The 45,100-nt window shown below is 61.3% G+C and carries 41 protein-coding genes and 1 pseudogene; 31 read left to right on the top strand and 11 right to left on the bottom strand.

Features of this window, described 5'->3' with window-relative positions:
• Window positions 1-461: 461 nt before the first annotated feature.
• From Q8O29_RS09710 to serC, 4 genes are all read right to left on the bottom strand, one after another.
• Window positions 462-1,631 carry an FAD-dependent monooxygenase gene (locus tag Q8O29_RS09710; protein WP_305562236.1) on the bottom strand — a complete coding sequence of 390 codons (1,170 nt, stop codon included), beginning with the start codon at window positions 1,629-1,631 and terminating at the stop codon, window positions 462-464.
• Window positions 1,632-1,673: 42 nt separating this feature from the next.
• Window positions 1,674-4,565, bottom strand: a complete 2,892-nt coding sequence (locus Q8O29_RS09705; protein ID WP_305562234.1) for an aconitate hydratase — start codon at window positions 4,563-4,565, stop codon at window positions 1,674-1,676.
• Between the two features lie 104 nt (window positions 4,566-4,669).
• The gene (locus Q8O29_RS09700) at window positions 4,670-5,869 is read right to left on the bottom strand and encodes a phosphoglycerate dehydrogenase (protein ID WP_305562232.1); all 1,200 of its coding nucleotides are present in this window, start codon (window positions 5,867-5,869) and stop codon (window positions 4,670-4,672) included.
• The gene (gene serC / locus Q8O29_RS09695; RefSeq protein ID WP_305562230.1) at window positions 5,862-6,944 is read right to left on the bottom strand and encodes a 3-phosphoserine/phosphohydroxythreonine transaminase; all 1,083 of its coding nucleotides are present in this window, start codon (window positions 6,942-6,944) and stop codon (window positions 5,862-5,864) included. The genes Q8O29_RS09700 and serC overlap by 8 nt, the downstream gene beginning before the upstream one ends.
• 537 nt (window positions 6,945-7,481) lie before the next feature.
• Here serC and Q8O29_RS09690 point away from each other — a divergent pair.
• The 5 genes from Q8O29_RS09690 to Q8O29_RS09670 all read left to right on the top strand — a co-directional run bounded on the left by Q8O29_RS09690 (window position 7,482) and on the right by Q8O29_RS09670 (window position 9,581).
• The gene (locus Q8O29_RS09690; RefSeq protein WP_305562228.1) at window positions 7,482-7,985 is read left to right on the top strand and encodes a pyridoxamine 5'-phosphate oxidase family protein; all 504 of its coding nucleotides are present in this window, start codon (window positions 7,482-7,484) and stop codon (window positions 7,983-7,985) included.
• Between the two features lie 15 nt (window positions 7,986-8,000).
• Window positions 8,001-8,384, top strand: a complete 384-nt coding sequence (locus tag Q8O29_RS09685; RefSeq protein ID WP_305562226.1) for a hypothetical protein — start codon at window positions 8,001-8,003, stop codon at window positions 8,382-8,384.
• A 126-nt stretch (window positions 8,385-8,510) separates the two neighbouring features.
• Window positions 8,511-8,789, top strand: coding sequence for a DUF6516 family protein (locus tag Q8O29_RS09680; RefSeq protein ID WP_305562224.1), 279 nt, complete (start codon window positions 8,511-8,513; stop codon window positions 8,787-8,789).
• Window positions 8,786-9,169 carry a MarR family transcriptional regulator gene (locus Q8O29_RS09675; protein ID WP_305562222.1) on the top strand — a complete coding sequence of 128 codons (384 nt, stop codon included), beginning with the start codon at window positions 8,786-8,788 and terminating at the stop codon, window positions 9,167-9,169. The genes Q8O29_RS09680 and Q8O29_RS09675 overlap by 4 nt, the downstream gene beginning before the upstream one ends.
• A 37-nt stretch (window positions 9,170-9,206) precedes the next feature.
• Window positions 9,207-9,581, top strand: a complete 375-nt coding sequence (locus Q8O29_RS09670) for a type II toxin-antitoxin system HigA family antitoxin (RefSeq protein WP_305562220.1) — start codon at window positions 9,207-9,209, stop codon at window positions 9,579-9,581.
• A gap of 30 nt (window positions 9,582-9,611) precedes the next feature.
• On the opposite strand, the gene Q8O29_RS09665 is transcribed toward Q8O29_RS09670, so the two are convergent.
• From Q8O29_RS09665 to Q8O29_RS09645, 5 genes are all read right to left on the bottom strand, one after another.
• Window positions 9,612-10,589 (bottom strand): hypothetical protein, encoded by a 978-nt coding sequence (locus tag Q8O29_RS09665; protein ID WP_305562219.1) that lies wholly within the window; start codon window positions 10,587-10,589, stop codon window positions 9,612-9,614.
• An 86-nt stretch (window positions 10,590-10,675) separates the two neighbouring features.
• Window positions 10,676-13,315 carry a bifunctional aconitate hydratase 2/2-methylisocitrate dehydratase gene (locus tag Q8O29_RS09660; RefSeq protein ID WP_305562217.1) on the bottom strand — a complete coding sequence of 880 codons (2,640 nt, stop codon included), beginning with the start codon at window positions 13,313-13,315 and terminating at the stop codon, window positions 10,676-10,678.
• A gap of 50 nt (window positions 13,316-13,365) precedes the next feature.
• A complete protein-coding gene (locus Q8O29_RS09655) occupies window positions 13,366-14,004 on the bottom strand; it encodes a hypothetical protein (RefSeq protein ID WP_305562215.1) in 639 nt (212 codons plus the stop codon).
• A gap of 40 nt (window positions 14,005-14,044) precedes the next feature.
• Window positions 14,045-15,034, bottom strand: a complete 990-nt coding sequence (locus Q8O29_RS09650) for a CoA ester lyase (protein ID WP_371134194.1) — start codon at window positions 15,032-15,034, stop codon at window positions 14,045-14,047.
• 20 nt (window positions 15,035-15,054) lie between these two features.
• Complete coding sequence (locus Q8O29_RS09645) at window positions 15,055-16,041, bottom strand: malate dehydrogenase (RefSeq protein WP_305562211.1); 987 nt, start codon at window positions 16,039-16,041, stop codon at window positions 15,055-15,057.
• A gap of 216 nt (window positions 16,042-16,257) precedes the next feature.
• Between Q8O29_RS09645 and Q8O29_RS09640 the strand changes: the two genes are divergently transcribed.
• The 23 genes and pseudogenes from Q8O29_RS09640 to trpA (Q8O29_RS09530) form a co-directional block, all read left to right on the top strand.
• Window positions 16,258-17,028, top strand: a complete 771-nt coding sequence (locus Q8O29_RS09640) for a GntR family transcriptional regulator (protein ID WP_305562209.1) — start codon at window positions 16,258-16,260, stop codon at window positions 17,026-17,028.
• 10 nt (window positions 17,029-17,038) lie between these two features.
• A complete protein-coding gene (locus Q8O29_RS09635; protein WP_305562207.1) occupies window positions 17,039-17,227 on the top strand; it encodes a DUF2256 domain-containing protein in 189 nt (62 codons plus the stop codon).
• A gap of 44 nt (window positions 17,228-17,271) precedes the next feature.
• On the top strand, window positions 17,272-18,843 hold the full coding sequence (locus Q8O29_RS09630; protein WP_305562205.1) for a cryptochrome/photolyase family protein: 1,572 nt from the start codon (window positions 17,272-17,274) through the stop codon (window positions 18,841-18,843).
• Window positions 18,844-19,042: 199 nt separating this feature from the next.
• Complete coding sequence (gene sdhC, locus Q8O29_RS09625) at window positions 19,043-19,486, top strand: succinate dehydrogenase, cytochrome b556 subunit (RefSeq protein WP_305562203.1); 444 nt, start codon at window positions 19,043-19,045, stop codon at window positions 19,484-19,486.
• A 29-nt stretch (window positions 19,487-19,515) separates the two neighbouring features.
• Entirely contained in the window at window positions 19,516-19,881 is a 366-nt protein-coding gene (gene sdhD / locus Q8O29_RS09620) for a succinate dehydrogenase, hydrophobic membrane anchor protein (RefSeq protein WP_305562201.1), read from the top strand.
• 54 nt (window positions 19,882-19,935) lie between these two features.
• The gene (sdhA, locus tag Q8O29_RS09615) at window positions 19,936-21,729 is read left to right on the top strand and encodes a succinate dehydrogenase flavoprotein subunit (protein WP_305562199.1); all 1,794 of its coding nucleotides are present in this window, start codon (window positions 19,936-19,938) and stop codon (window positions 21,727-21,729) included.
• A 19-nt stretch (window positions 21,730-21,748) separates the two neighbouring features.
• Window positions 21,749-22,453, top strand: a complete 705-nt coding sequence (locus Q8O29_RS09610; protein ID WP_305562198.1) for a succinate dehydrogenase iron-sulfur subunit — start codon at window positions 21,749-21,751, stop codon at window positions 22,451-22,453.
• Between the two features lie 6 nt (window positions 22,454-22,459).
• Window positions 22,460-22,774, top strand: coding sequence for a succinate dehydrogenase assembly factor 2 (locus Q8O29_RS09605; protein WP_305562196.1), 315 nt, complete (start codon window positions 22,460-22,462; stop codon window positions 22,772-22,774).
• Window positions 22,775-22,796: 22 nt separating this feature from the next.
• The gene (gene gltA / locus Q8O29_RS09600) at window positions 22,797-24,107 is read left to right on the top strand and encodes a citrate synthase (RefSeq protein WP_305562195.1); all 1,311 of its coding nucleotides are present in this window, start codon (window positions 22,797-22,799) and stop codon (window positions 24,105-24,107) included.
• 509 nt (window positions 24,108-24,616) lie between these two features.
• A complete protein-coding gene (locus Q8O29_RS09595; RefSeq protein WP_305562193.1) occupies window positions 24,617-25,555 on the top strand; it encodes a LysR family transcriptional regulator in 939 nt (312 codons plus the stop codon).
• A gap of 35 nt (window positions 25,556-25,590) precedes the next feature.
• On the top strand, window positions 25,591-27,012 hold the full coding sequence (leuC, locus tag Q8O29_RS09590; protein ID WP_305562191.1) for a 3-isopropylmalate dehydratase large subunit: 1,422 nt from the start codon (window positions 25,591-25,593) through the stop codon (window positions 27,010-27,012).
• Window positions 27,013-27,032: 20 nt separating this feature from the next.
• Window positions 27,033-27,170 (top strand): entericidin A/B family lipoprotein, encoded by a 138-nt coding sequence (locus Q8O29_RS09585; protein WP_305562189.1) that lies wholly within the window; start codon window positions 27,033-27,035, stop codon window positions 27,168-27,170.
• Complete coding sequence (gene leuD / locus Q8O29_RS09580) at window positions 27,170-27,820, top strand: 3-isopropylmalate dehydratase small subunit (protein ID WP_305562188.1); 651 nt, start codon at window positions 27,170-27,172, stop codon at window positions 27,818-27,820. Before Q8O29_RS09585 ends, leuD begins: the two co-directional genes overlap by 1 nt.
• A 188-nt stretch (window positions 27,821-28,008) precedes the next feature.
• The gene (leuB, locus tag Q8O29_RS09575) at window positions 28,009-29,079 is read left to right on the top strand and encodes a 3-isopropylmalate dehydrogenase (protein WP_305562186.1); all 1,071 of its coding nucleotides are present in this window, start codon (window positions 28,009-28,011) and stop codon (window positions 29,077-29,079) included.
• A 259-nt stretch (window positions 29,080-29,338) separates the two neighbouring features.
• Window positions 29,339-30,478 (top strand): aspartate-semialdehyde dehydrogenase, encoded by a 1,140-nt coding sequence (gene asd / locus Q8O29_RS09570; RefSeq protein ID WP_305562184.1) that lies wholly within the window; start codon window positions 29,339-29,341, stop codon window positions 30,476-30,478.
• A gap of 258 nt (window positions 30,479-30,736) precedes the next feature.
• Window positions 30,737-33,334, top strand: a complete 2,598-nt coding sequence (locus Q8O29_RS09565; RefSeq protein WP_305562182.1) for a FimV/HubP family polar landmark protein — start codon at window positions 30,737-30,739, stop codon at window positions 33,332-33,334.
• A 31-nt stretch (window positions 33,335-33,365) separates the two neighbouring features.
• On the top strand, window positions 33,366-34,148 hold the full coding sequence (gene truA, locus Q8O29_RS09560; protein WP_305562180.1) for a tRNA pseudouridine(38-40) synthase TruA: 783 nt from the start codon (window positions 33,366-33,368) through the stop codon (window positions 34,146-34,148).
• A 160-nt stretch (window positions 34,149-34,308) separates the two neighbouring features.
• A complete protein-coding gene (locus Q8O29_RS09555; protein WP_305562178.1) occupies window positions 34,309-35,022 on the top strand; it encodes a phosphoribosylanthranilate isomerase in 714 nt (237 codons plus the stop codon).
• Window positions 35,000-36,268, top strand: coding sequence for a tryptophan synthase subunit beta (gene trpB / locus Q8O29_RS09550; protein ID WP_305562176.1), 1,269 nt, complete (start codon window positions 35,000-35,002; stop codon window positions 36,266-36,268). Before Q8O29_RS09555 ends, trpB begins: the two co-directional genes overlap by 23 nt.
• Window positions 36,265-37,074, top strand: a complete 810-nt coding sequence (gene trpA, locus Q8O29_RS09545; RefSeq protein WP_305562173.1) for a tryptophan synthase subunit alpha — start codon at window positions 36,265-36,267, stop codon at window positions 37,072-37,074. Before trpB ends, trpA (Q8O29_RS09545) begins: the two co-directional genes overlap by 4 nt.
• A 169-nt stretch (window positions 37,075-37,243) precedes the next feature.
• Window positions 37,244-38,518, top strand: a complete 1,275-nt coding sequence (locus Q8O29_RS09540) for an ATP-binding protein (RefSeq protein WP_305562171.1) — start codon at window positions 37,244-37,246, stop codon at window positions 38,516-38,518.
• A 90-nt stretch (window positions 38,519-38,608) separates the two neighbouring features.
• Complete coding sequence (locus Q8O29_RS09535) at window positions 38,609-39,742, top strand: DNA glycosylase AlkZ-like family protein (RefSeq protein ID WP_305562169.1); 1,134 nt, start codon at window positions 38,609-38,611, stop codon at window positions 39,740-39,742.
• 83 nt (window positions 39,743-39,825) lie between these two features.
• Window positions 39,826-40,326, top strand: a pseudogene (gene trpA / locus Q8O29_RS09530) (tryptophan synthase subunit alpha); the annotation flags it as partial.
• Window positions 40,327-40,502: 176 nt separating this feature from the next.
• Here the strand turns inward: trpA (Q8O29_RS09530) and Q8O29_RS09525 are convergent.
• Together Q8O29_RS09525 and Q8O29_RS09520 are read right to left on the bottom strand one after the other, a co-directional pair.
• On the bottom strand, window positions 40,503-40,625 hold the full coding sequence (locus Q8O29_RS09525; protein ID WP_305562167.1) for a hypothetical protein: 123 nt from the start codon (window positions 40,623-40,625) through the stop codon (window positions 40,503-40,505).
• Window positions 40,622-40,987 carry a type II toxin-antitoxin system HicB family antitoxin gene (locus tag Q8O29_RS09520; protein ID WP_305562165.1) on the bottom strand — a complete coding sequence of 122 codons (366 nt, stop codon included), beginning with the start codon at window positions 40,985-40,987 and terminating at the stop codon, window positions 40,622-40,624. The genes Q8O29_RS09525 and Q8O29_RS09520 overlap by 4 nt, the downstream gene beginning before the upstream one ends.
• Before the next feature lie 452 nt (window positions 40,988-41,439).
• On the opposite strand from Q8O29_RS09520, the gene accD reads away from it, so the two are divergent.
• The 3 genes from accD to lysS all read left to right on the top strand — a co-directional run bounded on the left by accD (window position 41,440) and on the right by lysS (window position 44,888).
• On the top strand, window positions 41,440-42,312 hold the full coding sequence (gene accD, locus Q8O29_RS09515; RefSeq protein ID WP_305562163.1) for an acetyl-CoA carboxylase, carboxyltransferase subunit beta: 873 nt from the start codon (window positions 41,440-41,442) through the stop codon (window positions 42,310-42,312).
• 243 nt (window positions 42,313-42,555) lie between these two features.
• Window positions 42,556-43,212 (top strand): LON peptidase substrate-binding domain-containing protein, encoded by a 657-nt coding sequence (locus tag Q8O29_RS09510; RefSeq protein WP_305562162.1) that lies wholly within the window; start codon window positions 42,556-42,558, stop codon window positions 43,210-43,212.
• A gap of 122 nt (window positions 43,213-43,334) precedes the next feature.
• On the top strand, window positions 43,335-44,888 hold the full coding sequence (gene lysS / locus Q8O29_RS09505) for a lysine--tRNA ligase (protein WP_305562160.1): 1,554 nt from the start codon (window positions 43,335-43,337) through the stop codon (window positions 44,886-44,888).
• Window positions 44,889-45,100: the final 212 nt, after the last annotated feature.

The following is a 45,100-nucleotide window of genomic DNA, read 5'->3' as shown; positions in this document are numbered from 1 at the left end:
CCGCGTGGCGGTCAGCATGCCCGAGTCCCTCGGACAAATGAGAGATGTAACGATTGAACTCCTTGGCTGCGTCCATAAAGCCTCCGGTCAGAATTGATGCTATTGAAATAATAGCATATTTTATGACACAGTAAGAGTAGGGGAATCGGCCATTGACCCTTGGAGGATAAGCGTAAGCAGCTACTGAATTGATAGCGTGGTGAGCCGTTCGTTGATCTGATTTGTCATCCCGGCCTTGATCCGGGATCCAGGTTGGATAGCCCGTACTGCTGGAGTGTGCCTACAAGCCGGGTCTCGCCCCGGCGGGCGAGGCACAAACGCAGGAAGAAGAAGCGGCTTCGACAAGCTCAGCCCGAACGGTTGCAAACACAGCTTCGACCGACGCAGCCTCGAATTTATGAGAAAAAAACCTCACCAGCCCTTATCCCACAAGCGCAAGCAGCTATCAAATAAATAGCAACTCAAGGCCCGCCATACAGCCACGGCACATCCAGCACCCGCTCCCCAAGCAGCTTCATCGAAGCATCTCGACCCCAACGCACCACCCCGCTCGCATGAAATATCTGCCCATTGCGAATGGACCGCTTCTGCACCTGCGCATTGCGCTGCCATCGGTTCAACGCATAACGGTTGAGCAGGGTCGGCACGTCCAGCGCTTGCGCCAACAGACGGCCGAGTTCGGCCGCGTCTTCAATCGCCATGCCCGCGCCCTGAGCCAGGTAAGGCCGCATGGGGTGCGCCGCATCGCCGAGCAGCGCCACACGGCCCAACGCTTGCTGGTACGCGCCCTGCATCGGCGGGCGATCACACAACGCCCACAGCCGCCACGCCGGAATGGCGCGCAGCAGGTTTTGCATCGGCACGCAAGTCCCTGTCAATGCGGCAAGCAGCTCCTGAGCCTCGGCGCCGCGGTCCCAGTTGTCCAGGTCTCCGGGCGCACTACCCTGCACGATGGCCACGACGTTGAGCCATTCGCCACCGTGCACCGGGTACTGAACCACATGCAACTGCGGGCCCAACCAGGCGGTGACATCGGTGGAGCGCTGCGCCTGCGGCAGATCGGCCTGCCGCACCAGCGCACGGTAGGCCAGGTGGCCGGTGCTGCGCGGCGGCCCGTCGCCCAGCAGCCATTGGCGCACCGGGCTCCACAGGCCGTCGGCGCCCACCAGTACCTCGGCCTCTACCGGCGGGTCGTCGCCGCTCTGCACAGTCACGGCGCCTGCGTCCTGCGAAAACCGGCTCAGGGTGTGGTTGAGCTTGAGGTTCACGCCAGCCCGCCGCACTGCATCAAGCAGCAGCGCGTGCAGGTCGGCACGGTGCACCGTGGCATAAGGCGCGCCGTAACGCTGCGCCATCGCCTCGCCAAGCCGCAGCCGACCCAGCGTGTCGCCCGAGAGCGCGCTGCGCACTTCGAGTTGCCGTGGAAAGGTCGCGACGCGGGCCAGGCCGTCCGCCAACCCCCAGCCATGCAGCACCCGGACCACATTGGGTCCGAGCTGGACGCCGGCGCCGACCTCGCTGAAAGCCGGTGCGCGCTCGTACAGCCGCACATCCCAGCCAGCGCGCGCCGTGGTCAGCGCCGCAGCCAGCCCGCCTATGCCACCACCGGCGATCAGCGCCTGCAATTGCATCTCCGGCAGTTCAAGCTGATAACACCTGCCCGAACTGCGTTGTCACGCGAGCAACTGCCTGAGCACAAACGGCAAAATACCGCCGTGCCGGTAGTAGTCCACCTCGATCGGGGTGTCGATGCGCAGGATGAGCTGCAGTTGTTGCTGCGTGCCGTCGGCGCGCGTCACGGTCAAGGTCGCTTCGCTTTGCGGCTTGAGGTCGGGGTCGGGCAACATGTCGATGACCTCGTTGCCGGTCAGGCGCAAGGTCTGCCACGAGTCACCGGGCTTGAATTGCAGCGGCAACACGCCCATGCCGACCAGGTTGCTGCGGTGGATGCGCTCAAAGCTGCGCGCCACCACGGCCTTGATGCCCAGCAGTTGTGTGCCCTTGGCGGCCCAGTCGCGTGACGAGCCGGTGCCGTATTCCTCGCCGGCAAAAATCACGGTGGGCATGCCTTCGTCCAGGTATTTCATGGCCGCGTCGTAGATGAACATCTTGTCCCCGCCCGGTTGATACAAGGTGACACCGCCCTCCTCGCGCGAGCCGTCCGCACCGGCCGGGATCATCAGGTTCTTGATGCGCACATTGGCAAAGGTGCCGCGCATCATCACCTCGTGGTTGCCGCGTCGCGCACCATAGCTGTTGAAGTCAGCTTTTTGCACGCCGTGCGCAAGTAGCCACTGGCCGGCTGGCGAGCTGGCCTTGATGGCGCCGGCGGGCGAAATATGGTCGGTGGTGATGGAGTCACCAAACAGCGCCATGATGCGCGCACCTTTCACAGATACCGCATCTTTTTGGCCTGTAGTCCTTGTGGAGTCTGCGTCAGCAGCTATGTTTTTCATAGCAAAATCCTTGAAGAACGGCGGCTCGGCGATGTAGGTACTCTTGGGCCAGGTGTAGGCCGTGCCTTCCACACCCTTGATTTTTTCCCACAGCTTGCCCGGCTCGCTCTTGACCTTGGCGTAGTTCTCGCGGAAGGCCTTGCCGTTCATGGCGAACTTCATAAGTTTGTAGATCTCGTCGCTGGTCGGCCAGATGTCGCCGAGGTAAACATCCTTGCCTCCCTTGCCTTTGCCCACAGGCTCGGTCATCAAATCGCGCAGCACGGTACCGGCAATCGCATAAGCCACCACCAGTGGCGGGCTGGCCAGAAAGTTGGCCTTCAGGTTGGGGTGAATGCGCGCCTCGAAGTTGCGGTTGCCCGACAGCACCGCCGCGCACACCAGATCACTGGTGTTGATGGCCTCATTGATCTCGGGCGTCAGGTCCCCGGCGTTGCCGATGCAGGTGGTGCAGCCGTAACCGGCGAGTGCAAAGCCGAGCTTTTCCAGATACGGCAGCAAACCGGTCTGGGTCAGGTACTCGGTGACGATACGCGAGCCCGGTGCCAGTGAGGTCTTGATGTGCGGCTGCACTTTCAGTCCCGCCTCCACGGCTTTTTTGGCCAGCAGGCCAGCCGCCAACAGCACACTGGGGTTGGAGGTGTTGGTGCAACTGGTGATCGCTGCAATCAGCACATCGCCGCTACCTATGCTGACGCCTGCAGTTTTGGACACCGGCGTGGCATGTTCCGCATGCGCACCGACTGCCGAGGCCAAGGTCGGTCGGCTGCCCTCCATCTCGACCACCATGCGCGGCGCGCCCACCGGCGTGGGCGGCGATGCTGGCAGCGCCTCAGAGCCGCGGTCGTCGGTGTGGCGCAGCAAATGCCGGGTGCGCAGCACGCTGGCTGGCTGGTTAAAGCCGTTCTCGGCAATCGGCTTACTGAACAGCGAGGCGAACTGACTCGCCACCTGGCCCAGCTCGATGCGGTCCTGCGGACGCTTGGGGCCGGCCAGGCTGGGGGTGACATCACCAAGGTCGAGATGGACGACCTGCGAAAAATCAATGTCGCCAGGCAGCGGCACACCAAACAGGCCTTGCGCACGGAAGTAGGCCTCAAAGACTTCAATCTCGGCTTTGGTGCGGCCGGTCCCGGTGAAGTAGTCAATGGTTTTTTCATCGACCGGGAAAAAGCCCATGGTTGCGCCGTACTCGGGCGCCATGTTGGCAATCGTCGCGCGGTCTGGCAGCGCCAGCGTGCGTGTTCCCTCGCCAAAGAATTCGACAAACTTGCCGACCACTTTTTCCTTGCGCAGTGCTTCGGTCACGCGCAGCACCAGGTCGGTGGCCGTGACGCCTTCGCGCAAGCGGCCGGTCAACTCAAAACCCACCACATCAGGCGTCAACATGTACACCGGTTGGCCCAGCATGGCGGCCTCTGCCTCGATGCCACCGACACCCCAGCCGACAACACCAATGCCGTTGATCATGGTGGTGTGGCTGTCGGTGCCAACCAGCGTGTCAGGGTAGTACACGCCATCAGCCCGTTTGTGCACACCACGGGCTAAATACTCCAAATTAACCTGGTGGACAATTCCAAAGCCCGGTGGAACCACGCCGAAGGTGTCAAACGCCTGCATGCCCCACTTCATGAACTCATAGCGTTCGCGGTTGCGCTGGAACTCCAGCTTCATGTTCAGATCCAGCGAATTCTTTTTGCCGTAATAGTCGACCATGATGGAGTGGTCCACCACCAGGTCCACCGGAACAAGTGGCTCGATGCGCTTCGGGTTTTTGCCCAGCTTGATGGCCACGCTGCGCATGGCGGCCAGGTCGGCCAGCAAAGGCACACCGGTGAAATCCTGCAACACCACGCGCGAGACCACAAACGGAATCTCTTCGGTGCGGTCGGCATTGGGGAACCAGTTGGCCAGTTGCCGCACATGTTCGGCGCTGACTTTTTTGCCGTCGCAGTTGCGCAGCACCGACTCAAGCACGATGCGCATGGACACCGGAAGTCGGGATATCTTGGGATATTGTTTGGCGAGTGCCGGCAACGAATGGAATTTGCCGGTTTTGCCAGACGCCGTGGTGAAGGTTTTGAGGGTAGCTGCGAACTCGTGGGCCATGACTGCCTCCTGGGCTTGGGGATTTTTGCGACTGCTTATTGTCATGTTACAAGCCTTGTCCGCAATGTCTGTAGGACTTGGCAGCCGAAGCAAAGAACCAGCGTCTAAACCCCGGAATCCGGCAGGTAACGCACGGCCAGCACCCCGTCAATCGCCCGCAAGTGCTCCAGCACGACCTCGCTGACCGGGCTTTCGACATCGACCAGGGTGTAAGCCATGTCGCCGCGCGACTTGTTGACCATGTTGTGGATGTTCAGGCCGGCCTGCGCCATGGCGGTGGAAATTTGCCCCAGCATGTTAGGCACATTGGCGTTGGCAATCGCCAAGCGGTAAGCCGATTCGCGCGCCATGGTCACGGCGGGAAAGTTGACCGCGTTGACTACATTGCCGTGCTCCAGGTAGTCGCGCAGTTGCTCGGCCACCATGATGGCGCAGTTTTCTTCGGCCTCGCGGGTAGAGGCGCCCAGGTGCGGCAGCGCGATCACGCCCGCATGGTGGTTCAGCGCCGCCGAGGGGAAGTCGCACACGTACCCGCCCAGCTTTTTTGCGTCCAGCGCGGTGAGCACGGCGCTGTGGCTGACCACCCCCTCGCGCGAAAAATTGAGCAGCACTGCGCCGGGGCGCATCAGCTTGAGCTTGTCGGCATTGACCAGGTCGCGCGTGGCCGCCACCAGTGGTACGTGCAGCGTCACAAAGTCGGCATTCTTCAACACGTCCTCGACGCTGGCCGCTTTTTTGACCTGGGCCGGCAGACTCCAGGCCGCATCCACCGTGATGTCCGGGTCGTAACCCAGCACGTTCATGCCCAGCTTGATGGCGGCGTCGGCCACCAGGCAGCCGACTTTGCCCAGACCGACAATGCCCAGCGTATGGCCCGCCAGCTCAAAGCCGGCAAAGTTTTTCTTGCCGTCTTCGACCGCTTTTTCCATGTCGGCCATGGCCGGGTCGAGGCCACCCACAAAACGCAGGGCGGGTGCAATATTGCGCGCGGCCAGCAGCATGCCGGTCAGCACCAGCTCCTTGACCGCATTGGCATTGGCGCCCGGCGCATTGAACACCGGCACGCCGCGCGCGCTCATGGCCGCCACCGGGATGTTGTTGGTGCCAGCGCCGGCGCGGGCAATCGCCTGCACGCTGGCCGCAATGTCGAGCGCGTGCATGTCGGCCGAGCGCACCAGAACGGCGTCGGGCGCGGCAATGTCCTTGCCGATGTTGTAACGCTCTGCGGGCAGGCGCTTCAGGCCGTTGGCCGATATCTGGTTGAGCACCAGAATGTTCAAACGCGCGCCCGGCGGCTTAGCCACAGTCGGCCTCAAACTCCTTCATGTAGGCCACCAGCGCCTGCACCCCTTCGACCGGCATTGCGTTGTAGATCGACGCACGCATGCCGCCCACCGAGCGGTGGCCCTTGAGCTGCACCATGCCGCGTGCCTGAGCGCCCTTGAGAAAGGCCTCGTCCAGCGACTCGTCTTTCAGCTTGAAGGGCACGTTCATCAGCGAGCGGTCTTCGCGCGCCACGGGGTTGCTGTAGAAGGTGGTCGCGTCAAGATAGTCGTACAGCAGCGCTGCCTTGCTGCGGTTGTGCGCTTCCATCGCCGTGAGTCCACCCAGCGACTTGATGTGTTTGAACACCAGCCCGGCGATGTAGATCGCGTAAGTCGGCGGCGTGTTGTACATCGAGTCGTTGTCGGCCTGCTGCTTGTAATCAAACACAAAAGGTGTGTGCGGGATGGCCTGACCGATCAAATCCTCGCGCACGATCACCAGGGTCAGGCCCGAGGGACCGATGTTTTTTTGCGCGCCCGCATAAATCAGGCCGTAGCGGCTGACATCGACCGGGCGCGACAGGATGTTGGACGACATGTCGGCCACCAGCGGCACGGCGCCGGTGTCGGGCGTCCAGTGGTATTCGACACCGCCAATGGTTTCGTTCGAGCAGATGTGCACATAGGCAGCGTCGGGGTCGAGCTTCCAGGTGTCCTGCTTCGGCACACTGGTGAAACCGCTGGCCTCTGCTGTGGCGGCCACATTGACCTTGCAGTAGTTTTTGGCTTCCTTGATGGTTTTTTTCATCCACTCGCCGGTGTTGATGAAATCCGCGCCGGCATGGCCACGCAGCAAATTCATCGGGATGAAGGCGTTTTGCCCGAGTCCACCGCCCTGCAGGAACAAGACCTTGTAATTGGCAGGAATCGCCAGCAGTTCGCGCAGGTCGGCTTCGGCTTCGGCGTGGATGGCGATGAACTCTTTGCCGCGATGGCTCATTTCCATCACCGACACGCCGGAGCCGTTCCAGTCGAGCATTTCGGCGGCCGCCTGCCGCAGCACGGGTTCAGGAAGGGTCGCCGGTCCGGCACTGAAATTCAAGGCGCGTGTCATGAAGAGGACTTTCCAGGAGGGATGATGGGAATCGGCCCGGCGCCCCTGAGGGGCCAGACCGCACAGCATACAAGAAAGTCCTGCGCGCCCGTTGACCTCACCAGTCAGGCTGCGGTGATGGCGCCATGATTCCCGACCGGGTGCCCCCGGTCGATTACCTCCCAGGTCATGGCGGCTGCGCTGACCACCCATATGTTGCGCTAGCTGCTGGCGCCAGCCTGATGGCCCCTGGACGCCAGCGCGCATGCGCACGTTGCCACAGGGGCGGTTTCGGCTGCCCCGAGCGGGATGAGCATCAAATACGGCCTCAGCCCTTGTCCCGATTGCGCAAGTAGCTATATTTTTGATAGCAAACGGCGTTGCAACAAGGCACAACACGCAGCAAGCGAGCAGCCTCAGAGCCCATCCACAGAAGCGCATCAAAGCCGCCTGTCGGCCTGCACTGACAGGCAGCAGGCGCGCTGGCCGATGAGCAGGCACCGCCGCCAATCCCAAGATGGTCAGTCACCTCAACCAGACCAACTTCAAGGAATCCGCATGAGCAACACCACTTCTGACCTGCAAACCCTGTGGGACCTGATCAAGGACATCAAATTCGGCATGCTGACGCACCGCCACAGCGATGGCAGCCTGCAAGGCCACCCGCTGACCACGCAGAACAAGTCCATGGACGAAAACTCCGTGTTGTACTTTTTTATCTCGCAGAAAAGCGAAATGGCGACCCGCTTGCGCAGCGACAGCAATGTGAACGTGTCGTATGCCGACACCGGCGCCGACAACTACGTGTCCATCGCCGGTACGGCGCAATTTTCAGACGACGCCGCCAAAAAGGAAGCACTGTTCACGCCCCTGGTCAAAGCCTGGTTTCCAGGCGGTGCAACCGACCCTGACCTGGCGCTGCTGGAAGTCCGGATTACCCATGCCGAGTACTGGAACGCCAAGGACAGCAAGCTCACGCAGCTCTTCAAGATGGCCCAATCAGCCGTGACCGGCGAGCCGCCGAAGAACATGTCCGAGCACAAAGAGCTGCACCTCTCCTGATGCGCTGCAACAGCCATGCCCTTTATTGCATTCAACAAGGCCACCGACCCGACGGCGCCAGATGACTTGCGCATCAACACCTCGGCGGTGCTGTATGTAGAGGCCTCACGCGCTGGACTGATCGGCCAGACCACCATTCACATGCTTGGGCAGGGCAGCGTGGTCAATGCGGTCACTGAGTCGATAGGCACCGTGGTCAGCAGCATAGGCGGCATGGTGGCCGGCAAGCGCCACTATCTGGCGCCCACGCCGGACGACGGCGCCAGCACGCTGTACATCTGCCCCGGCAACGTCAGCCATGTGCGGCCCAACCAGCCAGCAGCGCCGGAGTTCTGGTACGTGAAGTTTGTCGATGGCTCGGAAGTGCGTATTGTTGATCCGCTGCCGGACGGGTTGTAGCGGTAGCGCGTTAACTCTTTTAATAAGGGCAATAGCAGCTATAACTTTGTTCGCAACCGGGTCGTGCATCGCCCCAACTATGGCTTGACATGCCATAGTTTTATGGCACAAAATGCCATATGCCATATGCCAGAAGCCGAACTCCTTCTTAAAACGCGCTCCGTGCATGGCGGCGGCATAGTCGAGATGGTGGTGTGGCGTGTGCCCGAGCCGGTGCCCCCTTCCGAGCATGCATTTAAGTACCGGCTGGTGTTTGTGCGCGACGGCAAACGCGTGGTGGGCTACGACAATGAGCGCGGCAAGGGCGACCACAAGCATCTTGGGCAAGCTGAGTTGCCGTACAAATTTGTGGATATTGAAACCCTGATGGCGGATTTTCTCCGCGACGTGGAGGCCCTGCAATGACAAGCAACAACCAAATTTTGAACGTGACCGTGGGTGAATCGCTGCGTGAAGCCGGCAATCGGGCCGTCGCGACCATGAAGGCAGTGGCGCGTGGCGAGAAAGTACAGCCCCACTTCGGCGTGAACTTTGAGCAGATCGGCCAGATGCTCGCCGCCTTCACACCCAAACGCTGGGAGCTGATCGCAGCCCTGCGCCAAGCCGGCCCACTGACCGTGGCCGAACTCGCACGCCGTCTGGGCCGCGACTACAAGAACGTACACACCGACGTGAACCAGTTGATCGAATGGATGGCGGTGGAGCGCGGCGACGACGGGCGCGTCTACGTGCCGTGGTCGGAGATTGTGGTGGATATGAAGTTGCCGGAGCGGGTAGTGGCCTGACTGTGTGTCATCGATGTCGGCTCCCTGTTAGGCCAGCATGAACATTCACCCAATCCACACCAAAGCCGACCACCGCGCGGCGCTGCAACGCATTGACGCGGTCTGGAACGCCAAGCCCAAGTCCCCCGAAGCAGACGAGCTGGAAGTGCTGAGCCTGCTGGTCGAAGAATATGAAAAAAAACACATCGCCGTGCCCGAAGTGGACCCGGTCAGCCTGCTTCTGCATGTGATGGAAGCGCGCCAGTTGACCCGCAAAGACCTGGAGCAATACATCGGCTCGCGCGCCCGCGTGGCCGAAGTGTTGAACCGTGTGCGGCCCCTGTCACTGGAGATGATTCGCCGGCTATCTGCAGGGCTTGAGTTGCCTGCGGACTTGTTGATTGCCGGGTATGAGTTGAGGGAGGTGGCGTGATGATGACTGGCAGCCAAGTTCTGTAGCTGTTCAGAGCACAGGCCTACGACTCTGTGTGCTGAAGGATAAGGCTACCGGTCCACCATGATGAACTGCCTCGATAGGCAATCTCGTTCTTACATGGAGGTTTGCTTTTACATCCATATATCCTCCCTCGACATATTTCGAACATGAACTGTATGCAGCACCCACTGTGGAGCTAGCGCTAGGTGAACAAACCATAAACGGACTAAGCGTCCAACCGGATTGAAGCTGCGGTCGGGAATTGTCTTCCAAATTTGGATAATTAGTGAACGTGACTTGGCCGTTGGCATCTCTTGGATCAAGCTGAACAGCAAGGACAGATCTGCCGACAGTCGCAGTTTGTTCTGATCTTGCACTGATGGCATCTCGTATGTGGCGTTCGACGTCATCATGAGTAAAGCCATCCACCTTCTCCAAAAGCCGCAATCTCTCATCAACAATGGCACCTATATCTCCAAGGGATTCAACGTGTAATCCCGATGGATATGCGCGAAGAAATTTCCCGATTGATTGGCGCTGCAATCGAAAATATCGCATGCCGTTTTTCTCCGGGGGATCACGCAACAAATCCCATAAGAAAGGTTGTGGATTTCGCCCCAAATGCCAACCAGCAATTGAGAATTGAATTGATGCAATGCGTGTTTGGTTATCTGAGTTAAGCCGACCATTCAGATTAATCGCCAATTCGCGCATGACTACATGCAATGGTCTCAGCAGCCAACGGCTACCGGGTTGCATCATCGCCTCCGAAAGGGGGCGATGAGCCAGACAACGTGCGACTATCGCATCCATCCATTGTCCGTGAGCCACAGCAATGCCAGTGTAAGCAATAGAAAATAAAGCATTGGAACATCGCACAACACACACTTTTACAGAAGCAGTGTCGACGACTTCAACCTGCCGAAGCCTCCCGGAGCGGGATATTTGACGATCCATTATTTGGCAAACTTTTCCGCCCCAAATGGTGTTAACGATTACGGTCATACATCAAGCATAGATGTTTAAATGAAATGCCACAAAAAAAGCGGCCCGAAGGCCGCTTGTTCATTACCGTCGAATTGATATAAAAATCAAGCCGGCACGCTGTCCTTCACGGTATCCGCCATGTCCGTGTAATCCTTGACCTGGTCAAAGTTCAGGTATTGGTACACGGTGCTGCTGGCAGCCGTCAACACACCCATGTCGGCCATGTACTCGGCTTTGGTCGGGATGCGGCCGAGCTTGGAACAGATGGCTGCCAGTTCCGCACTGCCCAGGTACACATTGGCGTTTTTACCGAGGCGGTTCGGGAAGTTGCGGGTCGAAGTCGAGAACACGGTGGCGCCCTCTTTGACCTGGGCCTGGTTACCCATGCACAGGCTGCAACCCGGCATTTCCATGCGCGCACCGGCAGAGCCGAGCACGCCGTAGTGACCTTCTTCGCTCAGCTGCTTGGCGTCCATCTTGGTCGGTGGTGCCATCCAGAGTTTGACCGGAATGTCGCGCTTGCCTTCCAGCAGCTTGGAGGCTGCGCGGAAGTGGCCGATGTTGGTCATGCAGCTGCCGATGAACACTTCATCAATCACGGCACCGGCCACATCACTCAAAGTCTTCACGTCGTCAGGGTCGTTCGGGCAGGCCACGATAGGCTCGTGGATGTCGGCCAGATCGATCTCGATCACGGCGGCGTATTCAGCGTCGGCGTCGCCTTTGAGCAACTGCGGATCAACCAGCCAGGCTTGCATGGCGGCGATGCGGCGCTTGATGGTGCGCACGTCGGAGTAGCCCGTGGCAATCATCCACTTCAACATGGTGATGTTGCTGGTGATGTACTCGATGATGGGCTCTTTGTTGAGGTGCACCGTGCAGCCGCCGGCGGAACGCTCGGCCGAGGCATCGCTGAGTTCAAACGCCTGCTCCACCTTCAAATCGGGCAAACCTTCAATTTCCAGGATGCGGCCAGAGAAGATGTTTATCTTGCCCTGCTTGGCAACGGTTAACAGGCCGGCCTTGATGGCGTACAGCGGAATCGCATTGACCAGATCGCGCAGGGTGATGCCGGGCTGCATCTCGCCCTTGAAACGCACCAGCACGCTCTCAGGCATGTCCAGCGGCATCACGCCGGTAGCAGCGCCAAAAGCGACCAGGCCGGAGCCTGCCGGAAAGCTGATGCCAATCGGGAAACGTGTGTGGCTGTCGCCGCCGGTACCAACCGTATCAGGCAACAACATGCGATTCAGCCAGCTGTGGATGATGCCGTCGCCAGGACGCAGTGGAATGCCACCCCGGTCGCTCATGAACTCGGGCAACTCGTGGTGCATCTTCACATCGACCGGCTTGGGGTAAGCGGCGGTGTGGCAGAAGGACTGCATCACCAGGTCGGCCGAGAAGCCCAGGCAGGCCAGGTCTTTGAGTTCGTCGCGCGTCATCGGGCCGGTGGTGTCTTGTGAGCCGACCGAGGTCATCTTCGGTTCGCAGTAGGTTCCGGGGCGCACGCCCTGGCCCTTACCGTCAATCTCAGGCAGACCAACCGCACGACCAACCATTTTTTGCGCGAGTGTGAAGCCGCGCTCGCTGGCCACCGGCGGCTGCGGCAAACGGAACAAGGTAGAAACCGGCAGACCCAGCGCCCAGCGCGCTTTGGCCGTCAGGCCACGGCCGACGATCAGCGTAATACGACCACCGGCGCGCACTTCGTCAAACAACACATCGCTCTTGAGCTTGAACTCGGCAATGACCTTGCCGTCTTTCAGCGCCTTGCCGTCGTAGGGACGCAACTCAATCACATCACCCATGCCCATCTGGCTCACGTCGAGTTCGATCGGCAGCGCGCCCGAGTCTTCCATGGTGTTGTAGAAAATTGGGGCGATTTTTGCGCCCAGGCAGACACCGCCGAAACGCTTGTTCGGCACGTAGGGAATGTCCTGGCCGGTGAACCACAACACCGAGTTGGTGGCCGACTTGCGTGAAGAGCCGGTGCCCACCACGTCGCCCACATAGGCCACCAGGTTGCCCTTGGCCTTGAGTTCTTCGATGAACTTGACCGGTCCGCGTTTGCCGTCTTCTTCAGGCAATGACTCGGGTGATTGACCGGGGCGCGCATTTTTGTGCATGGCCAGCGCGTGCAGCGGAATGTCGGGGCGGCTCCAGGCGTCAGGTGCGGGCGACAAATCGTCGGTGTTGATCTCGCCAGCCACCTTGAAGACGGTCAGCTTGATCGATTCCGGCACTTCCGGGCGGCTGGTGAACCACTCGGCATCGGCCCAGCTTTGCAGCACGGCCTTGGCGTATTTGTTGCCCTTGTCGGCTTTTTCCTTGACGTCGTGAAACTGGTCAAACATCAGCAGCGTGTTTTTCAGGCCGCTGGCGGCCTGCATGGCGACGCTGTCTTCCGCGTCGTCCAGCAACTCCACCATCGGGCTGATGTTGTAGCCACCCAGCATGGTGCCCAGCAACTGCGTGGCTTTTTCGCGCGAGATCAGGCTGCACTTTTCGCTGCCATGCGCCACAGCGGCCAGGTAGCTGGCCTTGACCTTGGCCGCAGCGTCGACACCGGCCGGCACGCGGTGGGTGATCAGTTCGACCAAAAAGGCTTCTTCACCCTTGGGCGGATTTTTTAGCAGCTCGATCACGTCGCCGGCTTGCTGGGCAGACAGCGGCAGCGGCGGAATGCCCAGCGCGCCGCGCTCGGCGACATGGCTGCGGTAGCTTGAAATGAACTCGGACATCATGGTTTCTCTCTCTTGTACTCAAAAAACGATCAAGGCGTGACGTCGACTGCCTAACGCGGGGCCGATGCTGCGGGCATGGCGGGTGCAGCAGAAGCCGTGCCAGCTCCGGCCGTTGCAGGCGGCAGGGCGTCAAGAATGCTGGGGCGCGGGTTGCGCTTGAGCTCCTCGGCAAACGTGGCCTGGTCAGGGCTCATGCACTCGTCGGCAATGCGCTGGCCGATCTTCTGGCTCATCAGCATGGATTTGTTGCCGAGCTGCAGCCACATCGCGCCGGCGCGGCCGTCTTCCAGGCGAATCGCACCGGTGCGGCTTCCAACCGGGTGCATGCGAAAACGCATCAGACCGCTGCGCACCATGAAGAAGCCGGGACGTTTGTCGCTGGGGGTGATGGTCACCGAGGCGCCCAATTCGCAGGGGAAGGTGCCGACGTGCACACGCTTGGCCATTTCCAGGTCTTCCGGGCTCAGGGTGACATTGGGATCGTCGTCGATGGGTATGGACTCTTCGACGGACTTGACCGCCGCCGCGCGCTTGGCCGGCGCGCGGGACTTGGCTGCAGGTTTGGCGCCGGCCGCCGGGGCAGCCGCCTTGGTCGCTGGCTGCGCGGCAGGTTTGGCGGCCGGCGCCGTCTGGGCCAGCACCAGGGCCGGCGCTGCAAACATCATGGCGGTGGCAAGAAAAATTCTCATGAGGGTCCTTGGGAGCAATGGGCCGGAACGGTCGACAACGTCAATGAGGCACAGCGGCAAAGTAGCCCTGCATCTCGGGTGGCAGCACACGGCCAGTCTGGTGGGCGCGCGTGATCACCTGCCAGAAGTAGCGGTAACTCGCACGGTCGTGCAACTGGCCGTCAAAACTGATGGGCGCCCAGTCGGCACGGGCGGCAGCAGCGATTATTTTTGTAGCGTTTTCGATCTCACGCTGATCTGGTGCGAAGGCTTCCAGGATGGGCCGGATCTGGCTCGGGTGGATGCTCCACATCCGGGTGTAGCCCAGCTCGCGCGCGGCTTTGCCGGCCGCAGTCTTCATCGCTGCAGTGTCACTGAATTCGGTGACAACACAGTGCGAGGGGACTTTGCCGTGCGCATGGCAGGCGGCGGCGATTTCCAGCTTGGCGCGCAGCACCAGCGGGTGCGTGAACTGGCCCTGGCTGCTCATGCCGCTGGCCGGAATCGCACCGCCGTGGCTGGAGACAAAATCCATCAGACCGAAACTGAGCGACTGCACGCGCGGGTGCGCCGCAATCTCGAAGGCCCGGTGCACCGCGCCAGGCGACTCCAGCAGCACATGGATGGGCAGTTGCTCACAGCACACTGCCGCCAGCGCAGCCACCACACGGTCAACGTCCACAGCAGACTCGACCTTGGGCACCATCAGGTGGCTCAAGCGGTGTCCGACCGTGCCGGCAATCGCGCCGATGTCGGCCTCAAATGCAGGATGGTCCAACGCATGAACACGCACCGCCACGCGGGCGCCCTCGCCGGCCTGGGCCACCAGCGAAGCCACCAGCGCCGCATGCTCAGCCTCGCCGCCGACGGGTGCGCCGTCTTCGCAGTCCAGTGTCACGTCGAACACGCAAGTACCGAACTCCTCACTCATCTCGGCCTGCAGTTGCAGGCTTTTGCGCATTCGGGCCTCGACGCCGCTGTAGTGGTCGCAAACCGGCAACAAGCCGGTTTGCGCCTGGGCGCCAAGGAGGATGTCGCGAGGGTGGGTCACCACAGCGGGTTTCTGCGCAATCAGAGCAAATGCGCCACGCCGGCCTGCTCGCCCTGCAACTCTTCCAGGGTCTTGTTGATGCGTTCCTGGCTGAAAGCGTCGATTTCGAGGCCTTCGACCAGCTTGTATTCGCCGCCTTCACAGGTGACAGGAAAGCCGAACAGGGTGTCCTTGGGGATGCCGTACTGGCCGTCCGACGGAATGCCCATGGTGACCCACTTGCCATTGGTACCGAGCGCCCAGTCGCGCATGTGGTCGATGGCGGCATTGGCAGCCGAAGCAGCCGACGACGAACCGCGCGCTTCAATGATGGCCGCGCCGCGCTTGCCGACGGTAGGCAGAAAAGTGTTGGCGTTCCACTCCTGGTCGTTGATCATTTTGGCGACGCTTTCGCCCTTGATGGTGGCGAAACGGTAATCGGCATACATGGTGGGCGAGTGGTTGCCCCAGACGGTGAGTTTTTCGATGTCTGCCACGGCCTTGCCAGTTTTGGCAGCGAGCTGGCTGGCAGCGCGGTTGTGGTCCAGGCGCAGCATGGCGGTGAAGTTCTTGCGCGGCAGGTCGGGCGCGCTTTTCATGGCGATATAGGCATTGGTATTGGCCGGGTTGCCGACCACCAGCACCTTGACATTGCGGCTGGCAACAGCGTTGAGGGCCTTGCCCTGGGCCGTGAAGATGGCACCGTTGACGGCCAGCAGTTCGGCACGCTCCATGCCGGGGCCGCGCGGGCGTGAACCGACGAGCAGCGCGTAGTCGGCGTCCTTGAAAGCGGTCATCGGGTCGCCGTGGGCTTGCATGCCCACCAGCAGCGGGAAAGCGCAGTCGTCGAGTTCCATCATCACGCCCTTGAGTGCCTTTTGCGGGCCGTCGACAGGGACTTCCAGCAGTTGCAGAAACACAGGCTGGTCCTTGCCCAACATTTCACCGGAAGCGATGCGAAATAGCAGCGCGTAGCCGATCTGGCCGGCGGCGCCTGTGACGGCAACACGGACGGGTTTTTTGCTCATGATGGAAAACTCCAGGAAAGTTGTGAATCGTTGGATTAAGGTCGGGCGAGGTGTCTTGCGCCGCTGGAAGCACCCGGAAAAAACATGTGAACGGGGTCACTGCGGGGCCGGCTTTGCGTTGGCTCAGCCCAAGATTTTACGCTCGAAAACCCGCAGGCGTCAATTTGTCTTATGTCTTATATAAGATATGATTGGGACGAACCATTTACACACCCCATGGCCGCCCTTCCTCCTTCGCCCGCCGACGATTTTGCAGGTGCCACGCCGGCTTTCAGCCCGCTGTACCAGCAGATCAAGGGCCTGATTTTGCAAAGCCTGCAGTCGGGCGAATGGAGACCCAGTGAAGCGATCCCGTCCGAGATGGACCTGGCCGCGCGTTACCGCGTGAGCCAGGGCACGGTGCGCAAGGCGATTGACGAGCTGGCCGCCGACAACCTGGTGGTACGCCGCCAGGGCAAGGGCACGTTTGTGGCGACCCATGCCGCGCAGCATGTGCAGTTTCGCTTCCTCAAGCTGGTGCCCGACAGCGGCACGCCGGGCAGCGAAGGCCCGGCCCAGCGCGACATCATCGATTGCAAGCGCGCGCGCGCCAGTGCCGAGATCGCGCGCATCCTGGCGCTGCGCACCGGCGACGCGGTGCTGCATGCGCGCCGCGTGCTGAGTTTTGCCGGCATACCGACCATCCTGGAAGACCTCTGGCTGCCGGCCGCGCCCTTCAAGGGCCTGACCGCCGAACGGTTGGCCGACTATCACGGCCCGATGTATGCGCTGTTCGAAACCGAGTTCAATGTGCGCATGGTCCGCGCTGACGAGAAAATCCGCGCCGAGCCCGCGTCGGACGGGCGTGAGCTGCTCCTGAAAGTAGCGCACGGTACGCCGCTGCTGAGTGTGGAGCGTATCGCCTACACCTACAACGACGTGCCCATGGAACTGCGCCGCGGCTACTACCGTACCGACACGCACCACTACCACAACACCCTGAGCTAGTTCTTCCGCCATGGCATTCAAAGGCAACAAGGCATTTCTTCCGGTCAAGCCCTGCGCTGCCTGCGGGCGCGACATGAGCTGGCGCAAACGCTGGGCCAAAACATGGGACGCGGTGACATACTGCTCCGACGCCTGCCGCGATGGCAAACGCACAAACAGCCAGGCCCGCGTACCTCCCGGCGGAGCCCAGGGTCTCTGACCCCGGCAGCCGGCTTGCCGCGAAGAATTTCGCAAAATCACCCCATGCCTTCTCACCCCACCTGCCGCCATCTGATCCTGATCCTGGGCGACCAGCTTGACGAGGCGTCGGCCGCCTTTGACGGCTTCGACGCCAGCCAGGACGTGGTGCTGATGATTGAGGCCAGCGAAGAATCCACCCACGTCTGGTCGCACAAGGCGCGCACGGTGCTGTTTCTTTCAGCCATGCGCCATTTTGCGCAGACCCTGTCACAACGCGGCTGGCCGCTCAGCTACAGGGCGCTGGACAAGCAGGCGGATGCCACCCTGGCCGACGGCCTGCTTGCCGCCGTCGCGTGCTACCTCCCGCAGCGAGTGATCGGGGTGGAGCCGGGTGACCTGCGGGTGCGCCAGAGCCTGGACGCAGCCCTCAAGACGGGCACCGCCCGGACGGGCGCGACGCAGGCCGCCATCGAATGGCGCGAGGACAGGCATTTTCTCTGCACCCCGGCGCGGTTTCGCCATTGGGCCGGGCAGTCCGCCAGCCTGCGCATGGAGTTTTTCTACCGAACCATGCGCCAGCACTACAAGGTGCTGATGAACGGCAGCAAGCCCGAAGGCGGACAGTGGAACTACGACACCGAGAACCGCAAGGGTTTCGGTCGGGCCGGGCCGCAGGACGTGCCCCGACCCATCGTGTTCGCGCAGGACGGCATCACCCGGGACGTGATCGCCCTGGTCGATCGGCAGTTTGCCGGCCACCCCGGGGAACTGCACCGCTTCAACTGGCCAGTCACCCGCGCGCAAGCCCTGGAGGCGCTGGCCGACTTCGTGGAACACCGACTGCCGGGCTTCGGCGCTCACCAGGACGCGATGTGGACGCATCTTGACTTCGGCTGGCATGCGCTGCTCTCCAGCTCACTGAACCTCAAGTTGCTGCACCCGCTGGAGGTGATCCACGCAGCCGAGCAGGCCTGGCGCGAGCGCGGCCTGAACCTGGCCAGCGTCGAAGGTTTTATCCGCCAGGTGCTCGGCTGGCGGGAGTTCATGCGCGGCGTGTACTTCCTGGACATGCCGGCCCTCAAGACGGACAACCATTTTGACCACCATCAGCCCTTGCCGGCCTGGTACTGGACCGGCGAAACCCGCATGAACTGCATGCGCCAGTGCATCAGCCAGACGCTGGCTAACGGCTACTCGCACCACATCCAGCGCCTGATGGTCACCGGCATGTTCGGCATCACCGCCCAGATCCAGCCGCAAGCTTTGTGCGACTGGTACCTGGCCGTTTATGTCGATGCCGTCGAATGGGTGGAACTGCCCAACACCGCAGGCATGGCGCTGTTTGCCAACGGCTGGCGCTTCACATCCAAGCCTTATGTCGCCAGCGGCGCCTACGTCAAACGCATGAGCAACTATTGCAGCGGCTGCAGTTACCAGCCCGAAACACGCACCGGCCCCCAGGCCTGCCCGATGACCACGCTGTACTGGAATTTCCTGGACCGGCACGAGCCGGTCTTCGCCGGCAACCCGCGCACCGCGCTGATGGTGAAGAACCTGCAGCGCATGAGTGCCGACGACAGGCTGGCGGTCAAGGCGCAGGCCGCGCAGATGCTGGCCAATCTCGACAAGTTGTAAACATCGTGTCAGCTTCGCACTTCATTTCACGCCAAGTGACCTTATTGAACTGTCGGGCACGATTTTTTCGACAAAATATTTTGGGCATGCAGCACGCGGGACGGGATCGATGCTGCATTGCAATAGAATTCACATGTTTTTACGTGTAATTGCAACGCAGTTACCAGGCAGTTACCAGACCTCCCACGAAAGCCAAACAATGACAGAGCTGGCATCCAAACAGCGTCCCAAGCGGCCTGAGTTTCGCAACATCAACGCCTTCACCGACCTGACCACCTACCGCATGACACCGGCGGCCTGGGTGTCCATCCTGCACCGTGCCAGCGGCGCCATCATGTTTGTGCTGATGCCCTTCATCATCTGGATGTTCGACACCTCCACTTCCTCGGAGTTGTCCTTCGAGCGGTTCAAAGCGGCCTTCAACATCGGCATGTTGGGCCTGCCGGGTTTTGTCTGGAAGCTGGTTGCGCTGGCGCTGATCTGGGCCTACCTGCACCACTTCATCGCTGGCCTGCGCCATCTCTACATGGACGCGACCCACACCCTGAGCAATGAGTTCGGCAAAAGCACCGCGCTGATCACGCTGGCCTCAAGCATCCTGCTGACGCTGGTGCTGGGCGCCAAGCTCTTCGGCCTCTATTGAATACGACTAACAACAAGAAGGAGCACCCCATGTCCGTGAATTACGGCTCCAAACGCCTCGTTGTCGGCGCCCACTACGGTTTGCGCGACTGGCTCAGCCAGCGCATCACCGCCGCCCTGATGGCCCTGTTCACCGTGCTGCTGCTGGCCCAGGTCATTTTCAGCAAGGGCCCGATCGGCTACGACCAATGGGCCGGCATTTTCTCGGCGCAGTGGATGAAGGTATTGACCTTCACCGTCATCATCGCCCTGCTTTATCACGTCTGGGTTGGCATGCGCGACATCTGGATGGACTATGTCAAGCCGGCGTGGCTGCGCCTGTCGCTGGAAGTCGCCACCATCGTCTGGCTGCTGGCCTGCGCCGGCTGGGGCATCCAGGTGTTGTGGCGCCTGTAAACCAAGCCTTCAAGCCCATCCCGGCTGCACCTGACCACGAGACTTCAACAAATCATGACTGCTACCTCCCAGCTTCCCAAAAGAAAAATTGACGTGGTGATCGTCGGGGCCGGCGGCTCCGGCATGCGCGCCTCCCTGCAGCTGGCACGTGCCGGCCTCAACGTCGCCGTGCTTTCCAAGGTATTCCCGACCCGCTCGCACACGGTTGCGGCCCAGGGCGGCATTGGCGCCTCGCTCGGCAACATGTCCGAGGACAACTGGCACTATCACTTCTACGACACCGTCAAGGGCTCCGACTGGCTTGGCGACCAGGACGCGATCGAGTTCATGTGCCGCGAAGCCCCCAAGGTCGTGTACGACCTCGAGCACATGGGCATGCCTTTCGACCGCAACCCGGACGGCACGATTTACCAGCGCCCTTTCGGCGGCCACACTGCCAACTACGGTGAAAAGCCGGTGCAGCGCGCCTGCGCCGCCGCCGACCGCACCGGCCACGCCATGCTGCACACGCTGTATCAGCAGAACGTCAAGGAAAAAACCAGCTTCTTCGTCGAATGGATGGCGCTGGACCTGATCCGCGACGCCGACGGCGACGTTGTCGGTGTCTCAGCCGTCGAAATGGAAACCGGTGACGTCCACATCTTCGAAGCCAAGACCACCATGCTGGCCACCGGCGGCGCTGGCCGGATTTTTGCGGCATCCACCAACGCCTTCATCAACACCGGCGACGGCCTGGGCATGGCGGCACGTGCCGGCATTCCGCTGGAAGACATGGAGTTCTGGCAGTTCCACCCCACCGGCGTGGCCGGCGCTGGTGTGCTGCTGACCGAAGGCTGCCGCGGCGAAGGCGCGATTTTGCGCAACAGCAATGGCGAGCGCTTCATGGAGCGTTATGCACCGGCCTACAAAGACCTGGCGCCGCGCGACTACGTCTCGCGCTGCATGGACCAGGAGATCAAGGAAGGCCGTGGCTGCGGCCCGAACAAGGACTACATCAACCTGGACATGACGCATCTGGGCGCCGAGACCATCATGAAGCGCCTGCCCTCGGTGTTCGAGATTGGCCACAACTTTGCCAACGTCGATATCACCAAAGAGCCGATTCCCGTCGTGCCCACCATCCACTACCAGATGGGCGGCATCCCGACCAACATCCACGGCCAGGTGGTCACGCAAAATGCCGAGAACAAAAGCGAGGTCGTCAATGGCCTGTATGCGGTCGGAGAATGCGCCTGTGTCAGTGTGCACGGCGCGAATCGCCTGGGCACCAACTCGCTGCTCGATCTGCTGGTGTTCGGCCGTGCAGCCGGCAATCACATCGTCGAATTCAACAAGACCACCAAGCACAAGGCCTTGCCGCTTGACGCTGCCAACGCCACACTGGCACGTATTGCGCGCCTGGACAACGCCACCGGCGGCGAATACGCGCAAGACGTGGCTAACGACATACGCGCCGCGATGCAGCAGCATGCGGGCGTGTTCCGCACCCAGGCCATCATGGACGAAGGTGTGACGAAAATCGCCGCCCTGCGTGATCGCGTCAACAACATCGGCCTGAAAGACAAGTCCAGGATTTTCAACACCGCGCGCATCGAGGCGCTCGAAGTGGAGAACCTGATCGAGGCGGCGCAAGCCACCATCGTCTCGGCCGCTGCCCGCAAGGAAAGCCGCGGTGCACATTCGGTGGATGACTACGGCGACACACCCGAGCACCCGAACGGCCGCAACGACACCGACTGGCACAAACACACCCTGTGGCACAGCGAAGGCAACCGCCTGAGCTACAAGCCAGTGCAGATGAAGCCGCTGACCGTGGACTCCATCCCCCTGACCGTTCGCTCCTTCTAAAAAGACAAGCGGGAACCCCATGACCATACGCACATTCAAGATCTACCGCTACGACCCCGACCAGGACGCCAAACCCTACATGCAGACCATAGAGGTCGAGCTCGATGGCAGCGAGCGCATGTTGCTCGACGCCCTGATGAAGCTCAAGGCGCAGGATCCGACCATCAGCTTCCGCCGCTCCTGCCGTGAAGGCGTTTGCGGTTCGGACGCGATGAACATCAACGGCAAGAACGGCCTGGCCTGCCTGACCAACATGCGCACCCTGCCGGGCACGATTGTGCTCAAGCCGCTGCCTGGCCTGCCCGTGGTGCGCGACCTGATCGTTGACATGACGCAGTTCTTCAAGCAGTACAACTCGATCAAGCCCTACCTGATCAACGATAACGTGCCACCCGAAAAAGAGCGCCTGCAAAGCCCCGAAGAGCGTGACGAGCTCAACGGCTTGTACGAGTGCATTCTGTGCGCGAGCTGCTCTACGGCCTGCCCCAGCTTCTGGTGGAACCCGGACAAGTTCGTCGGCCCGGCCGGCCTGCTACAGGCTTACCGCTTCATCGCCGACTCCAGGGACGAAGCCACTGCCGAGCGCCTGGACAACCTGGAAGACCCGTACCGCCTGTTCCGCTGCCACACCATCATGAATTGCGTCGATGTTTGCCCCAAGGGCCTGAACCCGAGCAAGGCGATTGGAAAAATCAAGGAAATGATGGTCCTGCGGGCCGTCTAGAACGCGATGGACGAGCTTCTCGACGAGCGGTCCCTGAGCAAACTCAAGTGGCGCTGCCGCCGTGGTTTGCTTGAAAACGACCTGTTGATCGAGAAGTTTTTCAGACGGCACGAGGCCACGCTGACCGTCAGCCAGGCCCAAGGCTTGAATGATTTAATGGACCTGTCCGACAACGATTTGCTGGACCTTTTTCTGAAACGCCGAGAGCCCGACCAGCTTGCAGAAGCAAGCGCTCAGGTAAGTGCATCTACTTATGCGGCGCGAGAGGTCTTAAACTTGATTCGCGCCGCCGCAACAGGCCAGCAGTCCGCCCCCATTTGATTTGACAAGAAAGAAGCAAGAAATGAAGCTAGCCGACAACAAAGCCACCCTTTCCTTCAGCAACGGCAGCCCCAGTGTCGAATTGCCGGTGTACCACGGCACCGTCGGCCCCGATGTGGTCGATATCCGCAAACTGTACGCGCAGACCGGCATGTTTACTTATGACCCGGGTTTCATGTCCACGGCGGCCTGTCAGTCGGCCATCACCTATATCGATGGCGACAAGGGCGAGCTGCTGTACCGTGGCTACCCGATCGAGCAACTGGCCACCAACTGCGACTACATGGAAACCTGCCACCTGCTGCTCTACGGCGAGCTGCCCAACGGTGACCAGAAGAAGGATTTTGTCAGCCGCGTGACCAACCACACCATGGTCAATGAGCAGATGCAGTTTTTTCTGCGCGGCTTCCGCCGCGACGCGCATCCCATGGCCATCATGACCGGCCTGGTCGGCGCGTTGTCGGCCTTCTACCATGACAGCACCGACATCACCAACCCCCAGCACCGCGAGATCGCAGCGATCCGCCTGATCGCCAAGATGCCGACCTTGGTTGCCATGGCCTACAAGTACACCATGGGTCAGCCCTATATGTACCCGAAGAACAACCTGAGCTACGCCGGCAATTTTTTGCACATGATGTTTGCCACGCCGTGTGAAGAGTACAAGGTCAACCCGGTGCTGGAGCGCGCGCTGGACCGCATTTTCATCCTGCATGCCGACCACGAGCAAAACGCATCGACCTCCACGGTGCGTCTGTGCGGCTCGTCGGGCACCAACCCGTTTGCAGCGATTGCTGCCGGCGTCGCCTGCCTCTGGGGCCCGGCCCACGGCGGCGCCAACGAAGCGGCACTCAACATGCTGGGCGACATCCAGAAAGCCGGCGGCATCGAAAAAATCGGCGAATTCATCAAGCAGGTCAAAGACAAAAACTCCGGCGTCAAGCTCATGGGTTTTGGCCACCGTGTTTACAAAAACTACGACCCGCGCGCCAAGCTGATGCAGGAAACCTGCAAGGAAGTGCTGAGCGAGATGGGTCTGGAAAACGACCCGCTGTTCAAGCTGGCCATGGCGCTGGAAAAAATTGCACTGGAAGACGAATATTTCGTTTCGCGCAAGCTCTACCCGAATGTGGACTTCTACTCCGGCATCGTGCAGCGCGCCATTGGTGTTCCGGTGCCGCTGTTCACCGCCATCTTTGCGCTGGCCCGCACGGTCGGCTGGATTGCCCAGCTCAACGAGATGATTGGCGACCCTGAATACAAAATCGGCCGTCCGCGCCAGCTATTCAACGGTTCGGTTCAGCGCGACGTGAAACCCCTCAGCGCCCGCTGAACCCGGATCACGTCTCACAGCCTGCATCAGCAACGCCCGCCCGTGGCAACACCGGCGGGCTTTTTTGCGTTTATCACCGCCACCGGAGGGCACCCTTGCAATTCATCCAGACTGCGACCGAATTGCGCTCCACCGTCAGCGCGACCGCCGCGCACCCGGCGCCTGCGAAGGCTGGGAAAGCCTGGCCGGATACCGCTGGGAAGCCTGGCACTGCAGCCGCTGCGACCGGCATCTGCTGCGCTACACCGAGTTCGGTGGGTACAACGTGGACCCCCGGGTCCGTGCGTTCGATCCAGCCAAAATCATCGACTGGCAGTCGCTATCATTTCAATAGCTGCTCGCGCCCGTCCAGTAAGGGCCAGAGCCCTAAAAGGCCGATAACTTTGAGGAGAATGGCTTCCAGACCATCACCGCCGGGTACGCCAGTCATCGCATACCGCGATGACAAACCCTCGAATATGGCTGCAAAATGGCAATTCATCGCAAAGCGCGATGACTTTGACCATTTCATGAAAAGCTCGGAACGCAACTTCGCCCGCCGGATTGACCTCACCTCGCTACAGCTGTTTGTGGCGGTGTGTGAGCTCGGCAGCATCGGCAAGGCGGCGGAGCGCGAGTTCATTGCGGCCTCTGCCGTGAGCAAACGCCTGAGCGATCTGGAAGCCGCGCTCGACACTGCGCTGCTGTACCGCCACACGCGCGGCGTGGATCTGACGCCTGCGGGGCAGAGCCTGCTGCACCATGCGCGTTCGGTGCAGTTCAGCCTTGAGAAAATGCAGGGCGAACTGAGCGAATACGCAGCCGGCGTGCGCGGCCATGTGCGGGTACACGCCAGCATCTCGGCCATCGTGCAGTTTTTGCCGGAAGACCTGGGCGCCTTCATCGCCCAGCACCCCGGGGTCAAAATTGATCTTGAGGAGCACTTGAGCACGGAAGTTGTGCGCGCGGTGCAGGAAGGCGCAGCTGACTTGGGCATCTGCAATACCGCCGACGGCATTGGCGGCCTGCTGGCCCTGCCTTACCGGCAGGACCGGCTGGTGCTGATCGTGCCGCGCGGCCACGCGCTCGGCGAGCAGGACGCGATCGCGTTCGAGGACAGCCTGGACTTCGACCATGTTGGCCTGCACTCGAACAGCTCGATTTACCTGGCGATGCGCGACGCCGCCGCGCTGGCCGGCCGCACCATCAAGCTGCGCATTCACGTCACCGGACTCGACGCCATGTGCCGCATGATCCACAACCGCCTGGGCGTCGGCGTGATGCCGCAGCGCGCATTCGAGCTGATGCACGGCGTCGGGGAACTCGAAGCCGTGACCCTCACCAACGACTGGGCAACACGCCAGATCGAACTGGTGGCGCGCGACTTTTCCAGCCTGCCGGTCACCGCGCGCCTGCTGGTCGATCACCTCACCGCGCATACCGTCCTGCCCGCAGCCGCCACAAGTTAACAAATTAAAATCAGCCAACCACGAAGGAACACACCATGGGACGCACGCTTTACGACAAACTCTGGGACGAACACGTTGTCCACACCGAAGACGACGGCACCGCCATCCTCTACATCGACCGGCACCTGGTGCACGAGGTCACCAGCCCGCAGGCGTTTGAAGGCCTGCGCGAGGCCGGCCGCAAGGTCTGGCGCATCAGCTCCATCGTGGCCACCGCCGACCACAACACGCCCACCACTGGCTGGGAGCTGGGTTACGACGGCATCACCGATCTGGTCAGCAAGGAGCAGATCACCACGCTGGACAGCAACATCGCCGAGTTCGGCGCAGCGGCTTACTTCCCCTTCCTGTCACAACGCCAGGGCATCGTTCATGTGATCGGCCCTGAGACCGGTGCCACCCTGCCCGGCATGACGGTGGTCTGCGGCGACTCGCACACCTCGACCCACGGCGCCTTTGGCGCGCTGGCCCACGGCATAGGCACCAGCGAGGTGGAACATGTGATGGCCACGCAGACGCTGCTGGCAAAAAAGGCGAAAAACATGCTGGTGCAAGTGGACGGCACGCTGGCGCCCGGCCTGACCGGCAAAGACATCGTGCTGGCCATCATCGGCAAAATCGGCACCGCCGGCGGCACCGGCTACACGATTGAATTTGGCGGCCCGGCCATACGCGCGCTCAGCATGGAAGCGCGCATGACGGTCTGCAACATGGCCATAGAAGCTGGCGCCCGCGCCGGGCTGGTGGCGGTGGACGCCAAGACCATTGCCTACGTCAAGGGCCGGCCCTTGGCACCCACTGGGGTGGAGTGGGACCAGGCGGTGTTGTACTGGAACACGCTGCAGTCTGACGCCGACGCCAAATTCGACACCGTGGTCAAACTCGACGCCAGCCAGATCCGCCCGCAGGTCACCTGGGGCACCTCGCCCGAGATGGTGCTGTCCATCGACGACCGCGTGCCGGACCCGGACAAGGAAAAAGACGCCAACAAGCGTGATGCCATCGAGCGCGCGTTGACCTACATGGGTCTGCAACCGGGCAAGGCGATCAACGACATCATGGTGGACAAGGTCTTCATTGGCTCCTGCACCAACAGCCGCATCGAAGACATGCGCGAAGCTGCCGCCATCATCCAGAAAATCGGCCAGAAGGTGGCGGGCAACGTCAAGCTGGCGCTGGTCGTGCCGGGCTCGGGCCTGGTGAAGGAACAGGCCGAGCGTGAAGGCCTGGACAAGATTTTTGTGGCGGCAGGTTTTGAGTGGCGCGAGCCCGGCTGCTCCATGTGCCTGGCCATGAACGCCGACCGGCTTGAGCCGGGCGAACGCTGCGCCTCGACCAGCAACCGCAACTTCGAAGGCCGGCAGGGTGCCGGCGGCCGTACGCATCTGGTCAGTCCGGCCATGGCTGCGGCGGCTGCGGTTCATGGTCACTTCGTCGATATCCGCAAGTTTTCATAACCCACTTCAGGAGAGCCATCATGAAAAAAATCACCTCACTGCTTGCACTGTCGCTGGCTGCCATCGCCTTTGTGCTGGCTGGCTGCAACACCGCCCGGGGCTTTGGGCAAGACCTGCAAAAGGTCGGAGAAAAGATTGAAGACAAGGCGAAGAAGTAATGAAACCCTTTACCGTACACAAAGGCCTGGTCGCACCCATGGACCGCGAGAACGTCGACACCGACGCGATCATTCCCAAGCAGTTCCTCAAGTCCATCCGCAAGACCGGCTTTGGCCCGAATCTGTTTGATGCCTGGCGTTATCTGGACGCCGGTTTTCCCGGCCAGGACCCAACCAGCCGCCGCCCCAACCCGGACTTCGTGCTGAACCAGCCGCGCTACCATGGCGCGTCCATTCTGCTGGCGCGCAAGAACTTTGGCTGCGGTTCCTCGCGCGAACATGCGCCCTGGGCGCTGGACCAGTACGGCTTTCGCGCCATCATCGCGCCGAGTTACGCCGACATCTTTTTCAACAACAGCTTCAAGAACGGCCTGCTGCCCATAGCTCTGAGCGAAGCGCAAGTCAGCCAGCTATTTGATGAAGCGCTGGCTTTCCCCGGCTACCAACTCACCATCGACCTAGAGCGCCAGGTGGTGATCAAGCCGCAAGGCGAAGAAATTGTCTTCGAGGTGCAGGCCTTCAAGAAATTCTGCCTGCTCGGTGGTTACGACGACATCGGCCTGACCCTGCGCCAGGCCGACAAGATCAAGGCCTTTGAAGCCGAGCGGCTGGCGATCAAGCCGTGGTTAAACCATACGATGGCCGGTTGATACGGAATGCGATTTGAACAAGGAGATCAATGAGATCAGGAGAAAAAAATTTGTCTTCCTCCTTTCCTCTTGATCTCCTTGTTCAAATTGAATTGATTTGCGCTCTCTACCGTGAATAAATTCATCCTCTAGCCCAATCAATTCGGGCGCAAGCAGCTACAAAAAACATAGCAAAAGAACATCCAACCATGAAAATCGCAATTCTTCCCGGTGACGGCATAGGCACCGAAATCGTCGCCGAAGCCGTCAAGGTACTGAACGCACTGGACCTGAAATTTGAAACCGAGACCGCGCTGGTCGGCGGCGCCGCTTACGAAGCCCACGGCCACCCCCTGCCCGAGGCCACGCTGAAGCTGGCACAAGCCTCCGACGCGGTGCTGTTCGGCGCGGTCGGCGACTGGAAGTACGACAAACTCGACCGCCCGCTGCGCCCCGAGCAGGCCATCCTGGGCCTGCGCAAAAACATGGGCCTGTTCGCCAACTTCCGCCCTGCCATCTGTTACCCGCAACTGGTCGACGCCTCCAGCCTGAAGCGCGAACTGGTGGCGGGCCTGGACATCCTGATCATCCGCGAGCTGACCGGCGACATCTATTTTGGCCAGCCGCGTGGCCGCCGCGTTTCGTCCGATGGACATTTTCCCGGCGCCGAAGAAGCCTTCGACACCATGCGTTATTCGCGCCCCGAGATCGAACGCATCGCCCATGTCGCCTTCCAGGCAGCGCGCAAACGCGGCAGCCGTGTGACCAGCGTGGACAAGGCCAATGTGCTGGAGACCTTCCAGTTCTGGAAAGACATCGTGACTGAAGTTGGGAGTCAGTACCCCGACGTGGCGCTGGACCATATGTATGTGGACAACGCCGCCATGCAACTGGTCAAGGCGCCGAAGAAGTTTGACGTGGTCGTGACCGGCAACATGTTCGGCGACATCCTGAGCGACGCGGCCGCCATGCTGACCGGCAGCATCGGCATGCTGCCGTCGGCCAGCCTGAACACCAAAAATCAGGGCCTGTACGAACCCAGCCACGGCAGCGCACCTGACATTGCCGGCAAAGGCGTGGCCAACCCGCTGGCCACGATACTGAGCGCAGCCATGATGCTGCGCTTCAGCCTGAACCAGCCAGACGCCGCCGCGCGCATCGAAAAAGCCGTGGACGCGGTGTTGACACAGGGCCTGCGTACGCCTGATATCTACAGCGAAGGCACGACCAAAGTCGGCACGGTGGCGATGGGCGATGCGGTCGTCCAGGCTTTGATCTGACGTTTTTTAACCGCAAAACAGCGCATTTCAAGCCCCGGGCATACCGGCGCCGCTGATGGGCGGGGCTACAATCAGCAGCATGCGTAAAAGCCCCGCCCTCACCCACTGCCCCGCCGCCTCGCGCGCGGGCTGTGGCGCGCCGGTTTTTTCCCAGACCACCAAAACGACAACCATTAAAGGCTAGCAAGCCTGGTTCGTCGTGCCCTGCCGGCCCGATGGGCCGGGTCAAAAAACATATTTTTTTGAAAAAGGGCATCCCATGAAACTCGCAGGAAATCTCACAGGACTCGTAGGCTGGCGCGGCATGGTCGGCTCGGTGCTGATCGATCGCATGCAGGCCGAAGGCGACTTCGACCTGATCGAGCCGGTCTTCTTTTCCACCTCCAACGCCGGTGGCAAGGCCCCGGCCGAGGCGAAGAACGAAACCACGCTGAAAGACGCGTTCGATATTGCGGCGCTGAAAAAGTGCGATGTCATCATCACCGCTCAGGGCGGTGACTACACCTCCGAGGTGTACCCCAAGCTGCGCGCTGCCGGCTGGAATGGCCACTGGATTGACGCCGCATCGACGCTCCGCATGAACGACGACGCCATCATCGTGCTGGACCCGGTCAACCTGCCGGTCATCCAGAAAGCCATGGCGGCGGGCGGCAAAAACTGGATAGGCGGCAACTGCACCGTTAGCTGCATGCTGATGGGCGTGGGCGCGCTGTACAAGGCCGGGCTGGTCGAGTGGATGACCAGCATGACCTACCAGGCGGCCTCGGGCGGCGGTGCGCAGCACATGCGTGAACTGTTGACCCAGTTCGGCTCGCTCAACGGCGAGGTCAAAGCCTTGCTGGACGATCCGAAGTCCGCCATTCTGGAGATAGACCGTCGCATCCTGGCCAAGCAGCAGTCGCTGGGCGCCGCCGAGATGGCGAACTTCGGCGTACCGTTGGGCGGCAGCCTGATTCCCTGGATCGACAAGGATTTGGGCGATGGCATGAGCAAGGAAGAGTGGAAAGGCGGCGCCGAAACCAACAAGATCCTGGGCCAGGGTGCCAGCTTCGGCACCGCTGAAACGCCGGTGGACGGTTTCTGCGTGCGCATTGGCGCGATGCGCTGCCACAGCCAGGCGCTGACCTTCAAGCTCAAGAAGGACGTACCGCTGGCCGACATCGAGGCCCTGATCGCGGCCGACAACGCGTGGGTCAAAGTCGTGCCGAACACGCGCGAGGCCAGCATCACCGACCTGACGCCTGTAGCCGTCACTGGCACCATGAGCATTCCCGTCGGCCGCCTGCGCAAACTCGCCATGGGTGGCGACTACCTGGGCGCCTTCACCATCGGCGACCAGTTGCTCTGGGGTGCGGCCGAACCGCTGCGGCGCATGTTGCGTATCTTGATTCAGGGTTAAAGCAAGGTCGGGCGCGACATGACGACTGATTGCGTCCGGCCACAACCGTAACCACTTGTGACGATACGTTGTCGTCAGACAACAACCCAAACTTGTAAGTTGATGCTAATCCACGGTGTCAAAACTTAAGTGCTGTCTTAGCTTGTCAGCCTAATGCCTTGATGTTAATGTTGTTTGTCGAAAATTCGCGTTGAGGTTTTTGTGCGGACCAGCAGAATAAAATTTTATGCAGACGGAGCATCGGAGGCTCACATTCCCATGAATCATCCTCGCCGCTGGCGTATCGGTGCCGTTGCAGCCGCCATTGCCCTGCTAGGCAGCTTCACCAGTTTGGAGGTCCAGGCCCTGGGTTTGGGCCGGGTCACCGTCCAGTCGGCACTCGGCGAACCCTTGCGCGCTGAAATCGACATTGCCGAGATCAACGCCGAGGAGGCCGCCACCCTGCGCGCCAGCGTCGCCAGTGCCGATGCCTTCAAGTCCGCAGGCCTGGAATACAGCGCTGCCGTTACCAATGTGCAGATCACCCTGCAGCGCCGCCCCGATGGCCGGTCTTATCTGCGTTTGAGCAGCGACAGGCCGGTCAGCGAACCTTTTGTTGATCTGATTCTGGAAGCCCGATGGGCATCCGGGCGCATCGTGCGTGACTACACGATGTTGTTTGACCCGCCCAACCTGCGCGCCACTGCCCAGCCCATGCCCGCGCCAACCGCGCCCCTGGTGTCACGTCCGCCGGCACCCGTCGCCACGCTGCCACCGGCCGCCGCTCCCCCTTCACGGCCCAGCCCACCTATGCCCATGCCGGCGCCTGCCGTCCGGCCCGCGGCACCGCCACCACCCGCCCCCGCCGCCACAACACGTGCCCCGTCACCTAGCGGCCAGACCGTCACCGCCAAAACCGGAGACACCGCCGGCAAGATCGCGGCACAGACCAAACCCGCCAGCGTCTCACTGGACCAGATGCTGGTGGCCCTGCTGCGCAGCAACCCGGATGCCTTCATTGGTGGCAATGTCAACCGCCTCAAGGCTGGCGCCGTACTGGAAGTGCCAGGCTCTGACCAGGCTGAAGCCGTTTCCGCCGGCGAAGCCAGCCGCACCATCGTCGCGCAAAGCCGGGACTTCAATGCCTTCCGCCGCAAGCTCGCCGAAAGCGCACCCGCCACCCAGACCGCTGGCGCCGACCGACAGGCCGCAGGCCAGGTCCAGGCCAAGGTGGAAGACAAGGCACCGGCTGCCACAACGCCCGACAAGCTGACCCTGTCCAAAGGCGCGGTACAGGGCAAGGCGGCAGCGGAAGAAAAAATTGCCCAGGATCGCCAATCCAAGGAAGCCGCAGCGCGCGTCGCCGAGCTGTCAAAAAACATCGCCGACTTGAACAAGCTGGGCAGTCCATCCACGCCGGCTTCTCCGGCGCCCGGCGTCGCAGTTACCAGCCCCGGCACACTGACAGGCAGTTCACCTGCTGCCACCGCACCGGCTACACCCATGGCGCCGGCCAGCAGCACCGCAGCAGTCACCACCGCCCCGGCCGCAACTGCGGCCCTACCTGCCGCCAGCGCTGCAATAACCGCCACACCAGCAGCCAGTGCGGCAGCACCGGCTGCTGTGCCCGTGAAAAAACCAGTGGTGGTGCCGCCCCCTCCGCCGCCAGAACCGAGCCTGGTTGACGAACTGCTTGAAAACCCGCTGCTCCTCGCCGGTGCCGCCATCCTGCTGTTGCTGTTGCTGGCCCTGGGCATTTTCCGCGCGCGCCAGCGCAAAAATGCCGTCGCTGTGGACAGCTCCTTCCTGGAAAGCCGCCTGCAGCCCGACTCCTTCTTCGGCGCCAGCGGCGGCCAGCGTATCGACACCAACGAGGTCAATGTCACTGGCTCGTCCATGGTGTACTCGCCAAGCCAGCTCGATGCCGCCGGCGACGTGGACCCGGTGGCCGAAGCGGATGTCTACCTGGCCTACGGGCGTGATTTGCAGGCCGAGGAAATCCTCAAGGAAGCCATACGTGTCAGTCCAACCCGCATTGCCATCCATGCCAAGCTGATGGAGATTTATGCGAAGCGCCGCGACGCCGCAGCCTTTGCAGCAGTGGCCACCGATGCCTTCAACCTGACCAAGGGCCACGGGGGCGAGTGGGCGCACATGGCTGAAATGGGCCGTGACCTGGACCCCGGCAACCCGATGTACCAGCCTGATGGCCAGCCCCCCTCTGCCGCTGCAATTGCTGCGGTGGGAATTGTCAGCGCAACTTTTGCAACCCAAACCGCGCCGCAAGCCTTGGAACCCGCAGTTGAGCCTGAAGCATCGGCGGTTGACTTCGACCTCGATCTGGATTTTTCAATGGGAGACGACGCGCCTGCGCCTGCGCCCGCACCTGTCGCACGCACAGAACAGACCTTGGCCATGCCGATCATCACTGCGGCGGCCCCTCTGGACAACGGGATGGACTTCAGTTCGGCGACGCTGGACATGCCGACAGCGGCGCCCGCCCCGGCTATTGCCGAGCCCCTGCCAACTATGGATGCCGGTCTGAGTTTCACGACCGAGGAGCCGGCCGTCACCACGGCAGCCACACCGCTGGACACCTCTGGCGGCATGTTGGAGTTCGACATGGGCGCGCTGTCGCTGGACCTCGACGGCCCGACCACCGAGAGCCAGAACATCGCGCCTGCGCCTGCGCCTGCGCCCGCGCCCGCGCCCGCAATGGACCTGGAAGACCCGCTGGAGACCAAGTTCGCGCTGGCTGAAGAGTTCCGCGCGATTGGCGACGTTGATGGCGCGCGGTCCCTGGCCGAGGAAGTGCTGGCGCAATCGAGTGGTTCGCTCAAGGCCAAGGCTCAGGCTTTCATCAACGCCCTGGCCTGAAGGTCTTGCACCGTTTCCCTGAAAGCCGCCCGTGAGGATCGCTCTGGGCCTCAGTTACAACGGCGGCAACTACGAGGGCTGGCAAAGCCAGCTGTCGGGTAAGACCGTTCAGGACCAGCTCGAAAAGGCACTCAGCAAGTTTGCCGACCAGCCGATCCGCACCCTGTGCGCGGGGCGCACCGATGCCGGTGTGCATGCGCTGATGCAGGTGGTTCACTTCAACACCGCCCTGGCGCGCGAGCTGTCGTCCTGGGTGCGCGGCACCAACGCCTTTCTTCCGCGCGACATTGCCGTGCAGTGGGCGCGTGAGGTTCCCGACGCCTTCCACTGCCGTGGCAGCGCCACCAGCCGGCGTTATGCCTACGTGCTGCTGGACTCGCCGGTGCGTCCCAGCGTCGAGGCCGGCCGCGTCGGCTGGGTCTACCGCCCGCTGAATGGCGCTGCCATGCGCGAGGCCATCACGCATCTGGTCGGCGAACATGATTTCTCGTCCTTCCGAGCCGCCCAGTGCCAGGCCAAAACCCCGGTCAAGACCCTCACCCGCATAGACGTATCGCAACGCGCTGACTACTGGCGTTTCGACTTCGAGGCCAACGCCTTTTTGCACCACATGATCCGCAACATCATGGGTTGCCTGGTCACCATCGGCCAGGGCCAGCAGCCGCCCGGCTGGATGGCCCAGGTGCGGGACGCGCGCCGCCGTGACGCCGCCGCACCCACGTTTTCGCCCGACGGCCTGTATTTTTTGGGACCGCGGTATGACGCCAGTTACGGGTTACCGGAACGCGCGCCAGCCTATGATTGGATTCCATGATTGCCCCCACGCTTTTCACTTCGTGTAACACGCCGCCTCCCGAAGGGGCCGCTGCGCCTGCGGCCCGGTCCATCGACAGGCTCAGGGCCGGGCAAGGCCGGTTCCGCAGCCCCGACTGGAATGAAAGCTTGCTGCGCTGTCATCCGTCGGGACCTGGCTCATGACATCTTCTCCGTCCCTACGCACCCGGATCAAGATCTGCGGCCTCACGCGTGAGGAAGACGTGGATGCGGCCGTGGCGGCCGGCGCCGATGCCGTGGGTTTTGTCATGTACGCGCCCAGTCCGCGCTGCGTCAGCGCCGAACGCGCCGCCGAACTGGCCAGCCGCCTGCCGCCTTTTGTGACGCCGGTGCTGCTGTTCGTGAACGAAACGGCGGCGGCCATCGCGGCCGCCTGCGCCCTGCTGCCGACGGCCATGCTGCAGTTCCATGGTGATGAAACGCCCGCGGCCTGCCTGCAGGCTGGACGCCCCTTCATGCGCGCGGCCCGCATCCCGCTGGATGAAAGCCTCACGGAGGGCGGCGCCGCTTTTGATCTCGTAAAATACGCCGAAGACTTCAAAGAAGCCCAGGCCATCCTGCTCGACGCGCATGTCGAAGGGTTTGGCGGCAGCGGAAAAACATTCAATTGGTCACTTCTTCCTCCAAGCGTCAACGCTCACCTCGTTTTGTCTGGTGGACTCACACCTGCAAATGTGACCGATGGCGTTTTGCAAGTCAGGCCGCGTTGTAAAACGCTGGCCGTTGATGTCAGTTCGGGCGTCGAGATCTCCAAAGGGATCAAGAGCTTTGAGAAAATCAACCAGTTTGTTGCAGCCGTTCGCGCTGCGGACGAACAACTTGTGAAGAACCATGTACGACTACCAACAACCTGACACTACAGGCCACTTCGGGATTTACGGCGGCAGTTTTGTCTCCGAAACACTGACCCACGCGATCAACGAACTCAAGGCCGCGTACGCAAAATACCAGCACGACCCGGAATTCCTCGCCGAATTCCAGTACGAGCTCGCGCATTTTGTCGGCCGGCCCTCACCGATCTACCATGCGGCGCGCACCAGCCGTGAGCAGGGCGGCGCGCAGATTTATCTGAAGCGCGAGGACCTCAACCACACCGGCGCGCACAAGATCAACAACACCATCGGCCAGGCCATGCTGGCCAAACGCATGGGCAAGCCGCGCGTGATCGCCGAAACCGGCGCCGGACAACACGGCGTGGCCACCGCCACCATCTGCGCGCGTTACGGTCTGGAATGTGTGGTCTACATGGGCAGCGAAGACGTCAAGCGCCAGAGCCCCAACGTCTACCGCATGAAGCTTCTTGGCGCTACGGTGGTGCCGGTCGAGTCTGGCAGCAAGACGCTGAAAGACGCGCTCAACGAGGCCATGCGCGACTGGGTCGCCAATGTGGACAACACCTTCTACATCATCGGCACGGTGGCCGGCCCGCACCCTTACCCGATGATGGTGCGCGACTTCCAGAGCGTGATCGGCGAGGAATGCCTGGTGCAAATGCCGGAGATGACAGGCACAACTCGCAATGGTGGACAGCCCGACGCGGTGATTGCCTGCGTGGGCGGCGGCAGCAACGCCATGGGCATTTTCCACTCGTACATCGCCCATGAAAACACACGCCTGATCGGCGTCGAAGCCGCTGGTGAAGGCATGGACAGCGGCAAACACTCGGCCTCGCTGCAACGCGGCGTACCCGGCGTTTTGCACGGCAACCGCACCTATGTGCTGCAAAACGAGGACGGCCAGGTGACCGAGACCCACAGCATCAGCGCTGGACTCGACTACCCCGGTGTCGGCCCCGAGCATGCCTTTCTCAAGGACATCGGCCGCGCCGAATACGTCGGCATCACCGACGCAGAAGCACTGTCGGCCTTTCACTACCTGTGCCGTACCGAAGGCATCATTCCAGCGCTGGAATCCAGCCACGCGGTGGCCTACGCGATGAAACTTGCCAAAACCATGCGCAGCGACCAGTCCATTCTGGTCAACCTCTCGGGCCGCGGCGACAAGGACATTGGCACCGTGGCGGACCTGTCCGGGGCTGATTTTTATGACCGGCCGTCGATGCGCGGGCATGTCGTCAAAGGCAGTGGAGCCGCAACATGAGCCGCATCGCCGCCGTCTTTGAAGCGCTGAAGGCGCAAAACCGCAAAGCCCTGATCCCTTACGTCACCGCCGGTTTTCCCTTTGCGGACATCACGCCAGAAATCATGCATGGCATGGTGGCCGGTGGTGCCGACGTGATCGAACTCGGTGTGCCTTTTTCCGACCCCAGTGCCGACGGGCCTGTTATTCAGAAGGCGGGCGACAAGGCTTTGGCCATGGGCATAGGCCTGGTACAGGTGCTGGCGATGGTGCAGCAGTTCCGACAACAGGACAGCAAAACCCCTGTGGTGCTGATGGGTTACGCCAACCCGATTGAGGCCTACGACATCAAGCGCGGCAAGGACAGCTTTGTGCACGATGCATCAGCCGCCGGGGTGGACGGCATTCTGGTCGTGGACTACCCGCCCGAAGAATGCGAGGCCTTTGCCGCCACCTTGCGCGCCCACCAGATGGACCTGATCTTCCTGCTGGCCCCCACCTCGACCGCCGCACGCATGGCGCAGGTGGCCCAGCTTGCCAGCGGCTACGTGTACTACGTCTCGCTCAAGGGCGTCACCGGGGCTGGCACGCTGGACCTGGGTGCTGTCGAGGCCATGCTGCCGCGCATACGTGAACATGTCAGCATCCCGGTCGGCGTCGGTTTTGGCATCCGCGACGCCGCCACCGCCGTGGCCATCAGCCGCGTCGCCGATGCAGTGGTTATAGGCACACGCATTATCCAGCTGACTGAGAATGCACCGCGTGACAAGGTGGCGAGCGTGGTGCATGACTTTCTGGCGGAAATTCGGGCCGCGCTGGACGCTTGATTCAGCCGCCGGGTTGATTTTGAGTCAAAATTCTAATTGGTACTTATAATAAGTATAACTTTACTAATTATTGTACTTCATGGAAGATCAATCAATTACGCCAACTACGACACTCGACAGCTACCGGAGCGCGATTCGTCAAAAAATCGTTGACAGCATTGCGCGGCCTATGCCCGTGCTAACGCAGCGTGACGTGTGGTTGCCCGAGGCCAGCCAAAAAGCCATTGCGGTGATCGGCATGCGCCGCGCAGGCAAAACATCGCTGCTCTGGCAAATCATGGCGCAGCAACTGGCGCAAGGCGTGCCGCGCGAGGCGCTGGTGTACTTCAGCTTTGAAGACGAACGCCTGGCGGGCATGACTGCGCTGGACTTGCAGGGCGTGGTTGAAGAGTATTACAAGCTGCACCCCGAGCGCCGGGACAGCCAGAAAACTATTTTTTTCCTCGACGAAATTCAACTCGTCCCCGGCTGGGAAACCTTTGTACGCCGCATTCTGGACACTGAAACGATAGGCATCTACCTGTCCGGTTCGTCCGCCAAATTGCTGTCGCGTGAAATTGCCACCAGCATGCGCGGGCGCGCCCTGGAGGCCATCGTCACGCCCTTCAGCTTTCGTGAAATGCTGCGCCACCACGGCGTATTGCCCACCCAGCCGAGCAGGCACTGGACCAAGGCACAACGCTCGGCGTCACATCACCAACTGGTGCAGTACCTGGCGGTTGGCGGCTTTCCTGAGGCGCAAAGCCTGCTGGCCCCCCAGCACACACGCCAACGGCTGGAACTGCTTAAAACCTATGTCGATGTGGTGCTGCTGCGCGACGTGATTGAGCGCCACAACGTCACCCAGCCCCAGGTACTGCGCTGGCTGGTGCAGCAACTCCTTGGCAACGCGGCAGGCGCGTTCAGTGTGAACAGGTTTTTCAACGACCTGAAATCGCGCGGCATTGCGGTGGGCAAGGAGCGCCTGCACGAATACCTGGCGCATCTGGAAGACACGTTTTTAGTCACCAGCATCCACATCGCCAGCGAGTCCGAGCGCCGCCGCCAGGTCAATCCGCGTAAATCCTACCCCGTCGATACCGGGCTATCTGCGCTGTTTGACCCCGCAGGCAAGCCCAACACGGGCCATGCACTGGAGACGGTGGTTCTGCACGAATGTCTGCGCCGCGGCGCCCAGCTGGCCTATGTGCGCACCACGCAGGGCTACGAGGTCGATTTTCTAGCCACCCGCTACGACGGGCAGCAAACACTGATTCAGGTGTGCGCCGACATCAACAACCCAGACACCTTCAGCCGCGAAACCCGCGCCCTGCAAGCCGCGCAACTTGAACACCCCACCGCACAATGCCTGCTAATCACGATGGAGCCGCCCCTGCGCGAAAAGCTGGTGGATGGCGTGACCATCGTGCTGGCGATGGACTGGTTGCTGGATTCTCCAAGCTAGGAGCCTGGGCGGCAGAAGGTACGTCGGCTGCAAAGCGGCCGCGACGGTCCAATGGTTAGTCGAATTGGTAAAGTTGAAGCCCCCCTCAAAATGCCCACCACACCCGTCACCCTTGATGCCCTGCGTCACTATGCTGTAGCGCGCACTTTGTTTGCGCCGACGAGCTTGCCTGCCGCAATCAAGCGACTGGGGTTTGTGCAGGCAGATCCCATCCGTGCACCGGCGCGGGCGCAAGATTTAATTCTTCGCCATCGCGTGAAAGGCTATTGCGCAGGGGATTTGGAGCGGCGCTATACGGTGCTGGGCCTAGAGGAAGATTTCTTTGTGAACTATGGCTTTTTGCCGCGCAGCACGCAGGCGCTGATGCATCCGCGCACGCCGCGCGTAACTTGGCCAAAAGCGCGCGTGGCGCAGGCGCAAGCCGTGTTGGCGTTTGTACAGGAGCGCGGCGTGGCGCATCCACGCGAGGTGGATGCGCATTTTGCGCATGGCCGCGTGAGCAATTGGTTTGGCGGCTCCACGAACGCGAGCACGCAGCTGCTCGATGGCATGCACTACCGCGGCCTGCTGCGCATTGCTGGGCGCATTGGCGGCGTGCGCATCTATGCGGTGGCAGCGCATTTGCCGCAAGCTGGCGAAGACGCGGCAAATGCGACTAGCGCGGCAGACACGGCTAAGGCGATGGACGCATTGGTGGATGTGATCGTGCAGAAATACGCGCCCTTGCCTGAGCGCTCATTGCGTGAGTTAATTGGCATGCTGCGCGGCGGTGCACCGCAGTGGGAAGCGCAGCGCCCAGCAGCTTTTGCTCGCGCCAAAGCGCGGCTGCCAAGCGCTGAGGTGAATGGCAACACCCGCAACACTTGGTACTGGCCGCCGGGAGAATCGCCCACAGCCAAGCGCCACGCCGCTGCGCAAACCGACATCGTGCGCCTGCTCGCCCCGTTTGACCCCGTCGTGTGGGATCGTCGCCGCTTTGAGCTGCTTTGGGGCTGGGCGTATCGCTTTGAAGCTTACACACCCGCGCCAAAACGCATTCGCGGCTATTACGCATTGCCTTTGCTCTGGCGCGATCAAGTGATCGGCTGGGGAAATCTCTCCGTCAAAAAAGGTGTGCTGCAAACCGAGCTGGGTTACGTAGCAGGCCAGGCGCCGCGAGACAAGGCGTTTCGCGCTGCGTTGGGTGATGAGCTGTCGCGTATGGAAAGTTTCTTGAATTTGTAGATCAGTAGCCGAATGATCGGGGCCAATCTGAAAAATCGTCTGATAGCGCACTATCAGTTTTAAGTTCCCAAAAACAATGTACCAACCCGATTGAGGCCTACGACATCAAGCGCGGCAAGGACAGCTTTGTGCACGATGCATCAGCAGCCGGGGTGGACGGCATTCTGGTCGTGGACTACCCGCCCGAAGAATGCGAGGCCTTTGCCGCCACCCTGCGCGCGCACCAGATGGACCTGATCTTTCTGCTGGCCCCCACCTCGACCGCCGCACGCATGGCGCAGGTGGCCCAGGTGGCGAGCGGATATGTGTATTACGTCTCGCTCAAGGGCGTCACCGGGGCTGGCACGCTGGGCCTGGGTGCTGTCGAGGCCATGCTGCCGCGCATACGTGAACATGTCAGCATCCCGGTCGGCGTCGGTTTTGGCATCCGCGACGCCGCCACCGCCGTTGCCATCGGCCGCGTCGCCGATGCGGTGGTCATAGGCACACGCATCATCCAGCTGATTGAAAACGCGCCGCGTGACAAGGTGGCCGGTGTGGCGCATGACTTTTTGGCGGAGATTCGCGCGGCGCTGGATTCGTAGGGCATTTGCCGTTCGTTTGCTACGATTTATATAGCTGCTCGCGCCCAAATTCATTGGGCTACAGGACATCAGAAACACCCTTACCGCTCATCCCCCTCACGCGGCGGCATACCACCCGCACGGGACATGATGCGGTCAAACGCAGCCAAGTCAGCTCGCACAACACGGGTGCGAGATTAGTCCTCTGCATCCAGCACGGCCAGTTTTTCGGCAGCCGCCATGGCCACGAACTGGTTCATACTGGCGCCGTCGCGCTTGCTCACGCGCCCAATGCCAGCCTTCATCTTGGTGATGTTCATGACGAAACAGAGCGGCGTGATGCCCCCAAACCCTGTGCGATAAATGTCAGCACCAAGGCATTGAGCGACACGCCTTCGGACTTGGCACGCATGGTCAATTGAGCGTGTACTGTTTTGGGCACACGCGCTACAAACTTGCCGGATGCCACACCGCCGCTGCCCGGCTGCGGCACAGGCAGCTTGTTCGCTTTCAGCGCAGCGATGGTGGCCTGCAGGGCATCAGCGCCATTGGCAATCGCCTCCCCCACAGTCTCGCCATCTGAAATACATTCAGCAAAGTCTGGGTAAGAGATCAAAAAACCGCCACCGTCTTCGTTGCTGAGGGGTTTGATTTCAAACGGATAGTCAATCAATTGTTTCATGGTGCAATTCCTTCCACTAACTCAATGAATTTACGGATATAAACCGGCTTGATGGGGCGATGCGCAGGTACAGACAGCGTGCGCCCACCACTGCGAACAAACACGCAATGGCTGCTCTTGTCATGCCGTCAACCGACACCGTGCTACCGAGCCACCGTTTGCAATTGCGCAAGCTGCCAATCCAGCGGATTACGCCGCATCGCAATCAGCAGTTTTGTTGCGGTGTTCATTAGTAAATGATACTACAGGCAGGATCATTGAAGGCGTCTTTCATCACACCTCCATCAACAGATAAGCTCAGGGATAGGCAGCAGCACCTTCTGACTTTTAGGCCGTTTGATTTGCACCGCCTGCACAGCGTCATAATGACAAACCTTCAACCGTGGGGCGTGGCTGAACACCGCACCTCAATCCAAGAGCGTTTTTACCGCAATACATTCAAGGGCAAACCCATGTCTTGGCTAGAAAAACTCCTTCCCCCCAAAATCACCCCCACCGACCCGACCGAGCGCCGCAGCGTGCCCGAGGGCCTGTGGGTCAAGTGCCCGAGCTGCGAAGCCGTGCTGTACAAGACCGACCTGGAAAAAAACCAAAATGTCTGCCCGCAGTGCAGCCACCACCACCGCATGGATGCCAGGGCTCGGCTCGACGCCTTTCTGGACCCGGAAGGCCGCTACGAAATCGGCCAGGAAGTGCTGCCGGTCGATCCGCTGAAGTTCAAGGACAGCCGCAAATACCCCGAGCGCCTGAAAGAAGCGCTGGAAAACACCGGCGAGACCGATGCGCTGATCGTCATGGGCGGCGCCGTGCACAGCATCGGTGTTGTTGTCGCCTGCTTCGAGTTCGACTTCATGGGCGGCAGTATGGGCAGCGTGGTCGGCGAGCGGTTTGTGCGCGGCGTGCATGCCGCGATCGAGCAGAAAGTGCCTTTCATCTGCTTCACCGCCACCGGCGGCGCGCGCATGCAGGAAGGTTTGCTGAGCCTGATGCAGATGGCCAAAACCAATGCCTCGCTGACCCGCCTGGCGAAAAAAGGCCTGCCCTACATCAGCGTGCTGACCGACCCGACCATGGGCGGCGTCAGCGCCGGCTTCGCTTTTGTGGGCGACATCGTGATTGCCGAGCCCAAGGCGCTGATCGGTTTTGCCGGCCCGCGCGTGATCGAATCGACGGTGCGCGTGACCCTGCCCGAGGGCTTCCAGCGCGCCGAGTTTTTGCAGACCAAAGGCGCGGTGGACTTTATCTGCGACCGGCGCGAACTGCGCAAGACCGTAGCCAATTCGCTGGCCATGCTGCTGCGCCAGCCGGCCGACGCCGTCCTTTAACACCCGGCGCCATGAGAGCCGGGTTTGCTATCAAAAACATAGCTTGTAACGCACGCCAGATATGGGCTAGAGCTCTATTTTCCTTTTAATAATCACAGCAACCCATTGCGAGCGCTGGAAACCATGCGTTCGGGCCGGCGGTCTTCAGGAAAGCGCACTGGCCATAACCCGAGCAAGGGAAAGCAGGATCGTGGGAAGATGGGCGTAGCTATCCTTTTTTCGTGAATTTCGCGCCCTGAACCGATGTCCGAAGCCCTCACCCTTTCCTCGCTGCCGCTGTTTCCGCTCGGGACGGTGCTCTACCCCGGCGGCCTGCTCCCTTTGCGGATTTTTGAGGTCCGTTACCTCGACATGATCGGGAAATGCCACAAGACCGGCGCGCCTTTCGGTGTGGTGGCGCTGACCCAGGGCTCGGAAGTGCGCAAGGCCAAGAGCGGCCCCAGCGGTGACGGCTTTGCCAGCGAGGCCTTTCACGGCGTGGGCACGCTGGCCACCATCACCAGTTATTCTGTGCCGCAGCCGGGCTTGATGGTGATCCGCTGCAGCGGTGCGCAGCGCTTCGAGATTTCCAGCCATGAAAAACTCAAACACGGCTTGTGGATTGCCGATGTGACACGCCTTGACGACGACCAGGTGGTCCCCGTCCCGGACGACCTGCGCGGCGCGGCCAACGCGCTCGGCAAACTCATCAAAAGCCTGCAAGAGCGTGACATCCCGGCCGACCAGATGCCGCTGGAGCCGCCGTATCTGCTCGACGACTGCGGCTGGGTCGCCAACCGCTGGTGCGAGCTGCTGCCCATGCCAGTCGAACTCAAGCAGCGGCTGATGGAGTTGGACAACCCGCTGGTGCGGCTCGAACTGGTCAGCGACATCCTCGAAAAAACCGGCATCGCGATGTAGCGCATGGCAGCCCCCTGTTCAGGCGGCAACGCAGCCTAAAATCAGGGGTTTGGCACCTGGCCCGGTCCTGCCGGTTTTTTCCGGTACGCCTGCCTGCCCTCTTTCTTCGAGAACCTTTTTTCATGTCCAACACGCCCACCAGCCCTGCGGTCATCCCCGCGCACGACGACAACCAGCTCATGGCCGAGCGCCGCGACAAGCTGCGCCTGATGCGCCAGCACCAGGGCGAAGGCAAGGGCGCGGCCTTTCCCAATGACATCAAGCCGGAGCACCGCGCGGAGGCGCTGTTTGCGCAGTACGACGGCAAGACCAAGGAAGAGCTGGAGCCGCTGGCCGTCACGGTCAGTGTGGCCGGCCGCATGATGCTCAAGCGCGTGATGGGCAAGGCCAGTTTTGCCACGCTTCAGGACGCGTCCTTCGGACCCTCGGGCGGGCGGATTCAGGTCTACATCAACAACGAAGGTGTCGGCGAGGACGTGCACAACGCCTTCAAGCATTGGGACCTGGGCGACATCATGTCCGCCACCGGCACCTTGTTCAAGACCAAGACCGGCGAGCTGTCGATTCACGCCACCGGCATTCGCCTGGTCACCAAAAGCCTGCGCCCCCTGCCCGACAAGTTCCATGGCGTCGCTGACCAGGAGCTCAAGTACCGCCAGCGGTATGTGGACCTGATCACGGACGCAGCGGCGCGCCAGCGTTTTGCCAACCGCAGCAAGGCGGTGTCCAGCATGCGCAGCTTCATGGTGGACCACGACTTTCTGGAGGTCGAAACACCGATGCTGCATCCGATTCCCGGCGGTGCCAATGCCAAGCCTTTTGTGACACACCACAACGCGCTGGACCAGCAGATGTTTTTGCGCATTGCGCCCGAGCTCTACCTGAAGCGCCTGATCGTCGGCGGTTTTGAACGCGTGTTCGAGATCAACCGCAGCTTTCGCAACGAAGGCATCAGCGTGCGGCACAACCCCGAGTTCACCATGATGGAGTTTTACGCCGCGTGGTGGAACTACGAAGACCTGATGACCTACACCGAAGAGCTGATCCGCCACGTCGCGACGCAAGTCGCTGGCGGCACGGTGCTCAGCTACCAGGGCAAGACTGTGGACCTGAGCCAGCCCTTCGAGCGCCTGACCATTCGCGAAGCCATCATCAAACACACCGACGCAGGTGCCAATGTGGACAATGCCGCCTGGCTGCTGGAGGCCTTGAAAAAACTCGGCAAACACAGCGCCAAGGACAAGCTCGAAGCCCGCTCATTGCCTAGCCTGCAGGTGACCTATTTTGAAGAGACGGTGGAAGAAAAACTCTGGCAGCCGACCTTCATCATGGAACACCCGACCGAGATATCACCCCTGGCGCGCGCCAACGATGCACGCCCTGAGGTGACCGAGCGTTTTGAGCTCTACATCACCGGCCGCGAGTTTGGCAACGGCTTCAGCGAGCTCAACGACGCTGAAGACCAGGCCGCGCGTTTTCACGCCCAGTCCGACGCCAAGGACGGCGGCGACGAGGAAGCCATGCACTTCGACGCCGACTACGTGCGCGCCCTCGAATACGGCATGCCGCCCACTGGCGGCTGCGGCATCGGTATCGACCGCTTCATGATGCTGCTGACGGACAGCGCGAGCATCCGCGACGTGATTTTGTTTCCGGCGCTGCGGCGCGAGGCTTGAGGATTGACCTGTTAGTCTTACTGTGTCATAAAATATGCTATTATTTCAATAGCATCAATTCTGACCGGAGGCGTAACTACTCAGCCCAACTTTAGGCAGACGTACTGGATTCAGCCGAAGCGGGGCTGAGGCGGTGCACCCTTGAAGGCGGCGACAAGGGAGTCAAAGATGTTCGCCCCTTGCTTGTGCATGGTCGCGGCATATGAGCGGAT

The organism is Polaromonas sp. (assembly GCF_030689685.1).
GTDB lineage: Bacteria > Pseudomonadota > Gammaproteobacteria > Burkholderiales > Burkholderiaceae_C > Polaromonas.
This window is presented reverse-complemented; position numbering and strand designations above follow the sequence as displayed.

Coding starts and splice junctions, on each gene's coding strand:
- Q8O29_RS09710 (WP_305562236.1), bottom strand. CDS start 1,631: ATGCAATTGCAGGCGCTGATCGCCGGTGGTGGCATAGGCGGGCTGGCT.
- Q8O29_RS09705 (WP_305562234.1), bottom strand. CDS start 4,565: ATGGCCCACGAGTTCGCAGCTACCCTCAAAACCTTCACCACGGCGTCT.
- serC (WP_305562230.1), bottom strand. CDS start 6,944: ATGACACGCGCCTTGAATTTCAGTGCCGGACCGGCGACCCTTCCTGAA.
- Q8O29_RS09690 (WP_305562228.1), top strand. CDS start 7,482: ATGAGCAACACCACTTCTGACCTGCAAACCCTGTGGGACCTGATCAAG.
- Q8O29_RS09685 (WP_305562226.1), top strand. CDS start 8,001: ATGCCCTTTATTGCATTCAACAAGGCCACCGACCCGACGGCGCCAGAT.
- Q8O29_RS09680 (WP_305562224.1), top strand. CDS start 8,511: ATGCCAGAAGCCGAACTCCTTCTTAAAACGCGCTCCGTGCATGGCGGC.
- Q8O29_RS09675 (WP_305562222.1), top strand. CDS start 8,786: ATGACAAGCAACAACCAAATTTTGAACGTGACCGTGGGTGAATCGCTG.
- Q8O29_RS09670 (WP_305562220.1), top strand. CDS start 9,207: ATGAACATTCACCCAATCCACACCAAAGCCGACCACCGCGCGGCGCTG.
- Q8O29_RS09665 (WP_305562219.1), bottom strand. CDS start 10,589: ATGACCGTAATCGTTAACACCATTTGGGGCGGAAAAGTTTGCCAAATA.
- Q8O29_RS09660 (WP_305562217.1), bottom strand. CDS start 13,315: ATGATGTCCGAGTTCATTTCAAGCTACCGCAGCCATGTCGCCGAGCGC.
- Q8O29_RS09655 (WP_305562215.1), bottom strand. CDS start 14,004: ATGAGAATTTTTCTTGCCACCGCCATGATGTTTGCAGCGCCGGCCCTG.
- Q8O29_RS09645 (WP_305562211.1), bottom strand. CDS start 16,041: ATGAGCAAAAAACCCGTCCGTGTTGCCGTCACAGGCGCCGCCGGCCAG.
- Q8O29_RS09640 (WP_305562209.1), top strand. CDS start 16,258: ATGGCCGCCCTTCCTCCTTCGCCCGCCGACGATTTTGCAGGTGCCACG.
- Q8O29_RS09635 (WP_305562207.1), top strand. CDS start 17,039: ATGGCATTCAAAGGCAACAAGGCATTTCTTCCGGTCAAGCCCTGCGCT.
- Q8O29_RS09630 (WP_305562205.1), top strand. CDS start 17,272: ATGCCTTCTCACCCCACCTGCCGCCATCTGATCCTGATCCTGGGCGAC.
- sdhC (WP_305562203.1), top strand. CDS start 19,043: ATGACAGAGCTGGCATCCAAACAGCGTCCCAAGCGGCCTGAGTTTCGC.
- sdhD (WP_305562201.1), top strand. CDS start 19,516: ATGTCCGTGAATTACGGCTCCAAACGCCTCGTTGTCGGCGCCCACTAC.
- sdhA (WP_305562199.1), top strand. CDS start 19,936: ATGACTGCTACCTCCCAGCTTCCCAAAAGAAAAATTGACGTGGTGATC.
- Q8O29_RS09610 (WP_305562198.1), top strand. CDS start 21,749: ATGACCATACGCACATTCAAGATCTACCGCTACGACCCCGACCAGGAC.
- Q8O29_RS09605 (WP_305562196.1), top strand. CDS start 22,460: ATGGACGAGCTTCTCGACGAGCGGTCCCTGAGCAAACTCAAGTGGCGC.
- gltA (WP_305562195.1), top strand. CDS start 22,797: ATGAAGCTAGCCGACAACAAAGCCACCCTTTCCTTCAGCAACGGCAGC.
- Q8O29_RS09595 (WP_305562193.1), top strand. CDS start 24,617: ATGAAAAGCTCGGAACGCAACTTCGCCCGCCGGATTGACCTCACCTCG.
- leuC (WP_305562191.1), top strand. CDS start 25,591: ATGGGACGCACGCTTTACGACAAACTCTGGGACGAACACGTTGTCCAC.
- Q8O29_RS09585 (WP_305562189.1), top strand. CDS start 27,033: ATGAAAAAAATCACCTCACTGCTTGCACTGTCGCTGGCTGCCATCGCC.
- leuD (WP_305562188.1), top strand. CDS start 27,170: ATGAAACCCTTTACCGTACACAAAGGCCTGGTCGCACCCATGGACCGC.
- leuB (WP_305562186.1), top strand. CDS start 28,009: ATGAAAATCGCAATTCTTCCCGGTGACGGCATAGGCACCGAAATCGTC.
- asd (WP_305562184.1), top strand. CDS start 29,339: ATGAAACTCGCAGGAAATCTCACAGGACTCGTAGGCTGGCGCGGCATG.
- Q8O29_RS09565 (WP_305562182.1), top strand. CDS start 30,737: ATGAATCATCCTCGCCGCTGGCGTATCGGTGCCGTTGCAGCCGCCATT.
- Q8O29_RS09555 (WP_305562178.1), top strand. CDS start 34,309: ATGACATCTTCTCCGTCCCTACGCACCCGGATCAAGATCTGCGGCCTC.
- trpB (WP_305562176.1), top strand. CDS start 35,000: ATGTACGACTACCAACAACCTGACACTACAGGCCACTTCGGGATTTAC.
- trpA (WP_305562173.1), top strand. CDS start 36,265: ATGAGCCGCATCGCCGCCGTCTTTGAAGCGCTGAAGGCGCAAAACCGC.
- Q8O29_RS09540 (WP_305562171.1), top strand. CDS start 37,244: ATGCCCGTGCTAACGCAGCGTGACGTGTGGTTGCCCGAGGCCAGCCAA.
- Q8O29_RS09535 (WP_305562169.1), top strand. CDS start 38,609: ATGCCCACCACACCCGTCACCCTTGATGCCCTGCGTCACTATGCTGTA.
- Q8O29_RS09525 (WP_305562167.1), bottom strand. CDS start 40,625: ATGAACATCACCAAGATGAAGGCTGGCATTGGGCGCGTGAGCAAGCGC.
- Q8O29_RS09520 (WP_305562165.1), bottom strand. CDS start 40,987: ATGAAACAATTGATTGACTATCCGTTTGAAATCAAACCCCTCAGCAAC.
- accD (WP_305562163.1), top strand. CDS start 41,440: ATGTCTTGGCTAGAAAAACTCCTTCCCCCCAAAATCACCCCCACCGAC.
- Q8O29_RS09510 (WP_305562162.1), top strand. CDS start 42,556: ATGTCCGAAGCCCTCACCCTTTCCTCGCTGCCGCTGTTTCCGCTCGGG.
- lysS (WP_305562160.1), top strand. CDS start 43,335: ATGTCCAACACGCCCACCAGCCCTGCGGTCATCCCCGCGCACGACGAC.